General features: G+C 71.5%; 51 protein-coding genes, 1 tRNA gene and 1 pseudogene (1 of these 53 cut by a window edge). 31 read left to right on the forward strand and 22 right to left on the reverse strand.

Features of this window, described 5'->3' with window-relative positions:
• Window positions 1-475: 475 nt before the first annotated feature.
• A pseudogene (locus AB0I81_RS19160) lies at window positions 476-856 on the reverse strand (ChaB family protein); the annotation flags it as partial.
• Between the two features lie 15 nt (window positions 857-871).
• Complete coding sequence (locus AB0I81_RS19165) at window positions 872-1,153, reverse strand: hypothetical protein (RefSeq protein WP_360658252.1); 282 nt, start codon at window positions 1,151-1,153, stop codon at window positions 872-874.
• A gap of 38 nt (window positions 1,154-1,191) precedes the next feature.
• On the opposite strand from AB0I81_RS19165, the gene AB0I81_RS19170 reads away from it, so the two are divergent.
• The 4 genes from AB0I81_RS19170 (at window position 1,192) to AB0I81_RS19185 (ending at window position 6,806) form a co-directional block, all read left to right on the forward strand.
• Window positions 1,192-1,701, forward strand: coding sequence for a shikimate kinase (locus AB0I81_RS19170; protein ID WP_360658254.1), 510 nt, complete (start codon window positions 1,192-1,194; stop codon window positions 1,699-1,701).
• A gap of 12 nt (window positions 1,702-1,713) precedes the next feature.
• Complete coding sequence (locus AB0I81_RS19175; RefSeq protein WP_360658256.1) at window positions 1,714-2,253, forward strand: GNAT family protein; 540 nt, start codon at window positions 1,714-1,716, stop codon at window positions 2,251-2,253.
• 125 nt (window positions 2,254-2,378) lie between these two features.
• Entirely contained in the window at window positions 2,379-6,077 is a 3,699-nt protein-coding gene (locus AB0I81_RS19180) for a protein kinase (protein WP_360658613.1), read from the forward strand.
• A 57-nt stretch (window positions 6,078-6,134) separates the two neighbouring features.
• Window positions 6,135-6,806: a hemerythrin domain-containing protein gene (locus tag AB0I81_RS19185; RefSeq protein ID WP_360658258.1), complete on the forward strand. Its 672-nt coding sequence runs from the start codon at window positions 6,135-6,137 to the stop codon at window positions 6,804-6,806.
• A gap of 33 nt (window positions 6,807-6,839) precedes the next feature.
• Here the strand turns inward: AB0I81_RS19185 and AB0I81_RS19190 are convergent, their stop codons facing one another.
• The 3 genes from AB0I81_RS19190 to AB0I81_RS19200 form a co-directional block, all read right to left on the reverse strand.
• Window positions 6,840-7,841 (reverse strand): hydroxyacid dehydrogenase, encoded by a 1,002-nt coding sequence (locus AB0I81_RS19190; protein WP_360658260.1) that lies wholly within the window; start codon window positions 7,839-7,841, stop codon window positions 6,840-6,842.
• A gap of 192 nt (window positions 7,842-8,033) precedes the next feature.
• Complete coding sequence (locus AB0I81_RS19195; RefSeq protein WP_360658262.1) at window positions 8,034-11,243, reverse strand: BTAD domain-containing putative transcriptional regulator; 3,210 nt, start codon at window positions 11,241-11,243, stop codon at window positions 8,034-8,036.
• A 45-nt stretch (window positions 11,244-11,288) separates the two neighbouring features.
• Complete coding sequence (locus AB0I81_RS19200; protein ID WP_360658264.1) at window positions 11,289-14,066, reverse strand: AAA family ATPase; 2,778 nt, start codon at window positions 14,064-14,066, stop codon at window positions 11,289-11,291.
• Window positions 14,067-14,261: 195 nt separating this feature from the next.
• Between AB0I81_RS19200 and AB0I81_RS19205 the strand changes: the two genes are divergently transcribed.
• From AB0I81_RS19205 to AB0I81_RS19215, 3 genes are all read left to right on the forward strand, one after another.
• Window positions 14,262-15,260 carry a hypothetical protein gene (locus AB0I81_RS19205; protein WP_360658266.1) on the forward strand — a complete coding sequence of 333 codons (999 nt, stop codon included), beginning with the start codon at window positions 14,262-14,264 and terminating at the stop codon, window positions 15,258-15,260.
• Window positions 15,260-16,804 (forward strand): clostripain-related cysteine peptidase, encoded by a 1,545-nt coding sequence (locus AB0I81_RS19210; protein ID WP_360658268.1) that lies wholly within the window; start codon window positions 15,260-15,262, stop codon window positions 16,802-16,804. The genes AB0I81_RS19205 and AB0I81_RS19210 overlap by 1 nt, the downstream gene beginning before the upstream one ends.
• A gap of 92 nt (window positions 16,805-16,896) precedes the next feature.
• Entirely contained in the window at window positions 16,897-17,997 is a 1,101-nt protein-coding gene (locus AB0I81_RS19215) for a winged helix DNA-binding domain-containing protein (RefSeq protein ID WP_360658270.1), read from the forward strand.
• Here the strand turns inward: AB0I81_RS19215 and AB0I81_RS19220 are convergent.
• Genes AB0I81_RS19220 through AB0I81_RS19230 form a run of 3 tightly spaced genes read right to left on the reverse strand, consistent with a single transcriptional unit; the run spans window position 17,968 to window position 20,929 of the window.
• The gene (locus AB0I81_RS19220; protein WP_360658272.1) at window positions 17,968-18,786 is read right to left on the reverse strand and encodes a carbohydrate ABC transporter permease; all 819 of its coding nucleotides are present in this window, start codon (window positions 18,784-18,786) and stop codon (window positions 17,968-17,970) included. The two genes, AB0I81_RS19215 and AB0I81_RS19220, sit on opposite strands and share 30 nt — an antisense overlap.
• Complete coding sequence (locus AB0I81_RS19225; protein WP_360658274.1) at window positions 18,783-19,655, reverse strand: sugar ABC transporter permease; 873 nt, start codon at window positions 19,653-19,655, stop codon at window positions 18,783-18,785. Before AB0I81_RS19225 ends, AB0I81_RS19220 begins: the two co-directional genes overlap by 4 nt.
• 14 nt (window positions 19,656-19,669) lie before the next feature.
• Entirely contained in the window at window positions 19,670-20,929 is a 1,260-nt protein-coding gene (locus tag AB0I81_RS19230; protein ID WP_360658276.1) for an extracellular solute-binding protein, read from the reverse strand.
• A 120-nt stretch (window positions 20,930-21,049) separates the two neighbouring features.
• Between AB0I81_RS19230 and AB0I81_RS19235 the strand changes: the two genes are divergently transcribed.
• The 6 genes from AB0I81_RS19235 (at window position 21,050) to AB0I81_RS19260 (ending at window position 26,482) form a co-directional block, all read left to right on the forward strand.
• The gene (locus tag AB0I81_RS19235) at window positions 21,050-21,805 is read left to right on the forward strand and encodes an IclR family transcriptional regulator (protein ID WP_360658278.1); all 756 of its coding nucleotides are present in this window, start codon (window positions 21,050-21,052) and stop codon (window positions 21,803-21,805) included.
• Between the two features lie 84 nt (window positions 21,806-21,889).
• Window positions 21,890-22,834: a sugar kinase gene (locus AB0I81_RS19240; RefSeq protein ID WP_360658280.1), complete on the forward strand. Its 945-nt coding sequence runs from the start codon at window positions 21,890-21,892 to the stop codon at window positions 22,832-22,834.
• A gap of 129 nt (window positions 22,835-22,963) precedes the next feature.
• Window positions 22,964-24,013, forward strand: a complete 1,050-nt coding sequence (locus AB0I81_RS19245) for a hypothetical protein (protein WP_360658282.1) — start codon at window positions 22,964-22,966, stop codon at window positions 24,011-24,013.
• 43 nt (window positions 24,014-24,056) lie between these two features.
• On the forward strand, window positions 24,057-24,434 hold the full coding sequence (locus tag AB0I81_RS19250; RefSeq protein ID WP_360658284.1) for a BlaI/MecI/CopY family transcriptional regulator: 378 nt from the start codon (window positions 24,057-24,059) through the stop codon (window positions 24,432-24,434).
• Between the two features lie 75 nt (window positions 24,435-24,509).
• Complete coding sequence (locus tag AB0I81_RS19255; RefSeq protein ID WP_360658286.1) at window positions 24,510-26,168, forward strand: catalase; 1,659 nt, start codon at window positions 24,510-24,512, stop codon at window positions 26,166-26,168.
• A 56-nt stretch (window positions 26,169-26,224) separates the two neighbouring features.
• The gene (locus AB0I81_RS19260; protein WP_360658288.1) at window positions 26,225-26,482 is read left to right on the forward strand and encodes a DUF1876 domain-containing protein; all 258 of its coding nucleotides are present in this window, start codon (window positions 26,225-26,227) and stop codon (window positions 26,480-26,482) included.
• A 106-nt stretch (window positions 26,483-26,588) separates the two neighbouring features.
• Here the strand turns inward: AB0I81_RS19260 and AB0I81_RS19265 are convergent, their stop codons facing one another.
• The 5 genes from AB0I81_RS19265 to AB0I81_RS19285 are packed head-to-tail and all read right to left on the reverse strand — an operon-like array spanning window position 26,589 to window position 32,967.
• On the reverse strand, window positions 26,589-27,494 hold the full coding sequence (locus AB0I81_RS19265; RefSeq protein ID WP_360658290.1) for a dihydrodipicolinate synthase family protein: 906 nt from the start codon (window positions 27,492-27,494) through the stop codon (window positions 26,589-26,591).
• On the reverse strand, window positions 27,491-28,480 hold the full coding sequence (locus tag AB0I81_RS19270; protein WP_360658292.1) for an ABC transporter ATP-binding protein: 990 nt from the start codon (window positions 28,478-28,480) through the stop codon (window positions 27,491-27,493). Before AB0I81_RS19270 ends, AB0I81_RS19265 begins: the two co-directional genes overlap by 4 nt.
• Complete coding sequence (locus AB0I81_RS19275) at window positions 28,473-30,407, reverse strand: dipeptide/oligopeptide/nickel ABC transporter permease/ATP-binding protein (protein ID WP_360658294.1); 1,935 nt, start codon at window positions 30,405-30,407, stop codon at window positions 28,473-28,475. The genes AB0I81_RS19270 and AB0I81_RS19275 overlap by 8 nt, the downstream gene beginning before the upstream one ends.
• Complete coding sequence (locus AB0I81_RS19280) at window positions 30,404-31,363, reverse strand: ABC transporter permease (RefSeq protein ID WP_360658296.1); 960 nt, start codon at window positions 31,361-31,363, stop codon at window positions 30,404-30,406. The genes AB0I81_RS19275 and AB0I81_RS19280 overlap by 4 nt, the downstream gene beginning before the upstream one ends.
• Window positions 31,360-32,967 carry an ABC transporter substrate-binding protein gene (locus AB0I81_RS19285; protein ID WP_360658298.1) on the reverse strand — a complete coding sequence of 536 codons (1,608 nt, stop codon included), beginning with the start codon at window positions 32,965-32,967 and terminating at the stop codon, window positions 31,360-31,362. The genes AB0I81_RS19280 and AB0I81_RS19285 overlap by 4 nt, the downstream gene beginning before the upstream one ends.
• A 138-nt stretch (window positions 32,968-33,105) precedes the next feature.
• On the opposite strand from AB0I81_RS19285, the gene AB0I81_RS19290 reads away from it, so the two are divergent.
• Window positions 33,106-33,816 (forward strand): FCD domain-containing protein, encoded by a 711-nt coding sequence (locus AB0I81_RS19290; protein WP_360658299.1) that lies wholly within the window; start codon window positions 33,106-33,108, stop codon window positions 33,814-33,816.
• A 12-nt stretch (window positions 33,817-33,828) separates the two neighbouring features.
• Here AB0I81_RS19290 and AB0I81_RS19295 read toward each other — a convergent pair whose 3' ends face one another.
• The gene (locus AB0I81_RS19295) at window positions 33,829-34,410 is read right to left on the reverse strand and encodes an HD domain-containing protein (RefSeq protein ID WP_360658300.1); all 582 of its coding nucleotides are present in this window, start codon (window positions 34,408-34,410) and stop codon (window positions 33,829-33,831) included.
• 49 nt (window positions 34,411-34,459) lie between these two features.
• Between AB0I81_RS19295 and AB0I81_RS19300 the strand changes: the two genes are divergently transcribed.
• Both AB0I81_RS19300 and AB0I81_RS19305 read left to right on the forward strand, forming a co-directional pair.
• On the forward strand, window positions 34,460-35,320 hold the full coding sequence (locus tag AB0I81_RS19300) for a DUF4429 domain-containing protein (RefSeq protein WP_360658301.1): 861 nt from the start codon (window positions 34,460-34,462) through the stop codon (window positions 35,318-35,320).
• Between the two features lie 77 nt (window positions 35,321-35,397).
• Window positions 35,398-35,727, forward strand: a complete 330-nt coding sequence (locus AB0I81_RS19305) for a hypothetical protein (protein ID WP_360658303.1) — start codon at window positions 35,398-35,400, stop codon at window positions 35,725-35,727.
• Between the two features lie 47 nt (window positions 35,728-35,774).
• On the opposite strand, the gene AB0I81_RS19310 is transcribed toward AB0I81_RS19305, so the two are convergent.
• From AB0I81_RS19310 to AB0I81_RS19320, 3 genes are all read right to left on the reverse strand, one after another.
• Window positions 35,775-35,851 (reverse strand) — tRNA-Lys (locus AB0I81_RS19310).
• A 44-nt stretch (window positions 35,852-35,895) separates the two neighbouring features.
• A complete protein-coding gene (locus AB0I81_RS19315; protein WP_360658305.1) occupies window positions 35,896-36,822 on the reverse strand; it encodes a nucleoside hydrolase in 927 nt (308 codons plus the stop codon).
• Between the two features lie 273 nt (window positions 36,823-37,095).
• Window positions 37,096-37,497, reverse strand: coding sequence for an OsmC family protein (locus AB0I81_RS19320; RefSeq protein ID WP_360658307.1), 402 nt, complete (start codon window positions 37,495-37,497; stop codon window positions 37,096-37,098).
• A gap of 51 nt (window positions 37,498-37,548) precedes the next feature.
• Here AB0I81_RS19320 and AB0I81_RS19325 point away from each other — a divergent pair, with 51 nt between their 5' ends.
• Both AB0I81_RS19325 and AB0I81_RS19330 read left to right on the forward strand, forming a co-directional pair.
• Window positions 37,549-38,262 (forward strand): hypothetical protein, encoded by a 714-nt coding sequence (locus tag AB0I81_RS19325; protein WP_360658308.1) that lies wholly within the window; start codon window positions 37,549-37,551, stop codon window positions 38,260-38,262.
• Between the two features lie 88 nt (window positions 38,263-38,350).
• Window positions 38,351-39,088 carry an FAD:protein FMN transferase gene (locus tag AB0I81_RS19330; protein ID WP_360658615.1) on the forward strand — a complete coding sequence of 246 codons (738 nt, stop codon included), beginning with the start codon at window positions 38,351-38,353 and terminating at the stop codon, window positions 39,086-39,088.
• Window positions 39,089-39,198: 110 nt separating this feature from the next.
• On the opposite strand, the gene AB0I81_RS19335 is transcribed toward AB0I81_RS19330, so the two are convergent.
• Window positions 39,199-39,474 (reverse strand): hypothetical protein, encoded by a 276-nt coding sequence (locus AB0I81_RS19335; RefSeq protein WP_360658309.1) that lies wholly within the window; start codon window positions 39,472-39,474, stop codon window positions 39,199-39,201.
• A 132-nt stretch (window positions 39,475-39,606) separates the two neighbouring features.
• On the opposite strand from AB0I81_RS19335, the gene AB0I81_RS19340 reads away from it, so the two are divergent.
• Window positions 39,607-39,987, forward strand: a complete 381-nt coding sequence (locus tag AB0I81_RS19340) for a phage holin family protein (protein WP_360658311.1) — start codon at window positions 39,607-39,609, stop codon at window positions 39,985-39,987.
• A gap of 93 nt (window positions 39,988-40,080) precedes the next feature.
• On the opposite strand, the gene AB0I81_RS19345 is transcribed toward AB0I81_RS19340, so the two are convergent.
• Window positions 40,081-41,070, reverse strand: coding sequence for a LacI family DNA-binding transcriptional regulator (locus AB0I81_RS19345; protein ID WP_360658313.1), 990 nt, complete (start codon window positions 41,068-41,070; stop codon window positions 40,081-40,083).
• Between the two features lie 243 nt (window positions 41,071-41,313).
• Between AB0I81_RS19345 and AB0I81_RS19350 the strand changes: the two genes are divergently transcribed.
• Complete coding sequence (locus AB0I81_RS19350) at window positions 41,314-42,207, forward strand: amidohydrolase (RefSeq protein WP_360658315.1); 894 nt, start codon at window positions 41,314-41,316, stop codon at window positions 42,205-42,207.
• A complete protein-coding gene (locus tag AB0I81_RS19355; protein ID WP_360658317.1) occupies window positions 42,204-42,740 on the forward strand; it encodes a cysteine dioxygenase family protein in 537 nt (178 codons plus the stop codon). The genes AB0I81_RS19350 and AB0I81_RS19355 overlap by 4 nt, the downstream gene beginning before the upstream one ends.
• A gap of 3 nt (window positions 42,741-42,743) precedes the next feature.
• On the opposite strand, the gene AB0I81_RS19360 is transcribed toward AB0I81_RS19355, so the two are convergent.
• Window positions 42,744-43,412 (reverse strand): hypothetical protein, encoded by a 669-nt coding sequence (locus AB0I81_RS19360; protein ID WP_360658319.1) that lies wholly within the window; start codon window positions 43,410-43,412, stop codon window positions 42,744-42,746.
• A 67-nt stretch (window positions 43,413-43,479) separates the two neighbouring features.
• Window positions 43,480-44,658: an MFS transporter gene (locus tag AB0I81_RS19365; RefSeq protein WP_360658321.1), complete on the reverse strand. Its 1,179-nt coding sequence runs from the start codon at window positions 44,656-44,658 to the stop codon at window positions 43,480-43,482.
• Window positions 44,659-44,738: 80 nt separating this feature from the next.
• Here AB0I81_RS19365 and AB0I81_RS19370 point away from each other — a divergent pair, with 80 nt between their 5' ends.
• On the forward strand, window positions 44,739-45,710 hold the full coding sequence (locus AB0I81_RS19370; RefSeq protein WP_360658617.1) for a LacI family DNA-binding transcriptional regulator: 972 nt from the start codon (window positions 44,739-44,741) through the stop codon (window positions 45,708-45,710).
• Here AB0I81_RS19370 and AB0I81_RS19375 read toward each other — a convergent pair.
• On the reverse strand, window positions 45,707-46,939 hold the full coding sequence (locus tag AB0I81_RS19375) for an MFS transporter (protein ID WP_360658323.1): 1,233 nt from the start codon (window positions 46,937-46,939) through the stop codon (window positions 45,707-45,709). The genes AB0I81_RS19370 and AB0I81_RS19375 overlap by 4 nt on opposite strands.
• Window positions 46,940-46,986: 47 nt before the next feature.
• Between AB0I81_RS19375 and AB0I81_RS19380 the strand changes: the two genes are divergently transcribed.
• The 9 genes from AB0I81_RS19380 to AB0I81_RS19420 form a co-directional block, all read left to right on the forward strand.
• Window positions 46,987-47,958: a helix-turn-helix domain-containing protein gene (locus AB0I81_RS19380; protein WP_360658325.1), complete on the forward strand. Its 972-nt coding sequence runs from the start codon at window positions 46,987-46,989 to the stop codon at window positions 47,956-47,958.
• 83 nt (window positions 47,959-48,041) lie between these two features.
• Window positions 48,042-49,007: a sugar-binding domain-containing protein gene (locus AB0I81_RS19385; RefSeq protein WP_360658327.1), complete on the forward strand. Its 966-nt coding sequence runs from the start codon at window positions 48,042-48,044 to the stop codon at window positions 49,005-49,007.
• 133 nt (window positions 49,008-49,140) lie between these two features.
• Complete coding sequence (locus AB0I81_RS19390) at window positions 49,141-50,232, forward strand: sugar ABC transporter substrate-binding protein (protein WP_360658328.1); 1,092 nt, start codon at window positions 49,141-49,143, stop codon at window positions 50,230-50,232.
• Window positions 50,229-50,990 carry an ATP-binding cassette domain-containing protein gene (locus AB0I81_RS19395; RefSeq protein ID WP_360658330.1) on the forward strand — a complete coding sequence of 254 codons (762 nt, stop codon included), beginning with the start codon at window positions 50,229-50,231 and terminating at the stop codon, window positions 50,988-50,990. The genes AB0I81_RS19390 and AB0I81_RS19395 overlap by 4 nt, the downstream gene beginning before the upstream one ends.
• A 2-nt stretch (window positions 50,991-50,992) precedes the next feature.
• The gene (locus tag AB0I81_RS19400; RefSeq protein ID WP_360658332.1) at window positions 50,993-52,222 is read left to right on the forward strand and encodes a sugar ABC transporter permease; all 1,230 of its coding nucleotides are present in this window, start codon (window positions 50,993-50,995) and stop codon (window positions 52,220-52,222) included.
• Complete coding sequence (locus AB0I81_RS19405) at window positions 52,222-53,697, forward strand: FGGY-family carbohydrate kinase (protein ID WP_360658334.1); 1,476 nt, start codon at window positions 52,222-52,224, stop codon at window positions 53,695-53,697. The genes AB0I81_RS19400 and AB0I81_RS19405 overlap by 1 nt, the downstream gene beginning before the upstream one ends.
• Before the next feature lie 16 nt (window positions 53,698-53,713).
• Window positions 53,714-55,354 (forward strand): FGGY family carbohydrate kinase, encoded by a 1,641-nt coding sequence (locus tag AB0I81_RS19410; RefSeq protein WP_360658336.1) that lies wholly within the window; start codon window positions 53,714-53,716, stop codon window positions 55,352-55,354.
• 45 nt (window positions 55,355-55,399) lie between these two features.
• Complete coding sequence (locus AB0I81_RS19415) at window positions 55,400-56,089, forward strand: histidine phosphatase family protein (RefSeq protein ID WP_360658338.1); 690 nt, start codon at window positions 55,400-55,402, stop codon at window positions 56,087-56,089.
• Window positions 56,086-56,241 carry the 5' portion of a 2-hydroxyacid dehydrogenase gene (locus AB0I81_RS19420; RefSeq protein ID WP_360658340.1) on the forward strand. The gene runs 849 nt beyond the window's last position, so the window shows 156 of its 1,005 coding nt (coding positions 1-156); the start codon lies at window positions 56,086-56,088; the stop codon falls past the right edge of the window. Before AB0I81_RS19415 ends, AB0I81_RS19420 begins: the two co-directional genes overlap by 4 nt.

Raw genomic sequence — 56,241 nt, forward strand, 5'->3', positions numbered from 1 at the left:
ACGTCCTGGCCGTAGCCCTGGATCCCGAAGTCCTCGACGTCGCGGCCGAGGTCTTCTTGGACGACCCGGTGGTCTTGGGCTTGGACGTCCTGGCCGTAGCCCTGGATCCCGAAGTCCTCGACGTCGCGGCCGAGGTCTTCTTGGACGACCCGGTGGTCTTGGGCTTGGACGTCCTGGCCGAAGTCCTGGATCCCGAAGTCCTCGACGTCGCGGCCGACGTCTTCTTGGACGACCCGGTGGTCTTCGACGGCGTGGCCTTGGCCGAAGTCCTGGTCCCGGTGGTCTTCGACGTCGCGGCCTTCGCGGACGTCTTCTTCGTCGTGGACATCTTCTTGGCGCCCGAGCTCTTCGACACCGAAGCCTTGGTCGAGGTCTTCGAGCCGGACTTCGCCGCCGGGCGCGACTTGGCCGTGGACTTCGACGCGGGCCGCGACGTGGACTTCGACGTGGACTTCGACGTCGACTTCGAAGCGGGCCGTGAGGTGGCCGTGGCCTTCCTGTTGGCCTTCTTGATGGCGCTCACCAGCTCCTGCTTGGTCATCTTCGACCGTCCGGTCACGTCGAGCTTCGCCGCGACCTTCTGCAGGTGTTCCTTGCTGGCGTTGGCGTCCACACCCTCGGCCGTCCGGCCGGAGCGATCGGTGGCGCCCTTGTCGGACGGGCCCTTCCCGTTCTTCGACTCCCAGTGGTCGCCGACCTTCTCGAAGGAGTGCTTGAGCGCGGCGAACGCGGTCATGTGCGCCCGCCGCCCCTCTCCATACTCCTTCACAGCCGAATCGTGGGCCTTGATCCACGTGTTCTGTGCCTTCTTCGGCGAGCGTTTGACGGTCGACGGCAGCTCTTGGACGGCTGGCATGTCGATTGACACCTCCTACAGCGGTGGTTCGTTGTAGTGGCGGCGCTCCTCGTAGACCTCGGTTCTGCGGGTCTCGGGCTCCTCATAGACCTCGTGACGATGGACCGGCTCGTCGATGGGTCCTACCGCCCGGCGGGTGACCCTGATCCTGTATATGCCGAACAGGATCCCGACCAGACCACCGAGCATGAGGATGACGCCCACTACGTTGATGTCGAGGCCGGCGAGGTCGAACTCGACGGCCCAGGTGAGGATCGCACCGAGCATGATGAGGATGATGCTTCCGGCGATGGTCATCAGATTTACCTCCTTGACACGAAGGAACCTCTATCCACATGTCGAAAAACAAACCAGTCGTGGTGATCGGACTCATGGGCTCGGGCAAGACGACCTCGGGCCGGCTGATCGCTGAGGCCCTCGGCCTGCAGTTCAGCGACAGCGACCAGTACCTTCAGCGCGAGCACGGAGCGACCTCCGCGCCCATCGCCGCACGCGAGGGAAAGGAGGCGCTGCACCGGTACGAAGCCCAGCATGTGCTCGACGAACTGGCCGGCCCGCCCAAGGTGATCGCGGCGGCGGCCAGCACGCTGGAGGACGCCCGGGTGCGCGAGGCGATGCGGCAGGCGTTCGTGGTCTGGGTGGACGCGGCCGACGAGGTGCTGCTCGAACGGATGCGCACCAGCGACCACCGCCCCGACTATGCTCCTTCGGAGATGCGGGCCCGCCGCGAGCACTTCTTCCGCGAGGTGGCGGACCTGGTCTGCGACGTCGGCGTGCTCCGCCCGGAGCAGGTCAGGGACGAGGTGCTGGATAAAATGGGTTTGCCCGCTGTTGATCGCGACTGATAGCCAAAAGGGATGTTCGCCGAGAAACCCACGCTGAAGGGCGAGCGCGTAACGCTGCGCCCGGTCGGCCCCGAGCATGTCGAGGACCTGCTGGAAGCGATTGCCGACCCCGAGGTCGGCCGCCTGACGGGCTCGCACGGCTCGGTCAGCCCCGAGGCCATCCACCAGTGGTACGCCACCCGGGCCGACCAGCCCGACCGGCTCGACCTGGCGATCATGGCGGACGACGGCTGCGCGGGCGAGGTCGTGCTCAACAAGCTCGACACCGACAACCTGGCCTGCTGCCTGCGCATCATGCTCGGCCCGAGGTCCGTCGGCAAGGGTTACGGCACCGAGGCGATCGAGCTGGTGCTGGCCCACGCCTTCGCGACGACGCCGCTGCACCGGATCTGGCTGGGCGTCTACGCCTTCAACGAACGGGCGCGGCACGTCTACAAGAAGGTCGGCTTCGTCGAGGAGGGCGTCGAACGCGACGCCCTGCGGTGGGAGGGCCAGTGGTACGACTCGGTGCTGATGGCCATCCTCCGGCCGGATTGGCTGGCAAGATCCTGAAGCCTGGCATAATGATCATGACGCATGGGTCCCCCGAGGCGCGCGGGGGACCTGTGGCGTCGTTCCTGACAACCGTCGTTTCTGACAACCAATGGGCGGTGTCGTGCATCTAAGCCTCAGTGACGATGCGCTTGGTGCCGGGTGACCCCGAGCGGCTTGGCGGCTACTGGCCGGCCGCCAGGCTGGGTGCGGGCGCGCGCGGTGTCGTCTACGAGGCGTACGACGACGAGGGACGGGTCTTCGCCGTCACCGTGCCCCGGGGTGAGATCAAGCGCCGATTCGAGCGGGTGAGCTGCCGCCACCTGGCGGAAGTGGTCGCCGTCGGATCCGACGGGGGCGTCCCCTACGTGGTCAGCGAGTTCGTGCACGGCCCCGACCTGCGTCAGGCCGTGGAGCTGCACGGCCCGTACGCGGGCGGCGAGTTGGTCGCGCTGGCCGCGGCGCTGGCGCTCGCCCTCGACGCGCTGCACCGGGCCGAGCTGACGCACCGGGGGCTCAACCCGGAGAGCGTGCTGCTGGCCGACGACGGCCCCAAGGTGATCGAGCTGGGCCTGCCCACCCAGCAGCCGGTCGGCGCGACGTACACCTATCAGGCTCCCGAGCTGCTGACCGGGCAGAGCCCCGAGCCGGCGGCGGACGTGTTCGCGTGGGGCGCGGTGGTGTTGTTCGCGGCCACCGGGCAGGATCCGTTCCACGGCGACAGCCCCGGCGCGGTGATGCACCGGCTGCTGACGGTCGACCCCGACCTGGGCTGCCTGCCCGGCCCGCTGGGCGAGCTGGTCGGGCGGGCGCTGGCCAAGGATCCCGCCGAGCGGCCCGCGGCGGCCGAACTGCTGGCCGGCGACGTGCTGGCGGCCGGCGGCGTGGAGTTGCGGACGCCCGAGGCGTACGTGCGGCCGCGGTCGCTGGGCGAGGTGGCCGAGGAGGCGTACCTGGCGCTCAGCCCCGGTCAGCAGGAAGAGGTGCCGGGGGTGCTGCTGCGCCTGCTCGACGGCGACAGCCCGCACGACGAGGGCGACGTGCTCGGCCCGCTCATGGCGGCGGGCCTGCTGGTGCGCCGCAGCGTGCGCGTGCCGTCCGTGGACACCCCCGCCGGCAGGCTCGTGGCCGTCAGCGACGACCGGGTGACGCCGGTCAGCGCCGCGCTCTACCGGGCCTGGCCCCGGCTGCGCGGCTGGGTGTCCGACGAGCGCGAGGGCCTGCGGGCGCACCGCCAGATCCGCGAGGCCGCCAGGCACTGGTCAGAGCACCGGCGCGGCAGGAGCCTGCTGCTGCGCGGCCAGGAGCTCGACTCGGCGCTCGGCTGGGCCGCGACCAAGCGCCGCCACCTGCGGCTCAACCAACTCGAACGCGACTTCATCAACGACAGCGTGGCCCTGTCCAAGCAGCGCAGGAAGCTCCTGGTCCCGTCGCTGGCGTCGGTGGCCGCGGTGCTGGCGGTGGCGGTCACGATGACCGTGGTGTCCGTGGACAGCCAGAACGACCTGCGCGGACGCCTCATCGAGGCCGACGCCAGAGCCGTGGCCGCCAGGGCCGAGGCGCTGCGGGACGGCGATCCGCGCACGGCGATGCGGCTGAGCGTGGCCGCGTGGCGGCTGGCGCCGGTGTTCGAGGCGCGGGCGGCGCTGCAGGCCTCGCTCGTGCAGCCGGAGCTGGCCGTGTTCACCGACCCCGGGGCGGACGCGCGGGCGCACTACCTGCTGCGCGGGGACGAGCTGGTCAGGTGGGACACCGGCGCGGTCACCGTCTACGACGTGGCCGGGGGGCGGCGGACGGCGTCGTACGAGCTGCCGGTGGGCAGCACCGCGCTGAGCGCGGACGGCCGGTACGCGGAGGGGCCCGGCGACCGGCCCTTCGACGTCGCCACCGGGCAGGCGCCCGCGGACGCCGTCTACACGATCAGCCGGGGCAACAGGACGAAGGTCTACCGGGGCACGAAGGTGCTCTTCGACGTGACCGACAGGAAGGTGGCGCTCTCGCCCGACGGGACCAGGGCGGCCGTGTCCCGGCTGAACGGGCGGGTGGAGTTGTGGGCGCTGGCCCCGCGTCAGGTCAGGACGCAGGTCATCGAGGTCGAGCCGCTCACCGGCGCGGACGCGGCGGCGCCCACCCTGGCCTTCAGCCCGGACGGGGCCACCCTGGCCGTGGCCGGGCGTGACGGGGTCACGCTGGTGTCGGCGAAGGACGCGCGGGCCGGGGGTGCGGAGGCGGCGCGCGCGTACGGCACGGTCCGCGAGCCCGGCCCCCACACCCCCGCCGAAGCCGCCGCACCACCCTCGACCGGCGACACGCCACCCTCGACCGCCGCCACAGCTCCCTCGACCGCCGACGCGCCCGTCACGGCCGCCCGCCCCTCGGAGCGGACCGCCCCGAGCACGTCCGCGAACCCCGGCGTGCTCGCCCTACCGGCCCCCACCCCGAGCCCATCAGCGCCTCCCTCCGCGAACCCGTCCCAGGCCCCGTCCAGGAGCGCCCCCCAGGCCCCGCCCGCGAGCACGTCCCAGATCCCGCCCGCGAGCACGTCCCAGATCCCGTCCGCGAGCGCGTCCCAGCTTCCGTCCGCGAACACGTTCGCGGCTCCGTCCGTGAGCGCCGACACCGGCCGGGCCGCCAGACCGGAGGCACGCGCGAGCGGCACCGGCGATCCGGGCGCGAAGGACAAGGCGTGGGGGGTCGAGGTCGTGGACGGGCTGGAGACGCCCTCGGGAAGCTACGACGGCCCGCTCGTCTTCAGCCCCGACGGCCGCCTGCTCGCCCTGCCCGGCGACGGCGAGGTACGGGTCTGGAACGTGGCCGAACGCCGCCTGGCCGGCTCCTACCCCCTCAAGGACCCCGGCCACGGCCTGGCCTTCTCCCAGGACGGCCGGGTGCTGCGCTACCTCAGCGGCACCGGCTCGGTCGTCTCGCTCGACGTCTCAGGGCTGCCCGCCCCGTCCGACGACGGCCACGTCGCCGCCTTCTCGGGCAACGGCCGGGTCGCGGCCAAGGAGGTCGGCAACGCGATAGAGCTCACCGACACCGAGAAACGCAGGCAGCTCGGCCGCATCGCCGCCGCCGGCGACCTGGCCTTCGACGCGGGCGGCCGGCTGCTCGCCGTGGCGGGCGACCCGGTGACGGTGTGGGAGGTGGCGGGCGGCAGGCAGGTGGCGGCCATCGACGCGGGCGGCGACGTGCCGGCCGTGGCGCTGTCCCCCGACGGCCGCACGCTGGCCACCGCGCGCGGCAGAACCCTGGAGACGTGGGACGTGCAGGAGGGACGCCGGATCAAGGCGTACGAGGGCGCGGGCGACCTCGCGATGGCCTTCTCCCCCGACGGCTCCACGCTGGCCGCCGGCGTCAACCTGCTGAACCTGCGCACCGGCCAGGTCACCCCGCTCGACCTGACCGGCGGTGCCGCCCCGACGGCGCTGGCCTTCTCCCCCGACGGGCGCAGGCTGGCGTTCGGGCTGGAGGGCGGCCGGGTGCTGCTCGTGAACGTACGCGAGCGCAAGCCCATCGGCACGATCGAGACCGGCGCGGCCCCCGTGGACGAGCTGCGCTTCTCCCCGTCCAACGACCTGCTGGCCGTGGACGCCGCCCGCATGTCGCTCTGGGACACCCGCAAGCTGCGCGAGGTCGGCAAGGTCGGCTCGTGGGCCAACGGGCTGGCCTTCAGCCGGGACGGCAAGCGGTTGCGCGGCGTGGCGCTGGACGGGACCGTACGGGAGATCGCGATCGATCCCGCGCTGACGGCCGGCGAGGTGTGCGCCAGGGCGGGCGGGCCGCTGAGCAAGGCGGAGTGGACCCGGCTGATCCCGGAGAGTGGTTACCAGGACTCCTGCTGACCGCACGCCAAGTCAGCCACCAGAGAACCATAAGTGGCCGCGGCCATGCTGAACGGCATGCGAACCGTACAGATCCCGGCCATCGCCCCCAGACGGACGAGCGAGCCCGAGCCGGACCTCACCTCCATGTACGTCATCCACCGCGCCATGCTCACCGACCTGCGCCGCCTCATCAAGGTCCTGGGCGGCCCCGCCCGGCTGCGCGGCTCCCGTGACAGGGCGGTCCGCCGGTACGCGGGCTCGATCCTCACCGAGGTGCACCATCACCACGCCAACGAGGACGACCTGCTCTGGCCGATCATCGCGCGCACGGCCGGGCACGCCGTGGACCTGGCGCCCTACACCGACGACCACGAGGCGCTGGCCCCCGTGCTCGACCGGTGCACGACCGCGCTCGGCGGCGACCAGCGGGCGTTGGGGCAGGCCCTGGCCGCGCTGCTCGACCTGCTCGACGACCACATCGCCGAGGAGGAGTCCGCGCTGCTGCCCATCGTGGCCAGGTACGTGCCGTACGACGCCTACGTGTGGGCGGAGCGGCAGATCGCCAGGCGGGCGTCGTTCGGGCAGCTCATGTTCACCGCGCCGTGGCTGGTGCGGCACGCCACGGCCGAGGAGGCCGCGCGGCTGCTGGCGGGGGCCGGCGCGCCACTGCGGGTCCTGGTGGCGCTCTCCAGGCGCGGGTACGCGCGCCGCGAACGCGAAGCCTTCGGGGCCGAGGGCCGCGCATGAGACGGCGCGAAGCCAACCCGCCAGCGCGCAGGGTCAGGCACTGGTGGCCAGGTCCTCCACGGTCACGCCGTGCGCGAACGGCAGGCCCTTGGCGTACCTGGCCACCTCGTCCACCGCCAGGTCGGCGATGCGGGCCAGCTCCCCGCCCAGCGAGCCGGCGATGTGCGGGGTGAGCAGGACGCCGGGCAGGTCGTACAGGGGCGAGTCCGGCAGCGGCGGGTCGGGCTCGGTGACGTCGATGACCGCGTGCAGCCGCCCGGAGGACACCTCGGCGATGAGCGCGTCCTCGTCCACGAGCGCGCCGCGGGCGGTGTTGATCAGGGTGGCGCCGTCGCGCATGGCGGCCAGGCGGGCGGCGTTCACGAGGTGGTGGGTCTCGGGCAGCGCGGGGGCGTGCACGCTGACCACGTCGGACCGCTCGAACAGCTCGTCCAGGCCGACCTGCCGAACACCCAGATCCTCGGTCAGGTACGGGTCCGAGACCAGCACCTCCAGCTCGAACGGCCGCAGCAACTCGATCACCCGCCGGCCGATCCTGGACGCGCCGATGATGCCGACCGCGCGGCGGTAGTTGCCGTACCCGGCGTAGAGCCCGTCCAGGTCGATCCGGCCGCGTCGCTCCCGGTAGAGGCGGGCGCTCTCCAGCACCCGCTTGCCGGCGAACAGGATGGCGGCCAGCGTGTACTCGGCGACGGGCTCGGCGTTGGCCGCCGCCGCGGAGGAGACGAGCAGGCCGCGCTGCCAGCACGCCTCGGTGACGTGGTGCTTGACGGAGCCCGCCGCGTGCACGATCGCGCGCAGCCTGGGCGCGGCGGCCAGCACCTCGGCGGTGATGGGCGGGCACCACCAGCTCGTGTACAGCACCTCGGCCTCGGCCAGCGCCCCGGCCACGGCCGGGTCGGTGAAGTCGGCGGCCACCAGATCGGGGTCCACGTCGGCGATCGCGACCAGGCGCTCGCGCACCGGCCCCGCGATGAGCTTGGCGGCGGTCTGGGGCCCCATGGCGAGCAGGGTCTTCGGCCGTGATTCGGTCATTTCGCTCCCCCGAGCCTCAATAGGATCGCTTGATCATAACGGTGGCCCAAGGGGCGAGTCGGGCGCGGGTCGCCGGTCAAATCCTCATCGGACGAGTCCGGCCCACACCGCTGGTCACAGGCTCAGCGGACGAGCCCGGCGCGAACTGGTCACAGGCTCAGCGGACGAGCCCGGCGCGGACTGGTCACGAGCTCAGCGGGCGAGCCCGGCGCGGGCCGCCTCGGTCCAGCGGCGTACCCCGGCGCGTTCCGCGATCTCCAGCGCCTCCCGGTAGTGCGGCCCGGCGGGCCGTCCCAGGAAGGAGGCCAGATCCCCGAGCACCTGGGCGACCGGCCACACGGCCAGGTAACCGGTGCCGCCCACGGACTCGGCCGCGAACGGCAGCAGCGCCTCGTACACCGCCTCCGCCCGCTTCCTGTCCCCGATCGCGACGCCGAGCAGCCCCCGGACGGTCATCAGGATCTGCCAGAAGTAGTCGCGCCTGACCGTCGGCGGCTCGGCGGGCACCAGCGCCCGTGCCTCCTCGGCCCGCCCGGCGTGGCAGAGCGCCAGCGCGTACGCCTCGCGGAGTTGCTCCTGCCACGGCCCCGCGAAGGCCAGCGGCTCGACGTCGGGCAACAAGGGCGAGGTGTCCCCGCGCATCAGGTGCATGCCGTACCGGGCGAGCAGCAGGATCCCCGTCTCGTGCTGCCACATGCCCAGCCGCCCGGCCAGCGCGGCGGCGGCGCGGAAGCGGGCCTCGGCCCCCTCGTGATCGTCGCCGAGCGCCTTGCGCAGGCCGTCGTAGAAGCCGGTCGTGGCCAGGGTGAGCGGCAGGTCGTACAGCTCGGCCAGGCGGGTGGCCGCGGCGGCGTGCACGTCGGCGGCGGCCAGGTCGGCCCGGCTGGTCGCGGTCTGCATGAGAATGAGGTGGCCGAGCGCCTCGACCGTCACGTCCGAGCCGGACAGGCTGAGCAGTTCGGCGCCGATCCGCTCGCGTTCTGCGTTGCCGCCGTAGCGGTAGCTCTGGTGCATGCGGCCGTTGAGTGCGAGCACGAGCAGGTGACGCTCGCCGAGCCGGCGGGCCATCTCGACGGCCTCCCGTGAGGCTTCGTAGCCGCGTTCGTCCTGCTCACCCTCCAGCTCGTACGCCAGCGCGGTGAGCAGCCGGCACCGGGTGACGCCATCGCCGGGCGGCAGCCGTTCCAGCGCCCGCTCCACGGCCCCGACCAGGACGGCGTCGAAGGTGGCGTACTCCCTGTTGGCCCAGAACGTCGGCACGTCGAAGGAGATGATCACCCGGGCGAGCAGGGCCGGGTCGTCCAGGGGCAGCACGTCGCGCGCGGCACGTTCCCGGTAGGTCCTGCCCTCCACCAGCCTGCCGGTGTTGGCCAGCGCGGCCACCAGCGACATGGTGAGCTCCAGCCGCTCGCGCGGGTCGCCGCCGGCGCAGGCGTCCAGCGCCTGCTTCCACAACGCGGCGGCCTCGTGGTGGGCGAAGCGGCGCTCGGCCTGCTCGGCGGCGAGCCGGGCGTAGCACACGGCCTTGGCCGGGTCGGCGGCGGCGGCCGTGTAGTGGTGGGCGAGCGCGGCCACGTCGCCCGGGTCGTGCTCCTCGATGGCCCTGGCCACGCGCAGGTGCATCCTGGCGCGGCGGATGCGGGACAGGTCGTCGTAGAGGGTGTCGCGGATGAGCACGTGCGCGAACCGCAGCCGGCCCGCCCGCGGCTCCGTCAGCAGCCCGGTCACCAGCCCTGACTCGATGGCGGCCAGCACCGTCTCCTCGTCGCCGCCACTGACGGCGGTCAGCACGTCCACGTCGCTCTCGCGGCCGATCACGGCGCCGTGCCGCAGGATCGTCTGCGCCCCGGCGGGCAGCCTGGCCACGCGGCGGCGCAGCACGTCGCGCACGCCGGCCGGGATCGCGGCCCCGCCGTCCGGACCTTCGGCGTCCAGCAGGCGCGCGGTCTCCTTGACGAAGAACGGGTTGCCGCCGGTCCTCTCGACGATCTCCGCGACCGTACCCGGCGCGGCCGGCCTGCCGCAGGTGAGGTTGATCAGCTCGGCCACCTCGTGCGGGGGCAGTCCGTCGAGCCGCAGCCTGGCGGGCTCGCGGGCGGCGACGGCGGCCAGGGCGTCGGCGAGGTGGTCGTTCGGCTCGGTGTGCCGGTAGCCGGCCGCGACCAGGACGGGCAGCCCGGCGGCGGCGCCGGTCACGTGGGTCAGGATGGCCAGGGTCTCGGGGTCGGCGCGGTGCAGGTCGTCGAGCACGATCAGGACGGGACGGCCGATCGAGGTGACGAACGCGCCCACCGCGCGGCGCAGCCGGAACCTGGCGCCCGGCACGTCGCCGCCGGCCGGGGCGTCGAACAGCAGCGGGGCCAGCGCCTCCGGGTCGCCCGGCGGGAAGCGGGCGGCCAGCTCCCTGAGCAGTTCGGCCCACGCCCAGCCGGCCGGGGCGCCCTCGTGCTCGGGGCAGCGGCCCCAGCCGACGGCCCGGCCCTCGGCCTCCAGGACGCCGCGTACCTGCTCCATGAACGCGGTCTTGCCCGCGCCGGGCTCGCCGCTGACCAGCACCACCCCGCCCTTCAGCGCGGTCACCCGGTCCAGCTCGGCACGCCTGCCGACGTACGGCGGCCTGGTCACGGCGGGCCTGGCGACCGGCGCGGGCGGGGGCGCGGCCTCGCTCAGATGGGCGGCGTGGTGGAGTATGTCCTCCTCCAGCCGCCGCAGCTCGGGCCCCGGATCGACGCCGAGCTCCTCGGCCAGGTGGTCGCGGGCCCTGCGCAGCGCGCCGAGCGCCTCGCCCTGCCGGCCGCACCGGTACAGCGCCCTGGCCAGCAGCGACCACGCGCCCTCGCGCAGCGGATGCTCCGCGGCCAGCCGCTCCAGATCCGGTACGGCCCGCGCCGCCCCGCCGAGCCTGATGACCGCGTCGGCGTGCCGCTCGATGGTGGACAGGCGCAGCTCCTCCAGCCGTGACGCCTCGGCGTCGGCCCAGGGGGCGCCGGTGAACTCCTGGTAGGCCGGGCCGTGCCACAACGCCAGCGCCTCGGCCAGCTTCTCGTGGCCGGCCGCCGGGTCGCTCACCATGCCCTCGAACCGCCAGGCGTCCACCGCGCCGTCGTCCAGGCGCAGCGCGTACCCGGGCGCCTGGGTGACGAGCACGCCGGCCGGGGCGCGCGGCGACCTGCCGGGCTCCAGGGCGCGGCGCAGGTTGGAGATGTAGGACTGGACGGCGGCCAGCGCCTTGGGCGGGGCCTCCTCCGCGTACAGGTCGTCGATCAGCCGGTCCACGGGCACGGCCCGGCCGCCGGCGGCCAGCAGGCGGGCCAGCACCGAGCGCTGGCGCGGCGTGCCGAGCGCGACGGGCTCGCCGTCGAGTTGGGCGGCGAGCGGCCCGAGCACGCTGAAGGTCAACACGATGCTGACACGGTACGACAGGGCACCTCCAGTGCACAGTCCGGGCTATCCGCCGAGATCGCTCAGCTTGCCGATGAGCGCCGTCCTGGAGGTGATGCCGAGCTTGGTGTAGATGTGGCTCAGGTGGTATTCGACGGTCTTGACGCTCAGCACCAGCTTGCGCGCCGCCTGCCGGTTGGTCAGCCCCCTGCTGATCAGCACCGCCACCGTGTGCTCCTGCGGCGTCAGCCCCAGCCTGGCGGTGTCCTGCGGGCGCAGCACCGCCCGCCCGCTCGCGGCCAGCTCCAGGTCGCACTGCTCCAGGTACGGCAGCGCCCCCAGCCTCGACAACGTGAGCTGGGCCGCTTCGAGCTGCTCGGCGGCGGCCGACCTGCGGCCCCTGCGGCGCAGGAACGTTCCGTAGGCGAGCTGGATGCGCGCCTCCTCGAACGGCATCTCGATCTTGGCCGTGTGCTCCAGCGCCACCTGGTAACAGATCTCCGCCTCGGCCGGCTCGTGCCTGACCGCGTGCAGCCCGGCCCTGGCCCGCGCGGCGGCGGCCAGCACGCTGCGCCGCTCCCTGTCCAGGGCCAGCAGCTCGCACGGCACCAGGACCTCCTCGGCCTCGTCCGGCCGGCCCGCGTTGACCAGGGCGTCGGCCAGCAGCGTACGCCAGAGCACGACGGTCGGCTCGTCGGGCAGGTTCGTCCTGGTGAGCGGCATGAGGGCGGTGACGGCCATCTCGTGGTCGCCGCGCGCGGTGGCCACCAGGGCCTCGGCGGCGGCCGTACTGACCTGGGCGGAGACGTTGTCGGGCGAGCAGGCGGCACGGGCGGCGCGCACGTGGGCGGCGGCCCGCTCCCACTCGCCGCGCGCGGCCGGCACCAGCGTGGCCACGGCGTGGGCGTGGCTCGCCAGCCACGCCTGCCCGAAGTCGTCGGCCGTGGACGCGCCGATCTCGGCGTGCCCGGCCGCGTCGTCCCAGCGGCCGAGCCGGTACTCGGTCTGGGCCAGCGTGACCGCCGTCAGGAGCTGGAACGGGGCCGAGCGGTCGGCGCTCACGGCGAGCAGCCCGAGCAGGTCGGTCTGCGCCCCGGCCAGGTCGTCGGCCCAGAGGCGCAGGGTGGCCCGGCCGAGCAGCGCGTCCAGCTCCGCCGGCGCGCCCTGGGTGGGCACGGGCAACTCCGCGCTCTCCGCCAGCCCCGCGTCAACGTCCCCGGCCAGCCCGAGCCCGACCAGCCGCGCGAACCGCACCATCTCCCCCGCCCCGGCCGCCTCTTCCTCCTCCGGTGGGGCCAGCGCGCATTCGGCCCAGCGGGCGGCGGCGCCCCCACCGGCGCGTAACAGTGCCGCCATCGCCTGGCGTCCGGCGACCGCCGCCGCCAGCCGCCCGTCACGTGCGGCGAAGGACCACGCGTGGTCGAGCCACCGCACCGCCTCCTCCACCCGCCCCGCGACGAGCGCCACCGACCCCATCACGTAGTCGTGCACCCCGGGATCCCCGCCCGGCGCGACCTGGGCGGCCAGCGCGCCGGCGTCTCCGGGCCGGCCGGCCGCCAGCAGTGCCTCCACGGCCTCCGCGATCAGCCGGTCCCGCACCGGCCCCTCCGCCGTGAGCTGCACGGCCCGCGTCAGGCAGCCGCACGCGCTGGGCCAGCGACCGGCCGCCGCCTGCCGCCGCCCCACCACGGCCACCTCCCGCACGAGCTCCTCGTCCACCTGGTCGGCGGCGGCCAGCCGATGGTGCAGCCGGCGCACCGCGTCGTCCACCACGTCGGCGGCCAGCAGGTGCAGGCGGCGGCGGGTGGCGGGCCCGAGGGTGTGGTAGATGGCCGCCCTGACCAGGGGGTTCGGGAAGCCCACCGACACCCCGGCCCCGGTGCGCCACTCCACGAGCAGCCCGGCCCCGGTGACCTGCTCCAGCTCCGGCAGCGGCTCGGCCAGTTCGGCCATGCCGGCCACCAGGTGAAGGGGCGCGGAGGTGCCCAGCACGGCCGCGGCCGTCAGCAGCCGTCGCGCCGCCTCCCCGCATTTCGTCATCCGCCCGAGCACCAGCGTGGTGTAGGCGCGCGGCGCGGGCAGCGGGGCGTCCACGTCGGCCAGGGTCTCGGCGCGTACCTGCTGCAGCAGCGCCCGCGCGTGCAGCGGCACGCCCTTGGTGTGCTCGTGCAGCCGCTCGGCGGCCTGGGGGGTCAGCCGTACGGGGCCGAGCCGGGCGCTGAGCGCCTGCAACTCGCGCGCGTTCAGCCCGCTCATCTGCAACCGCAGCGCCGCGCCGCCGCGCAGCAGCCGCCGCAGCCCGTCGGGCAGCCGGGGGTCGTCGCCCTCCCTGACGATCACGATGGCCAGCACCCGGTCGGTACGCAGCCTCCGCAGCGCGAACGTCAGCGCCTGCAAGGAGGGCAGGTCCGCCCAGTCGGCCCCGTCGATCGCGACGACCACGGGAGCGGTCTGCTGGAGCTGGGCCAGCAGTTCCAGCAGCGCGGCCCCCACCACCAGCGGGTCGGGCGGCGCGAACGGCTCGACCTGCCGCTCCAGCCCGGCCAGCACCTCGGGCACGGACCGCGCCTGCGGCCCCAACTGCCCGAGCACTCCGTAGGCCAGCTCGGACTCACCCTCGTCCCCGCTGACCTCAAGCACCACCGCGTTCTCGATCACCGCCAGGAACTCCCCAGCCAGGGCGGTCTTGCCGATCCCGGCCGGCCCGTCCAGCACGACCAGGGTGGAGCGGCCCTCGCAGGCACGGCCCAGTTGGGCGTGCAGCACCGCCAGCTCACGACCCCGGCCGACGAACTGTTCGTCCCGGGAGCGCTCGGGTCCGTTCCGAAGGGCGCGGGCTGCCATCGGACTCACCCCCCTGGCCAAAGTTCATCGTGTGCCTTGGCCCGGCGGGCGTCCAGTGCCCTTGACCCGAGTCAGCTCTTTAGGTCATTAGGGAAATGCCCCGGGGTAATCCCCAGGGTGTTCCCTGATGCTCCCGGCAAAGCACGTTCATAGCGTCCAACGTGGACGAACGCCCCAAAACGCCGGGAGAAGATCATGCCGTCCTACATCGCAGAGGAACAGCGGGGAGCGGAGGCACGAATTCTCAACGTGCTGTTCCCCACGATCCTCCAGGGACTCCAACTGACCCACCAGGCAGCGGACCAGTTCGGCGCACGTCCGCAACAGGCCCACCTGCTGCCGATGGGGCCGCGGACCGAGCACCGGCCCGTGGAGTACCAGCAGCAACAGCAGCAGCGGTACACCATGTCGGAGACCTACGCCCAGCTCGCCGCCGACCGCTCCTTCATGGACGTCGCCGCCATCCTCATGCCGGTCGTGCAGGCCATCATCCCGCCGCTCGTGGAGCAGCTCCTCTCCTTCGGCCCGCCCAAGGCCGACACCGACCAGAACGAGGAGGACCGCTTCCTGCAGTTCGTGCCGCAGCTTCTCGGCACGGTCACGCCGATCATGATGCAGGTCCTCCCCGGCCTGCTCCAGAGCATGAACGGCACCCGCGCCGAGCACCCCGTACGCGTGACCGACCGCGAGCTCAACCAGCGCTACTTCGGTCCCATCGTGCAGGCCACCCTGCCCGCGATCGTCGCGCAGCTCCCTGACCTGCTGGCCATGGTCCACGGCGACCAGCGCACCCCGGTCAGGTACGAGCGCATGCCCGGCCGCAGCCCGGTCCAGCTCATGCGGATCGGCAGGAACGACCTCACCAGCGCCCACCGTCTTCGCGACGGCGACGTCCTGCACATGACCGAGACCCCGGCCCCGCCCGGAACCACGGAGATCCGCATCACCCGCGCCCCGCACAGCACGTGGTGGAAGGGCATCCAGGTCACCGACGAGACCGACAGGCAGATCTGCTTCGTCGAGACCGACGGAGACAGGTACGCCACGTTCGAGTCCAGGTCCGTGCAGGCCGGCGGCGCCATCGTGCTGTGGAAGGCGAGGATGTTCGGCGAGCACACACCGATGTACCTCATCCCGATCGCCGACCTGGCGCCAGACGGGAAGTGCTTCAACTTCCACTGGGCCGCCGACTGATGGCCGGGCCCACGCTGCGGCTCGGCAGCAGAGGCGAAGAGGTCAGGAGGCTCCAGGAGTTGCTGCGCGAGCGCGGCTACCGCCTGCCCGCGGACGGCTACTTCGGCGCCGCCACCTACGGGGCCGTGATGAACCTCCAGCAGCGCGAGGGCCTGCCCGCCGACGGCGTGGCCGGTCCGGGCACGTGGCAGGCTCTCGGCCAGACCAGGACGATGGCCGCCGAGCCCCGCTCGGACGAGCCCGCCGAGTGGAACGTCATGGTCTACATGGCGGGCAACAACAACCTGTCCGACGCCGCGGGCCGCGACCTGGAGGAGTTGCGCGCGGTTCACTCGTACAACGGCGTGCGGGTGACCGCGTTCGTCAAACGGCAGGACGGCGGCGGCCGGGCCCGGCACATGGAGGTGCGCCCCGGCGGGGCCCCCGACCTGATCGAGGAGCTGCACCCGCCGATCGACTCGGGCCACCCCCAGACGCTGCTGAACTTCGTGCGCTGGTCCGTCAGGCGCGCGCCCGCCAGGCGGTACGCGCTGGTGGTCTGGAACCACGGCGGCGGCTGGACCCCCGACGACCTCGACCAGATCTACACCCAGGTCAGGGGCCGCTCGGCGCGGCGCGACGTCGAGACGGGCTACGTACGCCGGGCGCCGCGCGCGGCCATGGTGGAGGGCGAGCCGCCCTTCTCCGAGCTGTCCAGGCTGTCGGAGACCCAGGAGATCACCAAGGCGCTGTTCTCGACCTCGCTGAGCGAGGTGCTCAGGCTGCCCACCGGGCAGGACCGCGCGATCGCCAGTGACGACGGCACGCTGCACTCGCTGGACACGATCGAGCTGTGCAACGTCCTGCGGACCGTGCACGAGGAGCTCGGCCGGCCGCTCGACCTGCTCGGCATGGACGCCTGCCTCATGAGCAACCTGGAGGTCTGCTACGAGATCCGCGAGCACGCCGCCGTCGTGGTGGGCTCGGAGGAGCTCGAACCCAACGAAGGATGGCCCTACACCGAGATCCTGTCCGCCATGGCCGCCAACCCGCGCATGGACGCGCGTGAGCTGGGCCGGATCGTGGTGGAGGAGTACATCAGGTCCTACCGCGGCACGCACCAGACCGTCACCCAGTGCGCGGTGGACGCGACGCGGATCGAGGAGTTCATGCGCGAGTTCCAGACCCTGGCCGACTGCCTGCGTCAGCAGGTGAGCGCCAACCGGTCGGTGGTGGACAGCGTGCAGTCGGTCGCGACCCGCTTCCACATCGACCGGTCGCTGGTGGACCTGCGCACGATCTGCCTGGCGCTGCTCGCCGACTCGCGGACCGACCCGACGCTGGCCTCGGTGGCCGACAAGCTGCTGGCCATCCAGAGCCCCGGCGGCTTCGTGATCAACGAGGCGCACCAGGGCGAGAAGGTCGACGGGTGCGGCGGGCTCAGCGCGTACTTCCCGATGGAGCGCACGATCTCGCGCTTCTACGGGGACCTGCAGATCGCCCAGCACACGGAATGGGACGAATTCCTCAGGGACTACGCGAACGCGCGTACCATCAGGCGTTAGGAGACGTCGAAGGCCACATGCCGGCGATCCGCCGGCGCCCTTGGGGCTATTGCGGCCCGGGACCGGCCGCAATAGCCCCTACCTTTGTTGTCATGGACCCCCTCATCAGCCGCAGGGCGCTCAACCGGGCCACCCTGGACAGGCAGCACCTGCTGCGCCGCACCGGCCTCTCCGTGGCCGAGGTCGTGGCGCACCTGGGCGGCCTGCAGGCGCAAACCCCGCACACCTGGTACGTCGGGCTGTGGAACCGCGTCGCGGGCTTCGTGCCGGAAGACGCCGCGGACCTGCTGCTCTCGCGGGAGCTGGTCCGCATCGCGTTGCAGCGCTCGACCATCCACCTGGTCACCGCCCGCGACTGCCTGGCGATGCGGCCGGCGCTGCAGGCGGTCACCGAGCGCATGACGCGTACGACGTTCGGCAAGCGGCTGGCCGGGGTGGACCTGGACGAGCTGGCGGCGGCCGGGCGGGCGTTGCTGGAGGCGCGGCCGATGACCTTCGCCGACCTGGGCAGGGCGCTGGCCGAGCGGTGGCCGGGCAACGACCCGCACGCGCTGGGCCAGGGGGTGCGCTGGCTGGTGCCGCTGGTGCAGGTGCCGCCGCGCGGCGTGTGGGGAAAGAGCGGGCCCGTCGCGCACACGAGCGCGGAGTCCTGGCTGGGCTTCGAGACGCCACCGATGACGCCGGCCGAACTGGTGCTGCGTTATCTGGGGGCGTACGGTCCCGCGTCGGTGCAGGACGTGCAGACGTGGTCGGGGCTGACCAGGCTGGGCGAGGTGGTGGAGTCGCTGGACCTGGTCAGGTTGAGGGACGAGGGCGGCAGGACCCTGTACGACCTGCCGGACGCGCCCCGGCCGCCCGAGGACGTGCCCGCCCCCGTGCGGCTCATGTACGACTTCGACAACCTGTTCATCGGCTACGCCGACCGGTCCAGGACGATCACCGAGATCGGGGCGGCGGCGCTGGGCGGCTTCATGGGCACCAACGTGCAGCCCCGCGTGATCCTGGTGGACGGCGTCACGGCCGGCGACTGGACCGTCACCCGGGCCAAGGGCGTCTCGACTCTGAACGTGCACCAGTGGGAGCCGATCAAGGTCATGGACGAGGTCGCGGAGGAGGGACGGCGGCTGCTGGAGTTCCTGGCCCCGGGCGACAAGCACGAAATTTCAGTCTTTGACGGCCCCTCCAAGTCCTGACACCAGCCGCCGCTGCACGGCCACGAAGAAGATCAGCACCGGGATCGTCATCAGCGTCGAGGCCGCCATGATGCCGCCCCAGTCGTTCTCGTCCGGCTTGAAGAAGACCAGCAGCGCCGCGGGCAGGGTCTGGTTGTCCTTGGCCGAGATGATGAAGGTCCTGGCGAAGATGAAGTCGTTCCACGCGGTGATGAAGGAGAACACGCTGGTCGCCACCAGCCCGGGGGCGACCAGCGGGAACAGCACCCGCCACAACACGGTCGCCCGCCCGGCCCCGTCGATCATCGCCGCCTCCTCCAGCGACTCCGGCACGGCGGCCACGAACCCGCGCATCATCCAGATCGCGAACGGCAGCGTGAACGCCAGTTGCACCACCACCAGCGAGGCCAGCGTGTTCAGCAGCCCGAGGTCCCTGACCACGAAGAACAGCGGGATCGTGAGCGCCTCCACCGGCACCATCTGCGCGATCAGGAACATGATCAGCACGGTCGTCCTGAACCGGAACCTGAGCCTGGTCACCGCCACGGCGGCGAGGAAGGCCACCCCGGCCGACAACACCACCACGGTCAGCGCCACGCCCGCGCTGTTGAGCAGGTAACGCCCGAAACCCTCACCGGTGAGCACCCTGATGAAGTTGTCCAGCGTCGGGTGCAACGTCCAGGGCCGGGCGTCCAGGGACTGGATCTCGCCGTCGGGCTTGAGCGCCGACAACACCATCCAGTACAGCGGGAACGCGGTCAGGAACGCGACCACGCAGGCCACGGCGCCGGGAACAATTCGCCTTCTCAAAGCCGCTCCCCGTTTCGATACAGCGCCCTGATGTAGAGCAGGGTGAACGCCAGCAGCACGAGCGTCATCACCACGGCGATGGCCGAGCCGAGGCCGTACTCGGAGGAGCCGAAGGCGGTCTGGTAGGCGTAGACGTTCAGCACGGTGTTCTGCCCGGCCACGCCGCCGCCGTTGGTCATCACGTAGATCTGCGTGAACACCTTGAAGTCCCAGATGACCGACTGGATGACCACGATCGTGACCAGCGGCCGCAACATCGGCACGATCACCTTCCAGAACGAGTGCCAGGCCGAGGCCCCGTCGAGCGCCGCCGCCTCCAGCACCGAGGCCGGGATCGCCTGGATGCCCGCGTAGAGCGTGAGCATGACCAGCGGGAAGGAGTGCCACACGATCGTCGCCCCGACCACGAGGAAGGTCACCCAACGGTCGTAGAACCAGTTGAACCCCTCCAGCCCCAGCACCTGGTTGACCAGGCCGAGGTCGGCGTCGAACAGGAACATCCACACGGTGGAGCCGGTCATCGCGGGCGCCGCCCACGCGCCGAGCGCGGCCAGCGACAGCAGGGTCCTGGGCACCGGCCCCGTCCTGGTCAGCAGCACCGCCAGCGCCGCGCCGACCGCCAGCGTGGCCAGCACCAGCGCCGCCGCGAACCCGACCGTCTGCAGCAGCACCTCCCAGAACCGGCCGTCGCCCAGCAGCGTCGCGTAGTTCGCGAACCCGACGAACGTGCTCGGCTGTCCCCCGCTGACCTGGGCCTGCCGGTAGTCGAAGACCGACAGCAGGCCCAGCATGTAGACGGGGTAGCCGAACATGGGCACCAGCACGGCCGCCGCCGGCAGCAGGTAGAGCCACGGCCGCGGCCTGACCATGACAACCCCAGAGGTCACGAGCGGCCGAATGCCGTCTTCACGGCGGTGGCCGCCTCGGTGGTGGCGGCGTCCACGTCCGCCTGACCGGTGGCGATCTTCTGCAGCATGGTGGGGATGACCTTGCCGTTGTCGATCTTCACCCAGGCGGGGTCGATGGGCACGAACTTCGTCCCCTTGGCGACCGTGTCGAGGAACGGCTTCAGGAACGTGTCCTTGGCCGCCAGTTCGTCGCGCGCGCCGGTCAGCGTGGGCAGGTTGCCCATGGCCTCGTACATCTTGGTCTGGTACGCCTTGCCGCCCAGCAGCTTGACGAACTCCACGGCCAGCGTCCGGTGCTTGGCGTTCTTCATGACGCCCAGGTTGTTGCCCCCGGCGAAGGCCGGCGCGATCGAACCGGGCGCCGAGCCGGGCAGCGGGACGACCGCGTACTTGCCGGCCGCCGCCCCCGCGTCCACGGCCGCGCGGTTGAAGTTGCCCAGGATGCCCATGGCCGCCTTGCCGCCGGCGAACAGCTCGACGGTCTTGCCGCCGGTCAGCGACACGCACGCCTGCGGCGGGCAGATGTCGTCCTTGAGCAGGTCGGTGTAGGACTTGACGCCCTTGCGCGAGGCGGGCGAGTCCAGGGCGGTGATGTCGCCGCCGGCGTCCCAGACGAAGGGCAGGGCGCCGAAGGTGTACTCGCCGCCGACGGCGATGCCGTACAGGCCGGGTTTCTTGGCGCGGATCGTGCGGGCGGTCTCGGTCAGCTCGGCGATCGACGTCGGCGGCTTCAGCTTGAGCTCGTCGAAGACGTCGGTGCGGTAGTAGAGGGCGCGGACGCCGACGAACCAGGGCAGGCCGTACTGCTTGCCGTCCACGGCGGCCGATTTCAGCAGCTCGGGCGTCATGTCCTGGCCCTGGAGGTCCGCGGTCAGGTCGGCGAACCCGCCGGCGGCGGCGTACTCGGCCAGGTCGGTGTTGCCGTACTCGGCGACGTCCGGCGAACTGGCCGGGTCGTTGAACGCGCCCTTGAACTTCTCGTGTCTCGCGGGCGTGGTCGGGACGTAGGCGACCTCGACCTGGACGTCGGCGTGCGCGGCGGTGAACTCCTTGATCGCCTCGCCCACGACCTTCTCCTTGGGCGCGCGGTTCGGCTCGTCGTAGAGCCACACGCGCAGCGTCCCGGTCTTCTCGTCACCGCCGCCCGGGGCCGGGGCGGTCGAGGGGGCGCAGGCGGCCAGCCCGGTCAGCATGGTCAGGGCGACGCCGGCGGCAGCATAGTTAAGAAACTTCACTATTTACCTCCCGAGCGCGACCCTAGGAACCGACGGGCGTCAAGGGAAGGCGTCAACCCAAGTTGTTGTGCACTGCACAACAGCATGTTGCATACGGATTTCGCCGGTATCGTGGGCCACGTGCAGGAACGCAACCACTCGGCCTCGCTCCGGCGCGCTCTGGGCGTGCTTGAGCACGTGCGCGAGCAGCCGGGCCTCACCCTCACCCAGCTCTCCGAGGCCGTGGGCCTGTCCAAGAGCACGGTGCTGCGGCTGACCGTGCCGCTGGTGGAGGCCAAGCTGCTCGAACGCGACCGCAGGAGCGGCGTCTACCGGCTGGGCCACGGCACGTTGCGGCTCGGCCAGACCTACCTGGCCACGCTCGACCTGCGCTCCGTTGCGGCCGAGGAGTCGCACCGGCTGATGAGCGAGGTGCGCGAGACCGTGCACCTGGTCGTCTACGACCCGCCGCACGTCGTCTACATCGACAAGGTGGAGAACGAGACCAACGTCCGCATGGCCTCGCGCATCGGCAGCCGCGGTCCCGTGCACTGCACCGCCGTCGGCAAGGCCATCCTGGCCTGGCAGCCCGAGGAGGCCCTGGCCGAGCTGGTCCTGGAGCCCAGGACCAAGCACACGATCACCGAGGCCGGGCGGCTGCGCGCGGAGCTGGCGCACATCAGGCGGCGCGGCTACGCGGTGGACGACCGGGAGAACGAGCCCGAGGTGCGCTGCGTGGCCGCACCGATCTTCAACCACAACGACGCCGTCGCCGCGGCCATCTCCGTCTCCGGCCTCACCTCGCGGATCACCGCCGCGCGGGTGCGCGAGCTGGGGCCGCTGGTGGCCGGGACGGCGGCGCGCATCTCCAGAAAGCTGGGTAGCACCATCCGATGAGCAGGCCGACGACCGAGCCACCGACCTCTGAGCCACTGATGACCGGGCCGATGATCGAGCCGCCGCTGACTTGCGGTGACGTCGATGACTGAGCTGGTGACCTGCGGCGAGACCATGGCGCTGTTCACCGCGCGCCGCACGGGGCCGCTGCGCTTCGCCCGCGACTTCGACCTGGGCCTGGGCGGCGCCGAGTCCAACGTCGCGATCGGCGTGGCCAGGCTCGGCCGTGCCGCGACGTGGGTGGGCCGGGTGGGGGCCGACGAGTTCGGCGACCTGATCAGGGCCACGCTCGCTGGCGAGGGCGTGGACGTGCGCGCGATCCCCGACCCCGGCGCGCCGACCGGGCTGATGATCAAGGGCAGGCGCACGGCCGACCTCATCGACGTGCGTTACTACCGCAAGGGCAGCGCGGGCTCGCGGCTGTGCGCCGCCGATCTGGACGCCGATCTCATCAGGTCGGCCCGCGTGCTGCACGTCTCCGCGATCACGCCCGCGCTGTCGGATTCGGCGCGCGAGGCCGTGCGGCACGCGATGGCCGAGGCGCGGGCCGCCGGGGTGCCGGTCTCGCTCGACGTCAACTACCGGCGCGCGTTGTGGACGCCCGAGGAGGCCGGCGCCTGGTTGCGGGAGGCGGTCGGCGAGGTGGACGTGCTGTTCGCGACCGAGGCGGAGGGCCGGCTGATCGCCGACGTCGAAGGGGCGGAGGAGCTGGCCAAGGCCCTGGCGGGGCTGGGGCCGCGGCACGTGCTGCTCAAGTTCGGCGCGCGGGGGGCGATGGAGCTGACCGACGGCGTCGTACGGCGGGCGGAGCCGTACCGGGTGACGGAGGTCGACTCCGTGGGCGCGGGCGACGCCTTCGCGGCCGGCTGGCTGGCCGACTGGCTGGCCGCGGCCGATCCCGAGGAGCGCCTGGCCACCGCGTGCGCGGCCGGGGCGTTCGCGGTCACCAGCCAGGGCGACTGGGAGAGCCTCCCGCGCCGCGCCGACCTGAGCCTCCTGCGCAACCCCGCCGACGGCGTGAACCGCTGACCGCACAACGCCCAGAATCCCTCGGGACGAGCCGCTGACCGCACGGCACCGAAACCCGGCGGGGTGAGCTGCTGACCGCACGGCACCAAAACCCGGCGAAAACCGGTGCAATTGCCATAATCTGCCGGAATGCTCGACCAACATCTCGACGAACTCTTCCAGGCGGCCGAAGACCGCGATGCGGACCGGCTCTTCGCCTGCGTGCCCCGCCTCTACGCGGCCACGGAAACCGCCGACGAGGCGTCCCTGTCCGCCGTGGCGGCCAGGCTCAGCGAACTGCTCGCCCGGCTGCCCTCCGGGGTGGCCGTCCGCCTGGGCATTCTCGCCGGAGCGCTGGCCGAGCGCGGCGCCGACCCGATGCCGCTGGCCGGAACCCTGGTGGACAGGCTGACCGAGCACCTGGAGCGGTCGGCCGGGTTCGTCGCCGCCTGGCGGTCGGCCACCGGCGAGGACCCGCCGCAGCCCGAGGACGACGACCCCGACTGGGTGGTCGGCGTGGCGTCCCGTCTGACGGGGCTCGACGAACAGGAGGCGTTCGGGCTGGCCCAGGCCTGGGCTCTCACGCACCTGGCGACCATGCCGGTCCTGTCCATCCTGCAGCTCTCCACCCCGGTACGCGCCGCGCTGCCCGGCCGCGAGCGGCTGACGGCGGCCCTGTCGGCCGTGTACGACGACCGCGACGACCTGGGCTGGCTGGCGGGCCTGCTGCGCGTGCTGGACGAGGAACACCTGATCGTCCTGCACCGGGAGAGCGGCAACGGCTACGAGGTCGTCATCGGCGGGCTCGGCGACAACTTCCAGCTCCACACGCTGCTGGCCGACGCGGTGAGCGGCCCGGTCACCGAAGGGCTGATCGAGGGCGTGCAGCCGGACCCGCGCTGGGTGTGGGGCGCCTCCGACGGCCCCGTGGACCCGGACGGTGAGCCGGTGCGCGGCCAGTTCAACCTGACGGACGCCCATGGCAAGTGGATCTGGAACGAGGGCGTCCCCGCCGAGATCCCGCACCTGGACGGGGTCCGGGTCGTCGTGCTCGACCCGCCGCCGTACGAGCGGTCGTGGAGCCCCGGGCGACGCTACCCGCTGATGAGCGGCAGCATCCGCCTGGAGCGCATCCTGCCCGCGGAGGAGGCGGCGTCCTGGCTGACCAAGGTGGCGCCGAGCGGCGGATACGGCACCTGAAGCGGACGGGGTCAAACACACCACAACCCTTAACATGTGGTGCATGAAACGCGCCCTCGGAGATCTCGAATCCACGATCATGGACAGGATGTGGGCCTACCGCAGGCCCGCGTCCGTCCGTGACGTGCTCGAAGACCTCCGCAAGGAGCGCGAGATTGCCTACACCACGGTCATGACGGTCATGGACAAGCTGCACACCAAGGGCCTGCTCAGGCGCGAGCCGGTCGGCCGCGCCTACGTGTACGAGCCGATCTCCACCAAGGAGGCCTACACCGCGGAGCTGATGCGGCACGCGCTGGCCGCCAGCGGCAACCAGGCCGCCACCCTGGTCCACTTCCTCGAACGCCTCACCCCGGAGGAGGCCACGGCGCTGGAGGCCGCGCTGCAGGTCTTCCCGTTCGGGGGCAGCCGCCGCCCGTAGGGCGATCTTTGCCCGTTTCCGTTCCGGCCTTGGGGGCAGGCGGGGAAGATCTCGTCCGGGGGAAGGAACGGTGCGATGACAGACGTCTCGGGCATGGGGTCTCAGTCTGACGACCAGCGTGAGGTGCTCACCAACAGGCAGGGGCACCCGGTCTACGACAACCAGAACCAGCGCACGATCGGCCCGCGCGGGCCGGCGACGCTGGAGAACTACCAGTTCCTGGAGAAGATCAGCCATTTCGACCGGGAACGCATACCCGAGCGCGTGGTGCACGCCAGGGGCACGCTCAGCTACGGCTACTTCGAGGCGTACGGCAAGTTCGGCGACGAGCCGATCAGCCGCTACACCAGGGCCAAGCTCTTCCAGGAGGCCGGCAAGCGCACGGACATCGCGCTGCGCTTCTCCACGGTGATCGGCGGGCGTGACTCGGCGGAGACGGCCCGCGACCCGCGTGGCTTCGCGATCAAGTTCTACACCGAGGACGGCAACTGGGACCTCGTGGGCAACAACCTGGCCGTCTTCTTCATCAGGGACGCCATCAAGTTCCCCGACGTGATCCACTCGCTCAAGCCGGACCCCGTGACGTTCAGGCAGGACCCCAACCGGATCTTCGACTTCATGTCGCAGACCCCGGAGTGCATGCACATGCTGGTCAACCTGTTCAGCCCGCGCGGCATCCCCGCCGACTACCGGCACATGCAGGGATTCGGCGTGAACACCTACAAGTGGGTCAACGCGCAGGGCGAGACGCATTTGGTGAAATATCACTGGATGCCCAAGCAGGGCGTACGCAGCATGACCGAGGCGGACGCGGCGGCCGTTCAGGCCGGCGACCTCGGCCACGCCACCAAGGACCTGCACGAGGCCATCGAGCGCGGCGACTACCCCGAGTGGGAGCTGCTGGTCCAGGTCATGACCGACGACGAGCACCCCGAGCTGGACTTCGACCCGCTGGACGACACCAAGGTGTGGCCGGAGAACGACTTCCCGCCGCGCGCCGTCGGCCGCCTGGTGCTGGACCGCAACGTGGACAACCAGTTCGCCGAGAACGAGCAGTCCGCGTTCGGCACCGGCGTGCTCGTGGACGGCCTCGACTTCTCCGACGACAAGATGCTGGTCGGCAGGACCTTCTCCTACAGCGACACGCAGCGCTACCGGGTCGGCCCTAACTACCTGCAACTTCCGGTCAACCAGACCAGGGCGCCGTGCAGGACGAACCAGCGCGACGGCCAGATGACCTACTTCGTCGACACGGGCGGCGAGAGCCCGCACATCAACTACGAGCCGTCCCTGCGCGACGGGCTGCGCGAGGCCCATTACCCGCACAACGACGAGGTCGGCCCGGCCGTCTCGGGGCGGCTCACGCGGGCCCGCATTCCGCGTACGAACGACTACAAGCAGGCCGGCCAGCGTTACCTGCTCATGGAGGACTGGGAGCGCGACGACCTGGTGCACAACTTCGTCACCGCGCTCAAGCAGTGCGACCGGGGCATCCAGGAGCGCATGGTCTGGCACTTCCTGCTCGTCGAGGACGATCTGGGCCTGCGCGTCGGCGAGGGGCTGGGCATCACCCCCGACGACGTGACCGGGCTGGAGCCGCTGCGGGGTCAGGACCTGACCGAGGAGGACCGCTACCGGCTGGGCAAGCTGGGCAGGAACGGTCCCCGCGACGTACAGGATCTGAAGATGACCCACTGCGTGCCCAACGAGCGGGCGGACCACACCGGCCGCTGACGCTCTCCTTTACGTCAGCCTCTCGCGGAGAGAGGCTGAAGGAGGAGGTGGACATCATGGAGTACAAGCAGTGGAACATCCAGATCTGGATCAGCGAGGACGACGATGACGCTCTGACCACGGCCACGGCGGTGCTGTTCACCCCGGATGGCAAGCGGCACGAGAGCGTGGCGCACGCCCGCCGTAATCCTGGTGACCGGCCCGTGCCCGGCATCGGGGACGAGCTGGCCGCCGGACGGGCGCTGTCCGACCTGGCCTCCAAGCTGATCGAGGACGGCGCCAACGACGTGGCCCAGATGGCCAGCCCCGCCTGAGCCAGGCCGGAGCAGACCCGCCTGAGCCAGGCCGGAGCAGACCCGCCTGAGCCAGGCCGGAGCAGCCTCGCCTGAGCCGGGCCGGAGCAGCCCCGCCCTGCCGGGGCTAGAGCAGCCCGGCGCTCGCCAGGAGCTTGCCGATCCGGCCGACCTCGTCCTCGTTCAGCGGGATCTGCGGGAGCGCGGTGATCGGGCAGTCGATGACGCCGCGCAGGTGCAGTGCGGCCTTGAACGCCCCGAGACCGGACGAGCTGCCGCCCATGCGCCCGCCACCGACGAAAACGATCTCGAACAGCCTGACCAGGCGCTCCTGCTCCGCCCGCGCCGCCTCCCAGTCACCCTGGGAGGCGCAGCGGTACAGCTCGGCGTACCCCTGCGGGTCCACGTTGCCCAGTCCGGGCACGACGCCGTCCGCGCCCATCCACAACGCCGAGTCCACGGTCACCTCGGACCCGGTGAGCACGCTGAACGACGGCTCGCGCCGCATGATGACCGCGCGCATCCCGCCGTCGTCGCCGCTGGAGTCCTTCAGCCCGGCCAGCGCGCCCTCGGCGGCCAGTTCCAGCAGCAGGTCGGCGCTCAGCTTCGTGTGTACGGAGACCGGCAGGTCATAGGCGTACACCGGCAGCCCGGCCCGCGCCGCGAGCGTCCTGAAGTGGGTGCGGATCTCCTCGGGATGCGTACGCGTGTAGAACGGCGCCGTCGCCACCAGCCCCGACGCCCCGGCCCCGGCCGCGACACGGGCGTGTTCGAGCACCCGTGGCGTGGTCATGTCGATCACCCCGGCCAGCACCGGCACCTGCCCGCCCACGTGCCCGACCACGGTCTCCAGCACCGTACGGCGCTGCGCGTCCGTCAGGTAGGCCACCTCCGAGGTGGACCCCAGCACGAACAGCGCGTCCACACCACCGTCGATGAGGTGGTCGATCAGCCGGACGAGCGAGGCGGTGTCCACCTCGTAGTCAGGGGTCATGGGGGTGCACACGGGAGGGATGACACCGGACAAACTCATATACGCTCCTGGATCAGTTCGACATCGGTCGCCCCAGCCACCACCGGATGGTGGCAGTGGAAGAGGTGGTCGTCCTCGACGGTCGGTGCGGGCATCTCGGCGGCGCAGACGTCGTCCGCCCGCCAGCACCGCGTGCGGAACGGGCATCCGCTGGGCGGCTTCGTGGCCGAGGGCACGGCTCCCACCAGCGGGATCGGGTTGATCGGCGAGATCAGCCCCGGCGTGGCGGAGAACAGCGCCCGCGTGTACGGATGCCGCGCGCCCAGCGGCACCGCCTTTGCCGGCGTCTGCTCCACGATCCTGCCCAGGTACATGGTGATCACGCGGTCGCTCATCCTTCGTACCGTCTGGATGTCGTGCGAGACGAACACCATCGCCAGCCCGAGCCGCTCCTTCAGATCCAACAGCAGGTTGAGTATCTGGGCCCGTACCGACACGTCGAGCGCGCTGGTCGGCTCGTCGGCCACGACCAGGTCGGGTTCGAGCGCCAGCGCCCTGGCCACCGCCACGCGCTGGCGCTGCCCGCCGGACAGCTGGCTCGGCAGCGCGTCGGCGGCGCTCGCGGGCAGCCCGACGAGGTCGAGCAGTTCGCGTACGCGGGCGTCGCGCTGGGCGGAGGTGCCGCGGTTGTGCACGTTGAGCGGGTCGCGCAGCACCTGCCTGATGGGCAGCCGCCGGTTGAGCGCCGTGGACGGATCCTGGAAGATCATGCCCACGCTCGCCCCGACCAGCTCGCGCCGCTGTGACTCCTTCATCCCCCACAGGTCCTGCCCGCGGTAGGTGACGGTGCCCGAGGTCGGCCGCTGCAGCCCCACCAGCACCCTGGCCAGCGTGGACTTGCCGCAGCCCGACTCGCCCACGACGCCGACCGTCTCGCCCGCGGCCACCGTGAGGTCGGCGCCGGTCAGCGCGTACACGCGGTCGCGCGAGAACACGCCGCCCGAGCGGGCCTTGTGCACCACGTGCACGTCGTTCAGCTCAAGCATGCTGCTCGCTCCTCGCCAGGGACTCGGCCGGATGGTGGCAGGCGACCTGGTGCGTGTCGTGCCCTTCCAACCGGGGCCTTTCCGTACGGCACACGTCCGAGGCCATCGGGCACCGGTCGGCGAACCGGCAGCCGGCCGGGAAGTCGGCGGGGGCGGGCACCACGCCGCGGATCTGGGTGAGCCGCTCGGCCCCCGACTCCAGCGACAACACCGAGCCCAGCAGGCCGCGGGCGTAGTGGTGGGCGGGCTTGCCGACCAGGGCCGCGGTGACGCCGGTCTCGACGATCTGGCCGCCGTACATGACCACCACGCGGTCGGTCACGTCGGCCACCAGCGCCAGGTCGTGCGAGACGAGGATCAGCGCGAACCCCAGCTCCTCGCGCAGCTTCAGCAGCAGCTCGATGACCTGCGCCTGCACGGTCACGTCGAGCGCGGTGGTGGGCTCGTCGGCGACGATCAGCTTGGGCTCGCGCGACAACGCCATCGCGATGAGCACCCGCTGCCGCTGCCCGCCCGACAACTCGTGCGGGTAGGCGGACAGGGTGCGGCGGGCGTCGAGGCCGACGAGTTCGAGCAGCTCGGCGGGGGTGCGCCGGCCGCCGCGCCGGGTGAGCTGCTTGAGCTGCGCCTTGATGGTCATGGCCGGGTTCAGCGAGGACAGGGCGTCCTGGTAGATCATCGCCATCTCGTGGCCGAGCAGGCGGCGGCGCGCGCCGCGCGACTCGGCGAGCAGTTCCCGCTGGTCGAAGCGGACGTGACCGCTGACCCGCGCGTTGCGGGGTTGCAGGCCCATGATGGTCAGCGCGGTCAGCGACTTGCCGCAGCCGGACTCGCCGACCAGGCCGAGCACCTCGCCGGGGCGTACCTCGAAGCCGATGCCGTCCACGATGTCGACGCCTTCGGCGAACCCGATCCGCAACCGTTCGACGGCGAGGATCGGCGGCCCCTGTGGCAGCGGTCTGGCCCGTTCTGCCAGCCGTTGCGCGGCCTCGGCCAGTCCCGGCAGCTCGACGACCTCGCCGGAGCCGGGCTTGGCCTGCTCGAACGCGTCGTCCTTGCGCACGCCGGCCTTGCGGGCTGCCGGGGCGGCCCAGGCGTCGGAGATGCCCTCGGACAGGATGTTCAGCGCGAGCACGGTGATGAGGATCAGCAGGCCGGGGAAGACCGTGGCCCACCAGCCGCCGAGCAGCACCAGGTTCTTCCCGTCGGCGATGACGCTGCCCCAGGAGGGGTTCGGCGGGCGCACGCCTGCCCCGATGAACGACAGCGACGCCTCGAACACGATCGCGTCGGCCACCATGACCGTGCAGAACACCAGCACGGGCGCGGCGCAGTTGATCGCGACGTGCTTGACGATGATGTGCGGCGTGCGGGCGCCGATGACGCGCTCGGCCGCCACGTAGTCCTCGCCGTACTGGGCGAGCACGTTGGCCCGCACGACCCGGGCCACGGACGGCATGTAGAGGAAGGCCATGGCCATGACCAGCACGGGGATGCTGCCGCCGAACACGGCCACGAGCACCGCGGCCAGCGCGATGCCGGGGAAGGCCATGATGACGTCGAGCACGCGCATGAGCGTCTCGTCCACGGCCTTGCGCGAGGTGGCCGCGATGGCGCCGAGTATCGCCCCGGCGACCAGGGCAAGCCCGGTCGCGCCGAGGCCGATGATGAGCGACCAGCGGGCCCCGTACAGGAGTCTGGACAGGATGTCGCGGTTGGCGCTGTCCAGTCCCATCCAGTGCGCGGCGGACGGCCCGCCGCCAGAAGCCTCTTGGAAGTACGGCGAGTGCGGCGCGATCCACGGCGCCAGCAGCGCGGCCAGCACGACCACGGCGATGAGGCCCAGCGACAGCCACGACATGGGCTTGAGCCGCCGGAAAACGACGCCGCCGGGGCGGGACAACCGTTCTGTCAGTCCTCGTCTCATGTGGCACTCCTGAGGCGGGGGTTGACCAGCAGATACAGAACGTCGACGATCAGGTTGACGATCATGAAGCCGATCGCGATGGTCAGTACCACGCCCTGGACGACGGCGGGGTCACCGTCGCGCACGGCGTTGATCATGAGCTGGCCCATGCCGGGCAGCCCGTAGATGGTCTCGATCACGACGGTGCCGCCGATCAGGTAGCCGATGCGCAGACCCAGCACGGTCAGCGGGTTGATCAGGGCGTTGCGCAGCACGTTCCGGCCGACGACCACGATCATGGGCAGGCCGCTGCCGATCGCGGTGCGTACGTAGTCGCGATCCAGCTCCTCCACCATCGACGTGCGGATGATGCGGGTGAGCTGGGCGGCGATCGGCAACGACAACGACAGGGCGGGCAGCGTCATCGACAGCAGCCAGCCGCTGAAGGAGTCGGCCGGGTTGATGTACCCGCCGGTCGGGAACAGCCCCTCCCCGACGGCCAGCCACTGGATCATCAGCAGCGCCAGCCAGAACGCGGGGGCGGCCACCCCGATCAGCGACACCATGCGGATCACCTGGTCGGGCCAGCGGTCGCGGAACAGCGCCGCCGTGACGCCGAACACCAGCGACAACACCACCGCCACGATCAGCCCGAGGAAGGTGAGCTGCAACGTCAGCGGCAGCGCGGTCGTCACGGATTCGAGCACCGGCTTCTTCGTCAGCACGCTGGTGCCCATGTCGCCCTGCGCCAGGTCCGCGACGAAGCGGACATAGCGCAGCGGCAGCGGGTCCAGCAGGCCGTTCTCTAGCTGGAATTGGCGGATTTGCTCGGGGGTCGGGTTCGCGCCCTGGAAGTAGGCGTACTCCGGCTTGCTGCCGGAGAACCGCATGACGATGAACACGAACGCGACCACGCCGAGCACCAGCGGGATCAGGATGAGCAGCCGCCGCAGCAACATCCGGGCGACGAGGGTCATGTCCTCTTGGCCTGCAGCAGGTTGATGCCCGGGTACGGCTGGGCGCGCACGCCGGACAACTTCTTCGGATCCCAGGCCGTCATCAGCTCGTTGTGCACGACCGGGTAGAGGATGGCCTGCTCAGCCACGAAATCCAGATATTTGTGGATCAGCGTGGTCCGTTGGGCCTTGTCCGTTTCCTTGCTCGCGTCGTCCATCATCGCGAACAACTTCTCGGCGTCCTTGGTGCCGTCCCAGTGGCTGTACTTCATCCACAGCCCGCCGGGCACGTAGTTGTAGTGCAGGATCAGGTCGGCGTCCATGCCGAACTGGTTGGGGTTCGAGGCCGCGGCCACCACCTGGTAGTCCTGGAACTGGTCCATCTTGGTGAACAGCGCGGCCGTGTCCTGCGGCTGCAGCGTGGTCTTGACGCCGATGGCCTCCCAGGAGGCGGCGATGGTGGGCAGGCAGTCCACGATCCAGCTCACGTTCACCGCCATGAGGTCGACCGTCAGGTCGCTGACCCCGGCCTCCTTCAGCAGCGCCTTGGCCTTCTCCGGGTCGTAGTCGTAGACGACCGAGGCGCGCTGGTGGTCCGGGTGCCCCTCGTTGAGGAAGGAACTGGAGGCCGTGCCGTGGCCCTTGAGCGCCACGTCGATCATCTTCTGCTTGTCGATGGCGTAGTGCAGGGCCTGGCGGACCCGTACGTCGTCGAACGGCTTGGCGCCGGTGTTGAACATCAGGAACATGTGGTTCATGCCCTTGCCGCCCTCGACGGTCAGCCCCTGCTGCTTGAGCTGGTCCACGTTGGCGTACGGGATGTTGTCGGCGACCTGCGCCTCGGCCGAGCCGCCGGAGATCTTGGCCACCCGGGCGGCGGCGTCCACGATCGTCAGCCAGTTCATCTTCTTGACCGTCGCGGGCCGCGGCCCGTTGTAGCCGTCGAACGCCTCGAACGAGGTGTTGGACTTCGGGTTGTGCGCCGTCTGCTTGTACGGCCCCGAGCCCACGACCTTGCCGCCCTTGGCCGCGTCCCAGGCCCCGGCCTGGGAGAACACGTGCTTCGGCATGATCTTCGCGATCGTCAGGCGCGGCGCGGCGTCGGGGAAGGCGTACTTGAACACCAGCTCCACGTTCTTGTCATCCACCTTCTTCACCTCCTTCAACCAGGACTTGAAGAAATTACCCACCAGCACGTTCGCCTCGGTGTCGAGGATGCGCTCGAAGGTGAAGACCACGTCGTCGGCGGTCACCGGCTGCCCGTCGTGCCACTTGGCGCCGTCCCTGAGCGTGAACTTCCACGTCGTCGCGTTCAGGTCGGCGGGCAGCGCGGTGGCCAGCGCCGGATAGGGCTCGCGAGTGATCGGGTCGGTGTCGAGCAGGCCCTCGTAGACGTGGTTGATGCCCGCCATGGCGAACGCCGAGGCCGTCTGCGTGGGGTCCCAGCTCTGGTCGTTGCCGTACCCGATCACTGCGGTGATGAGGTCCTTGTTGGTTCCCGCGCCGACCGAACCGGTCGAGGCCGGGCCTCCGGAACAGGCGGAGAGCGTGGCCGCGATGAACGCCGCCGCCCCGGTCGCCCCGCTGTAACGCAGGAAGTCGCGGCGACTGAAGTCAGAGCTCACGGTTGCCTCCTGAGGTTGAAACATAGGACATGGGACATCCCATGTCCTACGATGTGCGTAAAGTGGACGCTAAACGCCATCAAGGCTTGAGGTCAACGGAAGATTTCCGGATTGTTACCTGAGACGAAAGGATTCTTCATGGCCACAGTCCCGCGTCCGGCGCGTCTTAGCCGCGCCACCGAGGCCCAGGAGGGCGTCAAAGACCTCATCGTCAGGCGCGGGCTGGTGGCGGGAGATCCCCTGCCCACCGAGTCGGAGCTCATGGAGGAGCTTCAGGTCAGCCGCAACTCCATCCGCGAGGCGCTGAAGGCCCTGCAGGCGGTCGGCATCGTGGACATCCGGCACGGCTTCGGCATGTTCGTCGGCCGCATGTCGCTCGCCGGCCTGGTGGACGAGCTGACCTTCCACAGCCGCATCACCCTCCAGAACGGCGCCCACCACCTGGCCCACCTGGTGGAGATCCGCGAGATCCTGGAGAGCGGCCTGGTCCAGCGGCTGATCGAGCTCGGCCCCGACGTGGACCTGACACCCGTCGCCGACGTCATGGCCAGGATGGAGCGCGAGGCGGAGGCCGGGCTGGTCTCCCCCGAGACCGACCGCCTCTTCCACGACCTGCTCTACCGCCCGCTCGGCAATCCCCTGGTGAGCCAGCTGCTGGGCGCGTTCTGGGACGTCTACTACCAGCTCCGCGACGCCCTCGGCACGCCCGACGAGCCGCCCGCCGACGTCGCCAGGCGCCACCGCGACATCCACACGGCGGTGCTCAAGGGCGACAGGGCCGCCGCCGTGGCCGCCGTACAGGCGCATTTCGAGGGTGTACGCAACCGCGTGGCCAGGATCGGCGGCTGAGTGACGCGGGCGCTAGTCCGGCCAGCGTTCCACCCGCCGCCAGTGCCCCCGCCACTCCCCGAACCACTGCGCGAACCACGGATGCGCCCCCGCCAGCGGCACGATGTGGGCCACGGTCTCCAGGTAGTAGCGCCGCTGGAAGCGCCACGGCATGCGCTGCAACTCCTGCACGTTGCTCACCCGGTCCGACAACTTCACCAGCACGGCCCGGGGCGGCGCCTTGGCGAGCGTGGCCAGGTAGTCGGCCTTCGCGCCGCCGTCGGGCTTGGTCACCCACCGCACGAGCGTCGAGACCTCGGGCCCGAAGCGCCTGGCCACCTCCCCCTCCGTGCACGAGGTGTCCTCAAGTACGTCGTGCAGCACGGTCGCGACCAGCACCTCCTTCTCGCTCAGCCCGGCGCCTTCCACCGCCACCTGCAGCGCCTCAAGCAGATGCTCCAGGTACGGCCGCCCGGTGGGCCGCTGCTGCACGCCGTGTTTGCGCCGGGCGAAGGTCACCGCGTCACGCAGGAGGGTCACGGTGGGTGCGGGCAGCGCCCGGCTCAGCGGGCCTTCCGCGTGCGCCCAGGACGGCCAGCTCGTGAAGATCTCCATCCCGCTCCTTCATATCGGTAGTGCCGGCGGCGTGTCCTAGGCTGAGAATATGGCCGAGATCGCTGTCTCCGACGGGTCGTGGACGTTCAATGGGGAAATGCTGCGGATCGTCCCCGGGAGCGACAAGGACGTACATGAGCTACGCCGCACCCTCGGCGAGGTGCGGGTGCCGCTGGAGGCGATCGCCGGCGTGGCCTTCGAGCCCGCGCGCAAGGGCGGGCATCTGCGGCTGAGGCTGCGCAAGGGGGCCGACGCGCTGTCCGACGTCGTGGCCGGCACGCTCAAGCCGCCCGCCGACCCGTACCGGCTGGCCGTGCCCAAGGCCAGGGTGGGCGCGGCCGAATACTTCGCCGACGAGGTCCGCGACACGATGACCGTCTACCAGACGCCCGGCGGCCCCTGCGACGACTACCTCCTGCCCGTCCCCGACGTGCCCATCTCGGCGACGGCCGGCGACGGCACCGCGTTCTTCGACGGGGAGCGGGTGCGGCTGGAGTGGAGCGGCTGGGCCAGCACCGAGAAGGAGAAGGCGGGCACGCAGGAGTTCGCCCTGTCGGACGTGTCCGGCGTGGAGTGGAAGCCGCAGTCCGGCATGAGCTACGGCACGCTGCGCTTCCGCATCAAGGGCGAGGCTCCGGCCCGCTCGCCGGAGAAGGACCTGCGCTGCGTGTCCTGGGGCGTCCAGCCGTACGGCGGCGCTACCGCCCTGGTCGCCGCCGCCGTGCTGGCCCGCCTGCCGCGCGAGGCGCCCGAGTTGCCCCCTCCCCCGCCGCCCGTCTCCGACGACGTGCACGACGCGGTTCTGCGCCGCCTGGCCGAGCTGGGCCAGTTGCACCGCTCGGGCGTGCTGACCGACGAGGAGTTCGCGGCGGCCAAGCAGGCGATGATCCGGCGGCTCCAGGACTCGTAATTCCCTGGCCGCGAGAACACCCTCCGCGTACGATCGACTTCGGAAAGTGATGGTCGATCACTGTTCAAGGAGGGGCAATGTTCCAGGGAGCACGCATCGCGGCCGCCACGGCCGGAGCCTTCGCGCTGATCTCGGCGGGGCTGCCGTCATCCGCTTCGGCGGCGGCCACGGTACTCAACTGCGACACCTTCGTCCACAACAACGACAACTACCTGGGCATCGCCTCGTGTAGCAACCCCACGGGCCAGACCTGGAGGTTCCGGGCCGTGATCACCTGCGGCTGGGCGCCTGACGTCGTCGGGGAGTGGATCACGCTCGCGCCGGGCGGCTCCGGGCAGTCGCAGGGCGTCTGCGGCCGGCTCGGCTCCGGCGTCGGCGCCGTCGGGGTGGACGAGCGCCGGGTCTGAAACGCCAACGGGCACCGTCCAGAAATGGACGGTGCCCGTATGTGTGGTGGTGCGCCGCCAGGGACTCGAACCCCGGACCCGCTGATTAAGAGTCAGCTGCTCTGACCAACTGAGCTAGCGGCGCAACAAGAGAAACTCTATCAGCCGCCGGCCAGTGCCCGCGCCGCGTCACCCCAGCCGGGCCGCCAGCTTCTCGTACGCCCCGACCACCAGATCCCAGAATCTGGGCACGTCCAGAGAGGTCGCCACCAGCGCGTTCGCACCCTGCTCCGCGACCCGGAAATCCGTCACGGTCATGCCCCGGGTGTACTGCCCGGCGGTCTCCACGTTGACCACCGCCGGCACGCAGGTGAACAACTCGGGATCGAGCACGTACGCCACCGCGCACGCGTCATGGATGGCCGGCCCGCCCTCGGCCGTCACCATCCCGTAGAACTGCGTCGCCGGGACCAGCAGCTCCGACAACCGCCCGAGCGGCCGCATCCGGTCCAGCACCGCCGTGGTGACCGACGCCTTCAGCGTGACGTCGAGCCCGAGCATCCTGACCGTCCAGCCGGCCTCGAACACGATCGCCGCCGCCTCGGGGTCGGCCAGCATGTTGAACTCGGCCGCCGGGTTGTGGTTGCCGCGCGTGTAGGAGCCGCCCATGATGACCAGGTCGCGGGCCCACTCCACGATGCGCGGCTCGCGGCGTACGGCCAGGGCGATGTTCGTCAGCGGGCCCACGGCCACCAGCGTGATCTCGCCGGGGTCGGCCTTCAGCGTCTCGACGATGAAGTCGACCGCGTGGCCCTCCGACACCCCCCGCTGCGGCTCGGGCAGCACCACGTCGCCGAGGCCGCTGGTCCCGTGCACGTGGGCGGCCCTGACCGTGCGCGGCAGCAGCGCGCCCGCGCTTCCGGGGACCACGGGCACCTGGCCCATCGCCAGGAACTCCCGCAGGGCCAGCGCGTTCGCCGTGGTCAACTCCAGGTCTACGTTGCCGCCCACGGTGGTGATGCCCACGATGTCGAGGTGGTCCGCGGAGCCCGCCGCCAGGGCCAGGGCGAGCGCGTCGTCGATGCCGGGGTCGCAGTCGATAAGAACTTTCTTCACGTAACCGGAGGATACGCACGAATCCCACCCGAAGGTACGCATGGATCGGGCCGGGCAGTTCCCCCAAAGCTGCCCGGCCCGATCGGCGGCGGTCCAGGCCGGCGCTTTCCCCCAAAAGCACCGGCGGTCCCGCACTAGCAGACCGCGGTCCCCCTCCGCGTCCGCATCGGTGAAGGTCTATCGGCCAGTCTCAGTGCTCCTGACCTGCTACAACGCTACCGAGACGAATGCAACGGTCGCGTCATAACGGGGTCGAATAAGCGTCTTATCCACCTACGGAACCTCCGGAAGCTCCAATCGAACCTCCGTGCCGTCCTCCAGAGACCTGCTCACCGTGCAGTACTTCTCGTGCACCCGCCCGGCCACCGCCCTGAACACCGCATCGGCCGCCTCCGAGGGCAGCTCCACGTCATAGGTGACCGTCACCGGGCCGAGCTTGTTCTGCTCGACCTTCTCCGCCTCCACCGTCATCGCCAGCCGTACCAGCCGGTGCCCGCGCTGGGCGGTCAGCGGCTCGACCGTCACGATGTTGCATCCGCCCACCGCCGCCAGCAACAACTCGACCGGGGTGAACACCCCTTCGTCGTCGCCACCACCGATCAGGACCTCGGCGCCACGGGCGTTCGTGGCCCGGAATCCGCCCTCTTCAGTACGCTCGACTCGCACGTTAGCCATGTTTCAGACCCTACTCAGAAAGCTTTCATGTTCGTTCAGGATCGTGAACACATGGCTAGCGAGGTGAATGCTAATCCCGGCCCCATCCTGTTCTGGTCCGGGGTCGCGGTCGCCGAGTTCGGCGCGATCCGACCGGGTTACGGCTACCCGTGGACTCCGACCGCCTTCGTCGCCGCGACACTGCTCGTGGCACTCGGCTTCCTGAGCGTGCGCGCCGCCGACTACCTGCGTACCGAGGAGGCCAGGCAACGGCTGCGGCTCGGCTCCTATCTGGCCGGGGCACTGCTGGTGGCGCACCAGTTCAGCTCCACGGCCTCGGTGACCGAGTTCAGCCGGGTGGGCTCGTTGCTGCTCTATTCGATGGCCGCCGTGATGGCCGTCCGGAGCCACCGGGTGCCCCACACGGACCGGCCCGCGCTGCTGATCGCGACCGGGCTCGACCCCGGCTCGCTGCGCGCCCGCCTGGCGGGCGCGACGGACACCGCGACCGACATCGTGGCCGTCTACCGCACGATGCGCGCCACCGACGAGCTGCGCGACCTTGAGGCCCGCTTCGGGTTGATCATCGTGGAGGGCGCGGAGCACGACCCGAGGGCCAAGGAGCGCCTGAGCGCCTCCGGGCTGAGCCGCCAGATTCCCGACATCGCCGAGCGCGAGGTGGTGGTGGCCGGTCCACGGCAGTTCAAGCGGTACGTCGCGGGCGCATTGTCACGCCTTGCCGTCCCCAGATCACAGATTCATTTCAAGTCGGGGCAAAAGGTTTAGGCCCACCATACGGCCCGCCTGGCAGCGTGGACACCGACAAGGAGGCAAGGTGACGACTTTCCCCGGAAGCGCCCGTGTCGAAATGATCATGGGCATACCGGTCAGTGTGGATATCCGTACGGCTCTCCCGGCTCGCGAGTTGACCCCCCTGCTCGATGACGCATTCGCCTGGCTGAGGTGGGTGGATGACACCTTCAGCCCGCTCAAGGAGGACAGCCAGGTCGCGCGGCTCAACCGTGGCGGGACGATCGACCAGATCCCCGAACTCATCGAGGTCCTGCACCGCTGCGAGGAACTCGGCGAGGCCACCGGCGGCTGGTTTGAATCCCGGATCAACGGCGTCATCGACCCGTCCGGCTACATCAAGGGCTGGGCGCTGGAGCGGCTGTCGCGCGGCCTGGTCAACGCAGGAGCCGGTGACCACCGCCTGTCCGCCGGCGGCGACATCAGGGTGCGCGGCTCGGCCGCCCCCGGCAAACGCTGGCGCGTCGGCATCCGCGACCCCCACACCGACCTGGTACGCAAGGTCGTCTTCGCGCACGACCTGGGCATCGCCACCTCCGGCGCCACGCCCATCGTCGACCCGCACACCGGCCAGACCCAGCAGGGGCTCGGCTCGGCCACCGTGATCGGCCCCGACCTCGGCGTGGCCGACGCCTACGCCACCGCGATCCACGCCATGGGGCCCGCCAGGGGCCGGCGATTCGCCGCCGGGCTCGCGCGCTCCGGGCCGTACGAGACCATGATCGTCACCCCGGACGGCCAGGAAGTGATCACTCCCGGCTTCCTCGACTACAACGGCACGCAGTCCCGCCTGGCGGGCTGACAGGACCGGCACACACGCCGGACGCGCCGGGGGCCAGACCGTGAAGGGGCTCGCCACGCGCGTGACAGGGCGCCCGGACTGCCGCAGTCCGGGCGCCCGGATCACCGGCGCTAGGCGTCGGGGTGTTTGCGCAGATACTCGATATAGATCGGGCGCAGCGCCTCACCCAGCCGGCCCTCGCCCGCCGCGATGGCATCGCTGAGCAACGCGGAGACCCGGCTGAGGTCGGCGGCGGCCTCGGTCGTGTGACCGCTGGCGGCCTCGGCGGCCGGGATCACTTTCAGCAGGTCCCACAGGAACCCCAGATCCCCGTGGCGTACGGCATAACTGACCGCACGCTCGTGCAACTCGTTGGCCGGCAGCGACTCGAGCCCTTTCGTGTCCATTTCGCTCCCTCCCTCGCACGCCTCTTCCCCCCTTGGTTCGACCATAACCGGTGACTACGCACGGTGATCGGGGGGCATCGTAGTGGCGGCGCCCCTATCTAGAGCCGATCTCAAGTGGGAGGATCAATCAGCGTGAGATTCATCATCAGAACCGTCGCGGCCGCGGTGGCCCTGTGGGTGGCCATCCAGTTCATCGACGGCATAGACGTCGACGCTCCCACCAACTCGGCGCGCTACTGGGGCGTCCTGCTGCTCGTGGCCCTGATCTTCGGCGTCATCAACGCCATCGTCAAACCCATCGTGAAGGCCCTCGGCTGCGCGATCATCGTGCTGACGCTGGGCCTGTTCCTGCTAGTGATCAACGCGGCCATGCTCTTCCTGACGAGCTGGATCGCGGGCGAGTTCGACATCCCGTTCCATGTCGACAACTTCTATCCGGCCGCGTTCTGGGGAGCGGTCATCATCAGCGTGGTGAGCTGGGTGCTCGGCCTGTTCATCCCCGACAACGACTGAACCACCCATGGAGCTCGGGCCGCGCGAGCCCTGTCGCACCCGCTCAGGGCACGCGTGCGTCCTGTCCGCGGCCCTTCCCGTCCGGCCGCCTGCTCAGGAGAGCCTGGCGACCGAGCCCCGCTCCCGCAGTGTCGGCCTCTGCATGACGCGCCGCCGCCTGGCCCCGCCGTCGGCCGCCGCCGAGATGAGCCGCACCGCGGCCCGCACGATGCCGTCGATGTCCCAGTCCATCGTCGTCAGTCCCGGCGTGAGCAGGCCCGACATCGGATGGTCGTCGTAACCCATGACCGACACCTCGCCCGGGATCGACAACCCCAGCTCCTGCGCCGCCGCGTAGACCCCGTACGCGATCGAGTCGGCGAAGCAGAACACGGCGCTCGGCTTGTCCCCCGACAGCAGTTCGTGGGCGACCGCGGTGGCCCCGCTCAGGCCGTGCGGCGCGGTCGCGACCTCGATGTCCAGCCCCAGCCGCTCGGCCTCGGCGGTGACGTGCACGTCGGCGGGCCGGTCGGGCGTGCTGGCCTGGGTCGAGGTCAGCACGGCGACGCGGTGGTGGCCGAGGTCGCGCAGGTGCTCAAGGGCCAGGGTGACCCCGCGCCGGTTGTCGAAGACGACCTCGCCGGCCGTGCCCGCGATCGAGTCGCCGATCGCGACCACCGGCAGCGACTCGCACAACTCGGGCCAGAACTCCGCGGCCGGATCGATGGCCTGCACGATCAGCCCGTCCACGCGCTGGTCGCGCAGCTGCTGGGCCAGCGCCCGCTCCCTGGCCGGGTCGCCGAACGCGTCGAGGATCAGCGCGTAGCGGTCCTTCTCCCGCAGCCCTCTGCTGATGCCGACCGCCAGGGACTGCTGCCACAGGTCCTCCAGCGAGCCGCACAGCAGGCCGATCATGCCGGTACGCCCGCTGGCCAGGGCTCTGGCGATGGGGTCGGCCTCGTAGCCGAGCTCGGCGGCCGCGGCGCGCACGCGCTCCATGGTCTCCTCCGACACCTGCAGACCGCGCAGCGCGTAGGAGACAGCCGCCGGGGACAGGCCCGTGGCCTGGGCCACCTCACGAATGGTGGCTCTCTTGCGAGGCATTACGCCAGCCTATTGCGTGTCACCGACGAAAACCGATTTCCCGCCACGCGGTTGTCAGGTTTGTCACATGTGTCAGCCAATGCCGGTCGGACCGGCGATGGCCCCAGGCGGGACGCGGCGTTGACAAGCCCGATGTGAAGCGGTTCACTGAACCGTATCACTGAAACGGTTCACAGTGGCGACATCACAGCGTGGCAGGTTTACATGTATTGTGAGTAGGAAATAGCGGGAGGAGGGGTTTCGATGAGTATTGACCTGCACCAGCACCTGTGGACACCCGAGTTCGTCGCGGCCCTGCGTGCCCGCACGGCCCCGCCCAGGCTCGACGGCTGGACGCTGATCCTCGACGGCGAGCCGCCGTACGAGGTCGATCCCGCCGACCACGAGCACCGCGACACCACCGGCCTGGAGCTGGCCCTGGTCTCGATGTCGAGCCCGCTCGGGATCGAGTTCCTGCCGCCGGAGGAGTCCTGGCCGCTGATCGACGCCCACCACGACGGCGCGCTGGCGCTGGGCGAGCCCTTCGGGGTGTGGGCGGCCACCTGCCACAGCGAGCCCGACCCGGAACGGCTGGCCAAGGACCTCGACCGCGGCCTCGCGGGCCTGCAGAGCCCGGCCACGGCCGCGCCCGACGACGAGCTGCTGGAGGTGCTCACCGACCGGAACCTGCCGCTGTTCGTGCATCCGGGACCTGCGGGGCCCGCGCCGGGGCCGCCGCCGTTCCCGCGCGAGAGGCACGGCTCCGGCACGCCGCCCTGGTGGCCGGCGCTGGTGCCGTACGTGCAGCAGATGCACGCGTCGTGGCACTACTTCCACGCCGTCGTCCGGCCCAGGCATCCACGGCTGCGCGTGTGCTTCGCGCTGCTGGCGGGGCTGGCGCCGCTGCACTCGGAGCGCCTGATCGCCAGGGGCGGCGGGCGCGGCCTGATCGACGGGGACTTCTTCGTGGAGACGTCCTCGTACGGCCCGCGCGCGATCGACGCGATCGTCCGCGAGCTCGGCATCGACGTCGTGGTCAACGGCTCCGACGCCCCTTATGCCACAGCACCTGATCCCGGACTCGGCGCGGCCGCCGGTCACGCCATCCGGGTCGTCAACCCTCGTCGCCTGCTTCAAGGGAAGGAGACTCGTACGTGAGCATCGACCAGATCCAGGGCGGGGGCACGTGTGCCGGCCTCCCCGAGCGCGTTCTTGACCGGCGTGAGCTGCGCGACCTGGTGAACAAGCTGGCCGCCAACCCGGAGGAGTGGCGCGGGCAGGTGGACTTCCCCGAGGACGGCGGACGCCACTACGCCTCGCTCTACCGTGACGCCTACGTGGACGTCTGGCTGCTGTGCTGGCGGCCCGAGGACGACACGGGCTGGCACGACCACGACATCTCCTCGGGGGCCGTGCACGTGGTGCAGGGCGTGTTGCAGGAGTGCAACCCGCGGATCGGCGGCGAGCACCTGGAGACCGTGGTGACGGAGGGGCAGTCGTTCTCGTTCGGGCCCGACCACATCCACCGGCTCACCGGCGCGGTGGACGAGAGCGTCTCGATCCACGCCTACTCGCCGCCGCTGTGGCGGCTGGGCCAGTACTCGATCGACGGGACCGGCGTCATGCGCCGCGTCTCGGTGAGCTACGCCGACGAACTGCGTCCCATGGACGACCCCATCGCCGTCGCGTGAAAGCTATGGCTTTCGTGGTCTGAGCACGCAGCAGCTTCCGCAGGGCTCCACGTCCGGCAGGGCGATCCACAGGCAGCAGGTCCTGCGGAAGTAACCGTCGCCGGAGGGCTCGACCAGCCCGTCCACGGGCCGGCCGAGCTCCTTCAGCAACCGCATGTAGTCACCGCGCACGATCGAGGTCAGCGGATGGGCGAACGCCTCCGCCGTGGATCCCCACAACGTGCGCTCGCCCACCTTCGCCATGGCACTGAGCACCTCGACGAGGGGCCGCTGCGACTCCTCCAGCGCCTCCGAGATCGCGCCCGCGCCGGTGGCCCAGCTCACACGCGTGGCCGCGATCGTCACCCCCGCGCCCGACACCTTGAAGTACGTCTCCGCCGGCCGCATGACCGGAACCCGCCCGTCCAGCGCCCACCCGAGCGCCATCGGCAGCGTGTGCCAGTAGCCGTAGGTCTTCCAGAACAACGCGGCCCCGACGTGGCGCGGCGCGTTCCAGCGATCTGCGGTCTCGTCCACCAGCCGGCCCAGCAGCGTGTACGGCTCCCGTACCAGCTCGCCGACCGGCGTCCAGCTCTCGTCGGGCTCGATCACGAGGCCGGGCTCGACCCCGAGCACCCCGCTGCGCTCGTCGGCCACCCGCTGGAGCGTCTCGGTCAGCACGCTGGAGCTCATGACTGAAAGGTTAGCCTTGCCCGAAGCGGTGCTCATGACCGCAGGCCGGCCTTACCCGAAGTGGTGCTCACGACCGAAGGTCCGCCTTGCCCAAGGTGGCGGGGCGCCCGGCGAACCAGCCGGCCACGATCTGCACCGCGCAGACCCCGAGTCCGGCGATCAGCGGCACCGTCCAGCCGCCGGACACCTGCCGCAGGAAGCCGAACGCCAGCGGCCCCAGCGCCGCCACCACGTACCCCACCGACTGCGCCACGGCCGACAGCGCGGTCACCGTGGCGGGGTCGGCGGGCCGCAGCGCGATGATCAGCAGGGCCAGCGCGAACGAGGCCCCCTGCCCGATGCCGAGCACGATCATCCACAACCACGGCAGCGTGGTCGGGGCCAGCAGCACGCCCAGGTAGCCGAGCACGGTCAGCGCGCCTGCCCCGACCACGTACGGCACCTGCGAGGCGCGCCGACCGGCCAGCACGGGCACCGCCAGCGAGGTGCCGACCTGCACCAGGTTCGTCAGGCTGAGCAGGTAGCCGGCCTGGTCGGCGGGGTAGCCGGCCTCCAGGTAGATCGTCGGCAGCCAGGCCAGCATGACGTAGAAGGTCAGCGACTGCAGGCCCATGAGCGCGGTGACGTACCAGGTGACGCGGCTGCGCAGCACCTCGCCGAACGGCCTGGGGCCGTTCTGGCCCGCCGGCCGCCCGCGCAGCGCCTGCGGCAACCAGAGCAGCGCCGCCAGCAGCGCGGGGACGGCCAGGAGTGCGGTGACGCCGCGCCAGTCGTACCCGGTGGCGTGTTCGATCGGGACCACCAGCGCGGAGGCGGCCGCGGCGCCGCCCACCACGCAGGAGACGTAGACGCCGGTCAGCAGGTTGACCCTGGTGGGGAAGTGCTGCTTGACGATGCCGGGCATGGAGACGTTCATGACGGCGATGGCGGTGGCGGCCAGGGCCGAGCCGAGGTAGAGCACGAAGACGCCGCCCGTGCCGCGCAGGGCCACGCCGGCGGCGATGACCAGCAGGCCCGCCAGCAGCGTGCGGTCGAGCCCGATGCGGCGCGCGAGCAGCGGGGTGAGCGGCCCGAAGATGCCCAGGCAGACCACCATGACGGTGGTGATCGCGCCGCCGCCCGCGGGCGAGAGCCCCACGTCGTTCATGATCTCGTCGAGGAGGGGTGAGACGCCCGCGAGTGCGGGGCGCAGGTTGAGCGCGGCCAGGGCGAACCCGGCCACGAGCAAGACGGATCGCGGCGACATAGAGGACCACTCTCGCATAAGCCCTTGACAACGTTGTCCACCCCTCCCGCATGAGAAATGATCCTCGCGTGAGACCGACGATGAAGGACGTCGCCTCGGCGGCCGGCGTGGCGCTCAAGACCGTCTCGCGCGTCGTGAACGGCGAGCCAGGGGTGCACCCGGCCACCGCCGAACGCGTGCGCACGGCCATCGACCGGCTGGGCTACAGCCGCAACGAGAGCGCACGGGTGCTGCGCAGGGGCAGGACCGCCACGATCGGGCTGGTCATCGAGGACGTGTCGGACCCGTTCTACTCGGGTCTGAGCAGGGCCGTTGAGGGTGTGGTCATCGAGCACGGGTGCCTGCTGCTGAGCGGCTCGTCAGGTGAGGAGCCCGGCAGGGAGCGCGAGCTGGTCGAGACGTTCTGCGCGCGCAGGGTGGACGGGCTGATCGTGGTGCCCGCGGGCGACGACCACACCTACCTGCGGCCGGAGCTGGAGGCCGGCACGCCGGTGGTGTTCGCGGACCGGCCGCCGGGGCCTGGGATCAACGTGGACACCGTGCTGACCGACAACGCGGGCGGGGCCAGGCAGGCGGTCCGTCACCTCATGACGCACGGGCATCGCAGGATCGCCTTCCTGGGGGACGATCCGGCGATCTTCACGGCGGCCGAGCGGCTGCGCGGGTACCGGGCCGAGCTGGGCGGGCTGTTCGACGGGCGGCTGGTGTCGATGCGGCCGCCGGAGACCGGCGCGATCCGTACGGACCTGACGCGCATGTTCGCCCTGGACGATCCGCCGACGGCGCTGTTCACCGGCAACGGCCGCTACACCGTGGCGACCCTGCGAGCCCTGGCCGGGCAGCGGGTGGCGCTGGTGGGGTTCGACGACTTCGAGCTGGCCGACCTGCTCGACCCGGGGGTGAGCGTGGTGGCGCAGGACCCGTCCTGGATGGGTCGGATGGCCGCCGAGCTGCTGTTCCGCCGCCTGCGCGGCGACGCGGGCCCGCCACAACACCTCGAACTCCCGGTACGCCTCGTGACCCGCGGCTCAGGCGAACTCCCCCCAGGCTAGACCGAGACGGAGGCGGGGGTGGGCCGTAGTACGCGGGCCAGGGCGAGCGCGACCAGCACCCCCGCCCCGCCCGCCGCCGCGATGGCGTACCCGGGCCCGACCACCTCCCCCAGCACCCCGACCAGCGCCGCCCCGACCGCCTGCCCGGTCATCAGCCCCGCCGACTGCAACCCGAACGCCTGCCCCCGCGCCTCCTCCGGCACCGCGTCCACGAACCGCCGCTGCAACCCGAGCTGGTACGACAACCCGCCCACCGCCAGAAAGGCGACCACGGCCGCCCAGCCCACCCCCGGCCCGGCCACGAAGACCAGCCACGGCGCCCCCAGCAGCACCGCCAGCGGCAACGACAACCGCTCCCGCAGTTCGGGAGCCGCGAACCGCCCCACCGCGAACTCCCCCAAAGCCATCCCACCGGCCGCCGCCGCGAGCACCACCCCGGCCTGCGCCTGCCCGCCCAGGTACGGCACCACCATGGCCTCCGCCCCCGCCAGGCACACGCACGGCAACCACTGGGCCAGCAACAGCCCCCGCACCCGCCCATCGGCCAGCAACCGCCGATTGACCCCCAACGTCTGCCGCACCGCCCCCCGCCCGACCACACCCCGCCCGGCTCCTGCCACGCCCCGCGCGGCCCGGTGCGGCAGCCCGTACCGCAGCACCACCGCCCCGACCACGGACAGCCCGGCGGTGGCCCACAGCGCCCCGGACGGCCCGGCGAAGGCCAGGAACGCGCCCCCGGCCGCGAGCCCCGCGATCTGCGCGCTCGCCGAGGCCATGTTCAGGAGCGAGCGCCCCAGCACGAACGCGTCCCCCGGCAACACCTCGGGCAACATGGCCGACCGAGCCGCCATGAACACCGGCGAGAACACCCCGGTGGCCAGCACCAGCGCCAGCATCGCCCACACCGGCAGCCCCGCGAAGGCCAGCAGCGCACAGGTGAGCGCCCTGACCAGCTCCCCCGTCACCATCAGCGCCCTGGGCGGGACCCGGTCGGCCAGGGAGAGCAGGAACAGCCCGCCGAAGACGTAGGGCAACCAGCCGGCCATGTACGCGGCGGCCGACAACCCGGCAGACCCCGTCCGCGCGTACACCAGCACCGACAGCGCCAGCATCTTGATCATGTCCCCGCCGACCAGCAGCACGAAGCCGGCGAACAACACGCGGAACTCCTTGACGGCGAACACCTCGCCGAACGTCGCGCCCTTCACGCCCACGATGGTGCGGAGCACGCCCGCACCCGGGCGAATCTTTCGCGTATAACCGAAAGGTGGTGCTGGTGCAGATCGAGGTCGTGCCGCAGGACCTGATGGCGAGCAGGTTCGCGATCTCGCCGCTCATCGAGACCATGCACGCCCACTGGGTGCTGGCAGGTCACTACGCGGCGGGCGTGCACGGCCCGTGGGCGGCGCGGTGGCGGGAGACCTACGGGAGGCTGGCGCGGGAGCACCCGGTGCTGCGGGCCGCCGCCGCGGTCAGCGGCTACCTGCCGGGCCCGAACGTCGACTTCATCGCTCCCCCGCCCACGGCCGTGCACGTGCCGTTCGAGGCGGAGCTGGCCGCGGTGCGCCGTACGCCGCCGGCCCAGGCGCACGCGGAAATCGAGCGGGTGCTAACCGGGCGGCCACCGGTGGCCCGCTGGGTCAGGGAGCTGCTGCTGGGGCCGGAGGTGGTGGCGCGGTTCGCGGGGGCGTACGAGGCGTTGTGGATGGAGATCCTCTCCCACGACTGGCCGCGCCTGCACGCGATCCTGCAGCGCGACGTGGCCTACCGGGCGGGGCGGCTGGCGGCCTACGGCTGGCAGGCGGCCCTGGAGGATCTCAGCCCGCGCGTGCGCTGGCGGGACGGGGGCCGGATCGAGATCGAGATGGGCGCGGGGAACCCGGTCAACCGGCTCGGCGGCAAGGGGCTGCTCTTCCTGCCGTCGGCGTTCATGGGCGGCGTGGCGACCTATCTGGAGGCCGACTGGCCGTACGCGATGGTCTATCCCGCCAGGGGCATCGCGGCCCGGCCGCCCGTACCCGACCGGAATCTGGCGGCGCTGATCGGCCGCAGCCGGGCGCGCATCCTCGCCGAGCTGGCCGAGCCCGCCACCACCACCCAGCTCGCCGCCCTGCTCGGGCAGAGTTTGGGCACCACGGGCGGCCACCTGGCCGCGCTGCGCGGGACGGGCCTGATCGCGGGCACCCGCACGGGCCGCAGCGTCCGGTACGCGCGCACCCCGCTCGGCGACGCCCTGATCAACGGCTAGCCTGTCCTTTCGGAAACACCGGGAAGCACGAAGCTATAGTGGTTGCGCATCAGTTCAGCAAATCTGTTCACAGGAGCGCGCGAATGAATGCCGCCGACGTCGCACCCGATGCGCAGGCCAGGTTTCCGCAAGAGCTGATGTACGCGGCGGCCCAGCAGTACTACCTCCAGGACGCCACCCAGGGCGACATCGCCAAGCGGCTGGGCGTCAGCAGGGCGACCGTGAGCCGGCTGCTCACCGAGGCCCGCAGGCAGGGCATCGTCGAGATCAAGGTGCACCGGCCCGCCTCGCTCGGCGAGGGCCCGCTGGCCGCCGAGGTGGCGCGGGCGCTCGGCCTGGCGCGCGTGCACCTGGTTCCCAAGGTCAGCGGCCCGGCGCTGGGCCCGTGGCTGGCCCCGGGCGTGGCCCGCGCGCTGGCCGGGGTGGGCCTGGAGTCGGGCGACGTGGTGCTGGTGTCCTCCGGCACCACCGTCTACGAGTGCGCCCGCGAGGGGCTCGGCCAGTACCCGGGCGTCACGATCGCGCCGGCCGTGGGCGGCCAGGAGGAGCCGCAGCCCTGGTTCCAGACCAACGAGACCACCCGCATCCTGGCCGAGGGCATCGGCGGCGTGCCCGCCTACCTGTACGCGCCCGCGCTGCCGGGGCCCGAGCTGTTCTACTCGTTGCAGCACGAGCCGTCCGTGCGCCGGGTCATGGATTTGTGGGCGCACGCCAAGTGCGCGCTCGTGGGCGTCGGCTCACCGCCGCTGACCAGGCAGATGGTGCCCGCCCTGATGCCCCGCGAGGCCGAGGGCCTGCGCCAGGCGGTGGGCGACGTGTGCATGCGGACCTACGACCGCGACGGGGCCCCGGTCACCTATCCGGGCAGCGAGCGGCTGGTCGCGCCGAAGCCGGAGGAACTGCGCCGGATTCCGCACACGATCGCCGTCGCCGTCGGCGCGGAGAAGGTGCTCTCGATCCTGGCCGGGGCCAGGGGCGGGTACTTCAACCAGCTCGTCACGGACACTCCCACGGCGGAGGGACTGGTGGCGGCCACACACCAGCTCTGAACACTTTTGCTGGACAAAGTTTCTGAACGCGCGCTAACGTGAGCCGCACCACAGGGTGAGCGCTCTTGTGATGGCGTCCCTTGTGTCGGGGGCAGCGTGCGTTCGACACCCGGCGTAAGTGAGGAAACAACCCGTGAACAGAGCTCAAGTGCGTACCTCCGCGTTCGCCGCAGTGGCGGTGCTCGCAGGCTCGATGCTGGCGGCGTGCGGCTCCGGAGGCTCCGGCGGCTCCGGAAGCGAGGCCGGCGGCGAGGGCGACCTGCAGAACGCCAAGGTCGCCTTCCTCATGCCCGACCTCGCGTCGACCCGGTACGAGCTGCAGGACAAGCCCCTGTTCGAGGCCAAGATGAAGCAGCTCTGCCCGACCTGCCAGGTCATCTACCAGAACGCCGACTCCGACGCCGCCAAGCAGCAGCAACAGGCCAACTCGGCGCTCGCCCAGGGCGTCAAGGCGATCGTGATCGACCCGGTGGACTCCGCCGCCGCGGCCACCATCGTGAAGTCCGCGCAGTCGCAGCAGGTCCCGATCATCGCCTACGACCGGCCGATCCCGGCCACGCCCGCCGACTACTACATCTCCTTCGACAACGAGAAGATCGGCTCCATGATCGGCCAGTCCCTGGTCGACCACCTCAAGGCCGAGAAGGCCGAGGGCGGCATCCTCCAGGTCAACGGCTCCCCCACGGACGCGGCGGCCGGGCTGATCAAGAAGGGCATCCACACCGCGGTGGACTCCAGCGGGTTCAAGCTGCTGGCCGAGTACGACACCCCCGACTGGCAGCCGGAGAAGGCGCAGACCTGGGTCAGCGGCCAGATCACCCAGTTCAAGGACGAGATCGCCGGCGTGGTCGCGGCCAACGACGGCACCGGCGGCGGCTCGATCGCCGCGTTCAAGGCCGCCGGGGTCAAGGTGCCGCCGATCACCGGCAACGACGCCGAGGTGGCCGCCGCCCAGCGCATCATCTCGGGCGACCAGTACAACACCATCTCCAAGCCCATCAAGATCGTGGCCGAGGCGTCGGCGAACGCGGCCTGGGAGTTCATGCAGGGCAAGAAGCCCGCGGGCAAGGCCCAGCTGTTCAACACGCCGTCCGAGCTCTTCGTGCCCACGGTGGTGACCACGGAGAACATCAAGGAAGTGTTGTTCGACAGCGGCATCATGAAGGCCGCCGAGGTGTGCACGGGCGACTACGCCAAGGGCTGCCAGGAGCTCGGGATCCAATGACGAGCGTCCTGTCCTTGCGCGGGATCAGCAAGAGCTTCGGCGCGGTGGCCGCGCTGAGCGACATCGAACTCGACGTGGCCGCCGGCCAGGTCGTGGCGATCGTCGGCGACAACGGCGCGGGCAAGTCCACGCTGGTCAAGATCCTGTCCGGGGTGCACCCGCCCGACTCGGGCACGATCACGTTCGAGGGCCGCGAGGTGGAGATCCCCGCCCCCGCCGCCGCGCACCGGCTCGGCATCGCCACCGTCTTCCAGGACCTGGCGCTCTGCGAGAACCTCAACGTGATCCAGAACCTGTTCCTCGGCCAGGAGATCCGCCCGCTGCGGCTGAACGACGTGGCCATGGAGACCCGCTCGTGGGAGCTGCTCCGCCAGCTCTCCGCCAAGATCCCGAGCGTACGGGTGCCGGTCGCGGCGCTGTCGGGCGGCCAGCGGCAGACGGTGGCCATCGCCAGGTCGCTGCTCGGCGACCCCAAGGTGATCATCCTGGACGAGCCCACCGCCGCGCTCGGCGTGGCCCAGACGGCCGAGGTGCTCAACCTGGTCGAGCGGCTGCGCGAGAACGGCCTGGGCGTCATCATGATCAGCCACAACATGGCGGACGTGAAGGCCGTCGCCGACACCGTGGCGGTGCTCCGGCTCGGCCGCAACAACGGGGTGTTCGACGTGGCCGCCGTCACCACCGAGGAGATCGTCGCCGCCATCACCGGCGCCACCGACAACGTGGTGTCCCGCCGCGCCCAAAGGGGACAGCAGTGACCATGACTACGGCAACCGACCGCCAGGACGAGCGGCTCCAGGACCGCGAGGGGTTGCGCGGCGCGCTGGCCGGCGTGGTGGACCGGGCCCGCGGCGGCGACCTGGGCGTCATCCCCGTCGTGGTGGGGCTCATCGTCATCTGGTCGGTGTTCCAGATCCTCAACCCGATCTTCCTGTCCAGCGCGAACCTGGTGAACCTCACCCTCGAATCGGCCGCCGTCGGCGTCATCGCGCTCGGCATCGTGTGCGTGTTGCTGGTGGGCCAGATCGACCTGTCCGTCGGCTCGGTCAGCGGCCTGTCGGGGGCGGTGCTGGCGGTGCTGTTCGTGGGCGAGGGGCTGCCGGTCTGGCTGGCGATCGGGGCCGCGGTGCTCATGGGCGCGGTCATCGGCTGGTTGTACGGGCAGCTGTTCAACCGGTTCGGCGTGCCCAGCTTCGTGATCACGCTGGCCGGCCTGCTGGGCTTCCTCGGGCTGCAGTTGTACGTGCTGGGCAGCAAGGGGTCGATCAACCTGCCGTTCGACTCGGGGCTGGTGAACTTCGCGCAGCTCGACTTCGTACCGGCGTGGTTGTCCTACACCTTCGCCGTCATCGCGGCCGTCTGGTTGTTCGCCACCGGATACCTGCACGCGCGGGAGCGGCGCGCGGCCGGGCTGTCGGCCAGGAGTGTCTCCACCCTGGCGGTCAGGAGCGTGGCGCTGCTCGCGGTGCTGGCGTTCGTGGTCTGGTACCTGGGGCAGACGCGCGGCGTGGGCTGGATGTTCGTCTTCTTCGTGGCGTTGGTCCTGATCATGCACTACCTGCTGTCGCGGACGAAGTGGGGCCGCTCGGTCTACGCCGTGGGCGGCAACGTCGAGGCCGCGCGCCGGGCCGGCATCAACGTCAGGGCCGTCTACACCTCCGTGTTCGTGCTCTGCTCGACCTTCGCCGCGGTCGGCGGCATCCTGGCCGCGGCCCGGCTGGCGGCGGCCAACCAGAGCAGCGGCGCGGGCGACATCAACCTCAACGCCATCGCGGCGGCGGTGATCGGCGGGACGAGCCTGTTCGGCGGGCGCGGCACGGCGTTCGGCGCGCTGCTCGGCATCATCGTGATCCAGTCCATCTCCAGCGGCCTGACCCTGCTCAACCTGGACTCCTCCATCCGGTTCGTGGTCACCGGCGCGGTGCTGCTGCTCGCGGTGGTCGTCGACTCGGTCTCGCGCCGCTCCAGGACCTCCCACGGCAGGGCCTGATGGCGATCATCTGCGTGGACGCCGGCACCACCGTCATCAAGGCCGTCGGGTACGACGCCACGGGCGCCGAAACGGCGGTGGCCAGGCGCGCGACGGTCGTGTCCAGGCCCGCGCCCGGCCACGCCGAGCAGGACATGCACGCCGTCTGGGAGGCGGTCGCCGCCACGGTGCGCGAGGTCGCCGCCCGGGTGGGCGCGCCCGACTTCGTGGCGATCACCGCCCAGGGCGACGGCTTTTGGCCGGTGGGCTTTGACGGCGAGCCGACCGGCCCCGCGATCCTCTGGAACGACGCCAGGGCCGCCTCGATCGCCGACGCCTGGACCCGCGAGGGCACCGCCGCGGCGGCCTTCGGCATCAACGGCTCCGCGACGGCCTCCGGGCTGCCGCACGCGATCCTGGCGTGGTTGCGGGCGCACGACCCCGCGCGGCTCGACCGGTCCGGCGCCCTGCTGACCTGCGGCGGGTGGATCTTCTCCCGGATGACCGGGGAGCTGGTGGCCGACGAGTCCGACGCCTCGGCGCCGTTCATGGATCTGCGGGCGCGGGCGTACTCGCCGGAGTTGTTCGCCCTGTACGGCCTGGACTGGGCGCGGCGGCTGCTGCCCGAGATCCGGCCCTGCCCCGTGGCCGGGCTGACCCCCGGCGCGGCCGGCGCGCTCGGCCTGCCCGCGGGGACGCCCGTCGTGATGGCCCCCTACGACATCGCCTCGACCGCGCTGGGCGCGGGGGCGGTCGAGGCCGGGCAGGCGTGCGGGATCCTCGGCACCACCCTGTGCACCGAGGTCGTGGTCGGCTCACCCGATCTCGACGGCGAGCCGACCGGCATCACGATCGCGCTGCCCGGCGGCTACCTGCGGGCCTTCCCGACGTTCGCCGGCACCGAGGTGGTGCAGTGGACCTGCCGCCTGCTGGGACTGTCCGACCCCGCCGAGCTGGGCGAGCTGGCGATGCTGAGCGAGCCAGGGGCGGGCGGGCTGGCGTTCCTGCCGTACCTGTCGCCCGCCGGCGAACGGGCGCCCTTCTCCGACCCGCTGGCCAGGGGCGCGCTGCTGGGCATGTCGTTCGAGCACGGGCGCGAGGACGTGGCCAGGGCGGTGCTCGAAGGGCTCACGATGGTCATCCGCGACTGCCTGACGGCCACCGGGGCCGCCCCGACCGAGCTGGCGGTCTGCGGGGGCGGCTCGGCCAACGCCACCTGGCTCGGGCTGATCGCCGACGTCACGGGGCTGCCCGTGCGCCGCTCCGCCGACGCCGAGGTGGGGGCTCGGGGGGCGTACCTGGTCGGGCTGGCCGCCACGGGCGCCGCGCCGTCGGTCGCCGAGGCCGCGGCCGGGCACGTACGGCTGCGCGAGGCGGTCGAGCCCGACCTCGCCCGCCGGGCACGCTACGACCGGCTGTTCGAGGACTTCCTGACCCTGCGCGGCACCACCGCCGGCACGTGGCCGCTGCTGAGCGACATGAGGGACCGTACGTGAGTATGAGAGGCCGTACATGAGCGTCTGGATCGGCATCGACCTCGGGACGCAGAGCGTGCGGGCGCTGGCCGTCGCCGCGGACGGCCGGGTGCTCGGCTCCGCGAGCCGTCCCCTGACCAGCCACCGCGACGGGCCACGCCACGAGCAGGACCCGGAGGAGTGGTGGCGCGAGCTGGCCGCCGCCACCCGGCTGGCCCTGCGCGACGTGCCCGCCGCCTGGATCGAGGGCGTCGCGGTGGCCGCCACCTCTGGAACGGTCCTGCTCACGGACCCCTCAGGACGTCCCCTGACACCCGCTCTCATGTACGACGACCGCCGCGCCGACGCCTCCCTGGCGAACGAGGCCGGGGCGCATGTGTGGGAACGGCTCGGCTACCGGCGCATGCAGCCCAACTGGGCGCTGCCGAAGCTGCTGTGGCTGCTGCGCGACGCCCCCGCGGACGCCCGCCTCGCCCACCAGAGCGACTTCGTCAACCGGCGGCTGGTGGGCCGGGCGGTGGCCACCGATCTGAGCAACGCGCTCAAGACCGGCGTGGACCTCGTCGAGGAGCGCTGGCCCGAGGAGGTGTTCGACGCGCTGGGGGTGTCCGCCGGGGTGCTGCCCGAGGTCGTACGGCCCGGCGCCCTGCTCGGCACGGTGTGCGCGACGGCGGCCGAGGAGACCGGGATCCCGGCCGGCACGCCGGTGATCGCCGGCACCACCGACGGTTGCGCGGCCCAGCTCGGCGCGGGGGCCACACGGCCGGGGAGCTGGAACTCGGTGCTGGGCACGACGCTCGTGCTGAAGGGCGTGACGAAGGAGCTGATCCACGACCCGCTCGGGGTGGTGTACTCGCATCGCGCGCCGGACGGGTCGTGGCTGCCGGGCGGGGCGTCCAGCACGGGAGCGGGCGTACTGTCCCGCGACCTGCCGGACCGCGACCTCGACGCGCTCGCCGCCGAGGCGATGGCGCGCTACGGCCCGCCCCCGGGCCGCACACCCGACGCCCTCACGCCACACCCCGGCAACCGCACGCCCGACGGCCTCCCGGCACGCCCCGGCAACCGCACGCCCGACGGCCCCACGCCACACCCCGGCAACCTCACGCCCGGCAGCCTCACGCCTGGCAACCTCACGCCGCGCCCGAACAGCCGCGCGTGGCGACAGGGCCGCCCGTCCGGCGCCGCGTCCGCCCGGCGGATGCCTCCCGCCGTGAGCTACCCGCTCGTGTCACGGGGCGAGCGGTTCCCCTTCGCCGCGCCCGACGCCGAGTCCTTCACGCTCGGCGAGCCCGCCGACGACGTCGAGCGCTACGTCGCCATCCTGCTCGGCGCGGCCTTCGTCGAGCGCCTCTGCTTCGACTACCTCGACCTCCTCGGCGCCCCCGTGGACGGTGAGATCATCCTGACCGGCGGCGCCACCAGGAGCGCGTACTGGACGCAGTTGCGGGCCGACGTCCTGGAGCGCCCGGTGACGCTGCGCGAGAACGCCGAACCGGCCCTGGGCATGGCCGTCCTGGCGGGCGGCGACCCGGCCCGCATGATCAGGACCCGCGCGGTCGTGCGGCCGTCCGGGGCCGACCTGCGCGAGCCGTACCTGCGTTTCGTCGCCGAGCTGGAACGGCGCGGCTGGCTGGACGCGACCGCCGCCGCACACGCCCGCGAGAGGACCGCCTGATCCCATGACCGACCCGGTGCCCGCCCGCGAGAGGACCACCACCCGATGACCGACCTCGTGCTCGTCCGCCACGGCGAGACCGTCTGGCACGCCGAGAACCGCTACGCCGGGCTCACCGACGTCGAGCTGACCCCGCGCGGCCACGACCAGGCCGCGCAACTTGCCGGCTGGGCCGCACGGGCGGGCCTGGAAGCGGTGTGGGCCTCCCCACTGAGCCGCGCCAGAATCACCGCCGAGGCCGCCGCCGCCAACGCGGGCCCGCTCGCCGCCGCCCCAACCGCCGAGGCCGCCGCCGCACAGAGCGGCCCGCCCGCCCCGGCTGCCGGGACGGGCCCGGTGGTGCGGATCGACGAGCGGCTGCGGGAGCTGGACTTCGGGCAGGGTGACGGACTCACCGCGGCCGAAATGAAGGCCCGTTTCCCCGAGGCCCGCGCCGCGTTCGAGGCCGACCCGGCGGAGCACCCGCTGCCGGGCGGCGAGGACCCACACGAGGCCGCCGCCCGTTTCGCGGCCGCACTCCACGACATCGCGGCGGCGCACCCCAATGGCCGCGTGCTCGTGGTCGCGCACACCACCGCCATCAGGCTCGCCCTGTGCCGGCTCATCGGGGTGCCGCTGGGCCGGTACCGGCGGTTGTTCCCGCGCCTGGACAACTGCGCGCTGACCGAGTTGCGCCTCAACCCCGGGCAGGTGGCGTTGTTGCAGTACAACTCCCCGATTGGAGCCGTTCGTTGACCATCAGAGTCCTCGCCGCAGGAGACCACTTCGTCCAGAACCGCCTGCTCATCGATGCCATCCGGCACGCGGTCCCCGGCGAGGTGGACGTCCGCGAGCTGACGCTGCCGTGGCCGGTGGAGCCGTTCGGCCAGGTGGGCGAGGTGAACGAG

Source organism: Nonomuraea sp. NPDC050404 (genome assembly GCF_040655495.1).
GTDB lineage: Bacteria > Actinomycetota > Actinomycetes > Streptosporangiales > Streptosporangiaceae > Nonomuraea.

Bases quoted from the DNA above. Each gene is read 5' to 3' on its own strand.
- AB0I81_RS19165 (WP_360658252.1), bottom strand. From the start codon at position 1,153: ATGACCATCGCCGGAAGCATCATCCTCATCATGCTCGGTGCGATCCTC.
- AB0I81_RS19170 (WP_360658254.1), top strand. From the start codon at position 1,192: ATGTCGAAAAACAAACCAGTCGTGGTGATCGGACTCATGGGCTCGGGC.
- AB0I81_RS19175 (WP_360658256.1), top strand. From the start codon at position 1,714: ATGTTCGCCGAGAAACCCACGCTGAAGGGCGAGCGCGTAACGCTGCGC.
- AB0I81_RS19180 (WP_360658613.1), top strand. From the start codon at position 2,379: ATGCGCTTGGTGCCGGGTGACCCCGAGCGGCTTGGCGGCTACTGGCCG.
- AB0I81_RS19185 (WP_360658258.1), top strand. From the start codon at position 6,135: ATGCGAACCGTACAGATCCCGGCCATCGCCCCCAGACGGACGAGCGAG.
- AB0I81_RS19190 (WP_360658260.1), bottom strand. From the start codon at position 7,841: ATGACCGAATCACGGCCGAAGACCCTGCTCGCCATGGGGCCCCAGACC.
- AB0I81_RS19200 (WP_360658264.1), bottom strand. From the start codon at position 14,066: ATGGCAGCCCGCGCCCTTCGGAACGGACCCGAGCGCTCCCGGGACGAA.
- AB0I81_RS19205 (WP_360658266.1), top strand. From the start codon at position 14,262: ATGCCGTCCTACATCGCAGAGGAACAGCGGGGAGCGGAGGCACGAATT.
- AB0I81_RS19210 (WP_360658268.1), top strand. From the start codon at position 15,260: ATGGCCGGGCCCACGCTGCGGCTCGGCAGCAGAGGCGAAGAGGTCAGG.
- AB0I81_RS19215 (WP_360658270.1), top strand. From the start codon at position 16,897: ATGGACCCCCTCATCAGCCGCAGGGCGCTCAACCGGGCCACCCTGGAC.
- AB0I81_RS19225 (WP_360658274.1), bottom strand. From the start codon at position 19,655: ATGGTCAGGCCGCGGCCGTGGCTCTACCTGCTGCCGGCGGCGGCCGTG.
- AB0I81_RS19240 (WP_360658280.1), top strand. From the start codon at position 21,890: ATGACTGAGCTGGTGACCTGCGGCGAGACCATGGCGCTGTTCACCGCG.
- AB0I81_RS19245 (WP_360658282.1), top strand. From the start codon at position 22,964: ATGCTCGACCAACATCTCGACGAACTCTTCCAGGCGGCCGAAGACCGC.
- AB0I81_RS19250 (WP_360658284.1), top strand. From the start codon at position 24,057: ATGAAACGCGCCCTCGGAGATCTCGAATCCACGATCATGGACAGGATG.
- AB0I81_RS19255 (WP_360658286.1), top strand. From the start codon at position 24,510: ATGACAGACGTCTCGGGCATGGGGTCTCAGTCTGACGACCAGCGTGAG.
- AB0I81_RS19260 (WP_360658288.1), top strand. From the start codon at position 26,225: ATGGAGTACAAGCAGTGGAACATCCAGATCTGGATCAGCGAGGACGAC.
- AB0I81_RS19265 (WP_360658290.1), bottom strand. From the start codon at position 27,494: ATGAGTTTGTCCGGTGTCATCCCTCCCGTGTGCACCCCCATGACCCCT.
- AB0I81_RS19270 (WP_360658292.1), bottom strand. From the start codon at position 28,480: ATGCTTGAGCTGAACGACGTGCACGTGGTGCACAAGGCCCGCTCGGGC.
- AB0I81_RS19275 (WP_360658294.1), bottom strand. From the start codon at position 30,407: ATGAGACGAGGACTGACAGAACGGTTGTCCCGCCCCGGCGGCGTCGTT.
- AB0I81_RS19280 (WP_360658296.1), bottom strand. From the start codon at position 31,363: ATGACCCTCGTCGCCCGGATGTTGCTGCGGCGGCTGCTCATCCTGATC.
- AB0I81_RS19290 (WP_360658299.1), top strand. From the start codon at position 33,106: ATGGCCACAGTCCCGCGTCCGGCGCGTCTTAGCCGCGCCACCGAGGCC.
- AB0I81_RS19295 (WP_360658300.1), bottom strand. From the start codon at position 34,410: ATGGAGATCTTCACGAGCTGGCCGTCCTGGGCGCACGCGGAAGGCCCG.
- AB0I81_RS19300 (WP_360658301.1), top strand. From the start codon at position 34,460: ATGGCCGAGATCGCTGTCTCCGACGGGTCGTGGACGTTCAATGGGGAA.
- AB0I81_RS19305 (WP_360658303.1), top strand. From the start codon at position 35,398: ATGTTCCAGGGAGCACGCATCGCGGCCGCCACGGCCGGAGCCTTCGCG.
- AB0I81_RS19320 (WP_360658307.1), bottom strand. From the start codon at position 37,497: ATGGCTAACGTGCGAGTCGAGCGTACTGAAGAGGGCGGATTCCGGGCC.
- AB0I81_RS19325 (WP_360658308.1), top strand. From the start codon at position 37,549: ATGGCTAGCGAGGTGAATGCTAATCCCGGCCCCATCCTGTTCTGGTCC.
- AB0I81_RS19330 (WP_360658615.1), top strand. From the start codon at position 38,351: ATGGGCATACCGGTCAGTGTGGATATCCGTACGGCTCTCCCGGCTCGC.
- AB0I81_RS19335 (WP_360658309.1), bottom strand. From the start codon at position 39,474: ATGGACACGAAAGGGCTCGAGTCGCTGCCGGCCAACGAGTTGCACGAG.
- AB0I81_RS19345 (WP_360658313.1), bottom strand. From the start codon at position 41,070: ATGCCTCGCAAGAGAGCCACCATTCGTGAGGTGGCCCAGGCCACGGGC.
- AB0I81_RS19350 (WP_360658315.1), top strand. From the start codon at position 41,314: ATGAGTATTGACCTGCACCAGCACCTGTGGACACCCGAGTTCGTCGCG.
- AB0I81_RS19360 (WP_360658319.1), bottom strand. From the start codon at position 43,412: ATGAGCTCCAGCGTGCTGACCGAGACGCTCCAGCGGGTGGCCGACGAG.
- AB0I81_RS19365 (WP_360658321.1), bottom strand. From the start codon at position 44,658: ATGTCGCCGCGATCCGTCTTGCTCGTGGCCGGGTTCGCCCTGGCCGCG.
- AB0I81_RS19370 (WP_360658617.1), top strand. From the start codon at position 44,739: ATGAAGGACGTCGCCTCGGCGGCCGGCGTGGCGCTCAAGACCGTCTCG.
- AB0I81_RS19385 (WP_360658327.1), top strand. From the start codon at position 48,042: ATGAATGCCGCCGACGTCGCACCCGATGCGCAGGCCAGGTTTCCGCAA.
- AB0I81_RS19395 (WP_360658330.1), top strand. From the start codon at position 50,229: ATGACGAGCGTCCTGTCCTTGCGCGGGATCAGCAAGAGCTTCGGCGCG.
- AB0I81_RS19400 (WP_360658332.1), top strand. From the start codon at position 50,993: ATGACTACGGCAACCGACCGCCAGGACGAGCGGCTCCAGGACCGCGAG.
- AB0I81_RS19405 (WP_360658334.1), top strand. From the start codon at position 52,222: ATGGCGATCATCTGCGTGGACGCCGGCACCACCGTCATCAAGGCCGTC.
- AB0I81_RS19410 (WP_360658336.1), top strand. From the start codon at position 53,714: ATGAGCGTCTGGATCGGCATCGACCTCGGGACGCAGAGCGTGCGGGCG.
- AB0I81_RS19415 (WP_360658338.1), top strand. From the start codon at position 55,400: ATGACCGACCTCGTGCTCGTCCGCCACGGCGAGACCGTCTGGCACGCC.